The 57,671-nt window shown below is 46.2% G+C and carries 46 protein-coding genes; 24 read left to right on the forward strand and 22 right to left on the reverse strand.

Going from position 1 to position 57,671, the window contains the following annotated elements; genetic code table 11:
* Positions 1 to 2: 2 nt before the first annotated feature.
* From DYD21_RS01770 to DYD21_RS01805, 8 genes are all read right to left on the reverse strand, one after another.
* Positions 3 to 476: a chemotaxis protein CheX gene (locus DYD21_RS01770; RefSeq protein ID WP_116031336.1), complete on the reverse strand. Its 474-nt coding sequence runs from the start codon at positions 474 to 476 to the stop codon at positions 3 to 5.
* 2 nt (positions 477 to 478) lie between these two features.
* A complete protein-coding gene (locus DYD21_RS01775; protein WP_116031341.1) occupies positions 479 to 856 on the reverse strand; it encodes a response regulator in 378 nt (125 codons plus the stop codon).
* A 50-nt stretch (positions 857 to 906) separates the two neighbouring features.
* Entirely contained in the window at positions 907 to 1,314 is a 408-nt protein-coding gene (locus DYD21_RS01780) for a response regulator (protein ID WP_116031345.1), read from the reverse strand.
* 36 nt (positions 1,315 to 1,350) lie between these two features.
* A complete protein-coding gene (locus DYD21_RS01785; protein WP_116031349.1) occupies positions 1,351 to 1,878 on the reverse strand; it encodes a chemotaxis protein CheD in 528 nt (175 codons plus the stop codon).
* 5 nt (positions 1,879 to 1,883) lie between these two features.
* Positions 1,884 to 2,726: a protein-glutamate O-methyltransferase CheR gene (locus tag DYD21_RS01790; RefSeq protein ID WP_116031353.1), complete on the reverse strand. Its 843-nt coding sequence runs from the start codon at positions 2,724 to 2,726 to the stop codon at positions 1,884 to 1,886.
* 127 nt (positions 2,727 to 2,853) lie between these two features.
* Positions 2,854 to 5,391, reverse strand: coding sequence for a chemotaxis protein CheA (locus tag DYD21_RS01795; RefSeq protein ID WP_116031357.1), 2,538 nt, complete (start codon positions 5,389 to 5,391; stop codon positions 2,854 to 2,856).
* A gap of 16 nt (positions 5,392 to 5,407) precedes the next feature.
* Positions 5,408 to 5,905 carry a chemotaxis protein CheX gene (locus tag DYD21_RS01800; RefSeq protein ID WP_116031360.1) on the reverse strand — a complete coding sequence of 166 codons (498 nt, stop codon included), beginning with the start codon at positions 5,903 to 5,905 and terminating at the stop codon, positions 5,408 to 5,410.
* Positions 5,906 to 5,918: 13 nt separating this feature from the next.
* Positions 5,919 to 6,368, reverse strand: a complete 450-nt coding sequence (locus tag DYD21_RS01805; RefSeq protein ID WP_147303466.1) for a response regulator — start codon at positions 6,366 to 6,368, stop codon at positions 5,919 to 5,921.
* A gap of 514 nt (positions 6,369 to 6,882) precedes the next feature.
* Between DYD21_RS01805 and DYD21_RS01810 the strand changes: the two genes are divergently transcribed.
* The gene (locus DYD21_RS01810) at positions 6,883 to 7,347 is read left to right on the forward strand and encodes a hypothetical protein (RefSeq protein ID WP_116031362.1); all 465 of its coding nucleotides are present in this window, start codon (positions 6,883 to 6,885) and stop codon (positions 7,345 to 7,347) included.
* A 49-nt stretch (positions 7,348 to 7,396) separates the two neighbouring features.
* Here the strand turns inward: DYD21_RS01810 and DYD21_RS01815 are convergent, their stop codons facing one another.
* Positions 7,397 to 8,248, reverse strand: coding sequence for a HAMP domain-containing sensor histidine kinase (locus tag DYD21_RS01815; RefSeq protein ID WP_116031364.1), 852 nt, complete (start codon positions 8,246 to 8,248; stop codon positions 7,397 to 7,399).
* Positions 8,249 to 8,764: 516 nt separating this feature from the next.
* Here DYD21_RS01815 and DYD21_RS01820 point away from each other — a divergent pair.
* Positions 8,765 to 10,807 carry a PAS domain S-box protein gene (locus DYD21_RS01820; protein ID WP_116031366.1) on the forward strand — a complete coding sequence of 681 codons (2,043 nt, stop codon included), beginning with the start codon at positions 8,765 to 8,767 and terminating at the stop codon, positions 10,805 to 10,807.
* A 177-nt stretch (positions 10,808 to 10,984) separates the two neighbouring features.
* Positions 10,985 to 11,434 (forward strand): response regulator, encoded by a 450-nt coding sequence (locus tag DYD21_RS01825; RefSeq protein ID WP_116031369.1) that lies wholly within the window; start codon positions 10,985 to 10,987, stop codon positions 11,432 to 11,434.
* An 18-nt stretch (positions 11,435 to 11,452) separates the two neighbouring features.
* Here the strand turns inward: DYD21_RS01825 and DYD21_RS01830 are convergent, their stop codons facing one another.
* On the reverse strand, positions 11,453 to 11,857 hold the full coding sequence (locus DYD21_RS01830) for a hypothetical protein (protein WP_116031371.1): 405 nt from the start codon (positions 11,855 to 11,857) through the stop codon (positions 11,453 to 11,455).
* Positions 11,858 to 12,247: 390 nt separating this feature from the next.
* Between DYD21_RS01830 and DYD21_RS01835 the strand changes: the two genes are divergently transcribed.
* The 3 genes from DYD21_RS01835 (at position 12,248) to DYD21_RS01845 (ending at position 18,143) form a co-directional block, all read left to right on the forward strand.
* Complete coding sequence (locus DYD21_RS01835; protein WP_116031374.1) at positions 12,248 to 15,055, forward strand: response regulator; 2,808 nt, start codon at positions 12,248 to 12,250, stop codon at positions 15,053 to 15,055.
* 273 nt (positions 15,056 to 15,328) lie between these two features.
* Complete coding sequence (locus DYD21_RS01840) at positions 15,329 to 16,306, forward strand: response regulator (RefSeq protein ID WP_116031377.1); 978 nt, start codon at positions 15,329 to 15,331, stop codon at positions 16,304 to 16,306.
* 265 nt (positions 16,307 to 16,571) lie between these two features.
* The gene (locus DYD21_RS01845; protein WP_116031381.1) at positions 16,572 to 18,143 is read left to right on the forward strand and encodes an amidase; all 1,572 of its coding nucleotides are present in this window, start codon (positions 16,572 to 16,574) and stop codon (positions 18,141 to 18,143) included.
* 124 nt (positions 18,144 to 18,267) lie between these two features.
* On the opposite strand, the gene DYD21_RS01850 is transcribed toward DYD21_RS01845, so the two are convergent.
* Positions 18,268 to 18,621, reverse strand: a complete 354-nt coding sequence (locus DYD21_RS01850) for a DUF3127 domain-containing protein (protein WP_116031384.1) — start codon at positions 18,619 to 18,621, stop codon at positions 18,268 to 18,270.
* A 185-nt stretch (positions 18,622 to 18,806) separates the two neighbouring features.
* Here DYD21_RS01850 and DYD21_RS01855 point away from each other — a divergent pair, with 185 nt between their 5' ends.
* Positions 18,807 to 19,376 carry a hypothetical protein gene (locus DYD21_RS01855; RefSeq protein WP_116031388.1) on the forward strand — a complete coding sequence of 190 codons (570 nt, stop codon included), beginning with the start codon at positions 18,807 to 18,809 and terminating at the stop codon, positions 19,374 to 19,376.
* An 80-nt stretch (positions 19,377 to 19,456) separates the two neighbouring features.
* Positions 19,457 to 21,811, forward strand: coding sequence for a transglycosylase domain-containing protein (locus DYD21_RS01860; protein WP_158551379.1), 2,355 nt, complete (start codon positions 19,457 to 19,459; stop codon positions 21,809 to 21,811).
* Between the two features lie 138 nt (positions 21,812 to 21,949).
* Here the strand turns inward: DYD21_RS01860 and mgtE are convergent, their stop codons facing one another.
* The gene (mgtE, locus tag DYD21_RS01865) at positions 21,950 to 23,299 is read right to left on the reverse strand and encodes a magnesium transporter (protein ID WP_116031397.1); all 1,350 of its coding nucleotides are present in this window, start codon (positions 23,297 to 23,299) and stop codon (positions 21,950 to 21,952) included.
* A gap of 534 nt (positions 23,300 to 23,833) precedes the next feature.
* On the opposite strand from mgtE, the gene DYD21_RS01875 reads away from it, so the two are divergent.
* Positions 23,834 to 26,140 (forward strand): CHRD domain-containing protein, encoded by a 2,307-nt coding sequence (locus tag DYD21_RS01875; protein ID WP_158551380.1) that lies wholly within the window; start codon positions 23,834 to 23,836, stop codon positions 26,138 to 26,140.
* Between the two features lie 204 nt (positions 26,141 to 26,344).
* Complete coding sequence (locus DYD21_RS01880) at positions 26,345 to 28,258, forward strand: glycerophosphodiester phosphodiesterase family protein (RefSeq protein WP_147303467.1); 1,914 nt, start codon at positions 26,345 to 26,347, stop codon at positions 28,256 to 28,258.
* A 12-nt stretch (positions 28,259 to 28,270) separates the two neighbouring features.
* Here DYD21_RS01880 and DYD21_RS01885 read toward each other — a convergent pair whose 3' ends face one another.
* The 4 genes from DYD21_RS01885 to DYD21_RS01905 all read right to left on the reverse strand — a co-directional run bounded on the left by DYD21_RS01885 (position 28,271) and on the right by DYD21_RS01905 (position 33,150).
* A complete protein-coding gene (locus tag DYD21_RS01885; protein WP_116031415.1) occupies positions 28,271 to 28,663 on the reverse strand; it encodes a hypothetical protein in 393 nt (130 codons plus the stop codon).
* A gap of 682 nt (positions 28,664 to 29,345) precedes the next feature.
* Positions 29,346 to 30,590, reverse strand: a complete 1,245-nt coding sequence (locus DYD21_RS01895) for an ABC transporter permease (protein WP_116031421.1) — start codon at positions 30,588 to 30,590, stop codon at positions 29,346 to 29,348.
* Between the two features lie 6 nt (positions 30,591 to 30,596).
* Positions 30,597 to 31,823 (reverse strand): ABC transporter permease, encoded by a 1,227-nt coding sequence (locus DYD21_RS01900; protein WP_116031425.1) that lies wholly within the window; start codon positions 31,821 to 31,823, stop codon positions 30,597 to 30,599.
* A 208-nt stretch (positions 31,824 to 32,031) separates the two neighbouring features.
* On the reverse strand, positions 32,032 to 33,150 hold the full coding sequence (locus tag DYD21_RS01905; RefSeq protein WP_116031428.1) for an efflux RND transporter periplasmic adaptor subunit: 1,119 nt from the start codon (positions 33,148 to 33,150) through the stop codon (positions 32,032 to 32,034).
* Positions 33,151 to 33,388: 238 nt separating this feature from the next.
* On the opposite strand from DYD21_RS01905, the gene DYD21_RS01910 reads away from it, so the two are divergent.
* Genes DYD21_RS01910 through DYD21_RS01920 form a run of 3 tightly spaced genes read left to right on the forward strand, consistent with a single transcriptional unit; the run spans position 33,389 to position 36,803 of the window.
* Positions 33,389 to 34,777: a DASS family sodium-coupled anion symporter gene (locus DYD21_RS01910; RefSeq protein ID WP_116031431.1), complete on the forward strand. Its 1,389-nt coding sequence runs from the start codon at positions 33,389 to 33,391 to the stop codon at positions 34,775 to 34,777.
* 11 nt (positions 34,778 to 34,788) lie between these two features.
* A complete protein-coding gene (locus DYD21_RS01915; RefSeq protein ID WP_116031435.1) occupies positions 34,789 to 35,289 on the forward strand; it encodes a response regulator in 501 nt (166 codons plus the stop codon).
* A 32-nt stretch (positions 35,290 to 35,321) separates the two neighbouring features.
* Positions 35,322 to 36,803, forward strand: a complete 1,482-nt coding sequence (locus tag DYD21_RS01920; protein ID WP_116031438.1) for an ATP-binding protein — start codon at positions 35,322 to 35,324, stop codon at positions 36,801 to 36,803.
* Positions 36,804 to 37,232: 429 nt separating this feature from the next.
* Here the strand turns inward: DYD21_RS01920 and DYD21_RS01925 are convergent, their stop codons facing one another.
* On the reverse strand, positions 37,233 to 38,606 hold the full coding sequence (locus DYD21_RS01925) for a YfcC family protein (RefSeq protein ID WP_116031442.1): 1,374 nt from the start codon (positions 38,604 to 38,606) through the stop codon (positions 37,233 to 37,235).
* Positions 38,607 to 38,912: 306 nt separating this feature from the next.
* Positions 38,913 to 39,200 carry a Smr/MutS family protein gene (locus DYD21_RS01930; protein ID WP_116031447.1) on the reverse strand — a complete coding sequence of 96 codons (288 nt, stop codon included), beginning with the start codon at positions 39,198 to 39,200 and terminating at the stop codon, positions 38,913 to 38,915.
* 222 nt (positions 39,201 to 39,422) lie between these two features.
* On the opposite strand from DYD21_RS01930, the gene DYD21_RS01935 reads away from it, so the two are divergent.
* Positions 39,423 to 40,433 (forward strand): PTS transporter subunit IIC, encoded by a 1,011-nt coding sequence (locus DYD21_RS01935; RefSeq protein WP_116031451.1) that lies wholly within the window; start codon positions 39,423 to 39,425, stop codon positions 40,431 to 40,433.
* 240 nt (positions 40,434 to 40,673) lie between these two features.
* Positions 40,674 to 41,771, forward strand: a complete 1,098-nt coding sequence (locus tag DYD21_RS01940; protein WP_116031455.1) for a porin — start codon at positions 40,674 to 40,676, stop codon at positions 41,769 to 41,771.
* A 15-nt stretch (positions 41,772 to 41,786) separates the two neighbouring features.
* Here the strand turns inward: DYD21_RS01940 and DYD21_RS01945 are convergent, their stop codons facing one another.
* Together DYD21_RS01945 and DYD21_RS01950 are read right to left on the reverse strand one after the other, a co-directional pair.
* Positions 41,787 to 43,415, reverse strand: a complete 1,629-nt coding sequence (locus tag DYD21_RS01945) for an AAA family ATPase (RefSeq protein ID WP_116031460.1) — start codon at positions 43,413 to 43,415, stop codon at positions 41,787 to 41,789.
* 99 nt (positions 43,416 to 43,514) lie between these two features.
* Complete coding sequence (locus DYD21_RS01950; protein ID WP_116031463.1) at positions 43,515 to 44,168, reverse strand: hemolysin III family protein; 654 nt, start codon at positions 44,166 to 44,168, stop codon at positions 43,515 to 43,517.
* A gap of 93 nt (positions 44,169 to 44,261) precedes the next feature.
* On the opposite strand from DYD21_RS01950, the gene DYD21_RS01955 reads away from it, so the two are divergent.
* On the forward strand, positions 44,262 to 45,119 hold the full coding sequence (locus DYD21_RS01955) for a sterol desaturase family protein (protein ID WP_233505461.1): 858 nt from the start codon (positions 44,262 to 44,264) through the stop codon (positions 45,117 to 45,119).
* Here DYD21_RS01955 and DYD21_RS20860 read toward each other — a convergent pair.
* The gene (locus DYD21_RS20860; protein WP_147303468.1) at positions 45,048 to 45,410 is read right to left on the reverse strand and encodes a hypothetical protein; all 363 of its coding nucleotides are present in this window, start codon (positions 45,408 to 45,410) and stop codon (positions 45,048 to 45,050) included. The two genes, DYD21_RS01955 and DYD21_RS20860, sit on opposite strands and share 72 nt — an antisense overlap.
* Positions 45,411 to 45,517: 107 nt before the next feature.
* Positions 45,518 to 46,744 carry an FtsX-like permease family protein gene (locus DYD21_RS01960; protein WP_116031466.1) on the reverse strand — a complete coding sequence of 409 codons (1,227 nt, stop codon included), beginning with the start codon at positions 46,742 to 46,744 and terminating at the stop codon, positions 45,518 to 45,520.
* Positions 46,745 to 46,864: 120 nt separating this feature from the next.
* Here DYD21_RS01960 and glgB point away from each other — a divergent pair, with 120 nt between their 5' ends.
* From glgB to rho, 8 genes are all read left to right on the forward strand, one after another.
* Positions 46,865 to 49,072 carry a 1,4-alpha-glucan branching protein GlgB gene (gene glgB / locus DYD21_RS01965; RefSeq protein WP_199535444.1) on the forward strand — a complete coding sequence of 736 codons (2,208 nt, stop codon included), beginning with the start codon at positions 46,865 to 46,867 and terminating at the stop codon, positions 49,070 to 49,072.
* Between the two features lie 12 nt (positions 49,073 to 49,084).
* The gene (malQ, locus tag DYD21_RS01970; protein ID WP_116031469.1) at positions 49,085 to 50,581 is read left to right on the forward strand and encodes a 4-alpha-glucanotransferase; all 1,497 of its coding nucleotides are present in this window, start codon (positions 49,085 to 49,087) and stop codon (positions 50,579 to 50,581) included.
* 86 nt (positions 50,582 to 50,667) lie between these two features.
* The gene (locus DYD21_RS01975; RefSeq protein ID WP_116031471.1) at positions 50,668 to 51,492 is read left to right on the forward strand and encodes a phosphosulfolactate synthase; all 825 of its coding nucleotides are present in this window, start codon (positions 50,668 to 50,670) and stop codon (positions 51,490 to 51,492) included.
* 21 nt (positions 51,493 to 51,513) lie between these two features.
* Positions 51,514 to 52,320 (forward strand): glycogen/starch synthase, encoded by an 807-nt coding sequence (locus tag DYD21_RS01980; protein WP_116031474.1) that lies wholly within the window; start codon positions 51,514 to 51,516, stop codon positions 52,318 to 52,320.
* A 61-nt stretch (positions 52,321 to 52,381) separates the two neighbouring features.
* Positions 52,382 to 53,587, forward strand: coding sequence for a hypothetical protein (locus tag DYD21_RS01985; RefSeq protein ID WP_116031476.1), 1,206 nt, complete (start codon positions 52,382 to 52,384; stop codon positions 53,585 to 53,587).
* 1 nt (position 53,588) lies between these two features.
* Positions 53,589 to 54,911, forward strand: a complete 1,323-nt coding sequence (locus DYD21_RS01990) for a hypothetical protein (RefSeq protein ID WP_116031478.1) — start codon at positions 53,589 to 53,591, stop codon at positions 54,909 to 54,911.
* A gap of 46 nt (positions 54,912 to 54,957) precedes the next feature.
* Entirely contained in the window at positions 54,958 to 56,274 is a 1,317-nt protein-coding gene (locus DYD21_RS01995) for a lipopolysaccharide assembly protein LapB (RefSeq protein WP_116031481.1), read from the forward strand.
* 155 nt (positions 56,275 to 56,429) lie between these two features.
* The gene (rho, locus tag DYD21_RS02000; protein ID WP_116031483.1) at positions 56,430 to 57,644 is read left to right on the forward strand and encodes a transcription termination factor Rho; all 1,215 of its coding nucleotides are present in this window, start codon (positions 56,430 to 56,432) and stop codon (positions 57,642 to 57,644) included.
* Positions 57,645 to 57,671: the final 27 nt, after the last annotated feature.

Raw genomic sequence — 57,671 nt, forward strand, 5'->3', positions numbered from 1 at the left:
CTTTAGTCTGTTGAATAGTAGATGGTTAACTCTGCAACTCCTTCATCAAGATAGATTTGCAGGCACTCGTTTTGCATGCTCATTAATTCTTGTCCGGGGTTCGTATGATCTTCTATAATTCTGGGCGACCGGATGTAGCAGATGTTATCTCCTTTAGCGAATACCGGAACTGTATTTCCGCAGATGATATTTGCGATCTCACACAGCGCACCCTCTTTGAGTTCATCGGTACCCTCTTCCATGCCAAGCATATTTTCAGAGATGGCATCCAGCAGCTCGGGAGAAACCCTGATCGACATCGCCCCTTTTGCGGCGCCATCAAACTCTACCAAAGCGGTAATACTGTTGTCGTTCAGCTCCCGTTCTTCATCCGAAAGATCTTCCAGTTCCCATTCCTCCAGGGGATACATATAGCATGTAATTTCAAACGTTCTGTAGGCAATCCCTCTGAGTTTATCTTCGTGTAGCGCTACCATACTTACTCCGATTTCAGTTTTTCCATGATCTGATCTTCCAGCAGCGATGAGGTAAACTCTTTATGCACAAACCCCATTCCTCTTCTCAGGATAGCATCAATTCGTTTTTCATCGTTTTCGGTGGAGACAACCACTGCCGGAATATTTCGCCATTCGGGATGTTCAGCTGCGTAATCGAGCATCTCCATTCCATCCATCACAGGCATATAGATATCCACCAGCATAAGGTCAATATCATACTCCCCGAGCATATCGAGCCCGATTTTTCCATTTTCCGCCTCATAGACTTCACCCAGCTCTATGCTGCTCTCCATAAGTGTTCGTTTCAGCACGACCCGCATGGTGGGGTCATCTTCAACAATGAGTACATTGCGTTTCATATTCTTATCTAACTTTTGTTACTCGATTCAGGTACAATACGCCCTGCTCTTCAATTCATGCAAATGGATGCATTGAAGGTTAATTGATCGTTTGAAATTTTATATATTTCTTCCCGAAGCTTTTCCGGTGTAAAAGGTTTATGAATGAATGCTGTGCCCAGCTTTTCAATCTGCTCAATCATACTGCTGTTACTTTCTGTGGATACAATCAGTATGGGGATGTTTTTGGATACAGAACGATTTCGAAGCGTATCCAGAACTTCCATGCCATCCATTACAGGCATATAGAGGTCGAGGAGAATCAGATCAATTCTTTCTGTATCTACGTAACGCAGGGCCTCTTCTCCGTCGGCTGCTTCAAAGATCTCTCCCACGGCAATATCACTGAGTTTCAGCGTTCGCTTCATCATCAGTCTCATTACCGAGCAGTCATCAACTATTAATACATTCATTTTCATAACGCCACCTTCAACTGTTTTCAGTTATCGTTTGCATCAAACCTGACACCCGATTCCGGTTCCGGTACTCCCAACTTTTGGGGTACTGCCCGAACCAATCGGTTGTTTATTTATCGTTACCAGCCCGTCGGACAACCGAAGAGTCATGGTTCTTGATTTATTTCCGCCCACATCCTGGTGTTCGATCATAAACCCGTTCTTCCACAAAAGCTTTCGCAGCGTTGTGAAATTTCTCTTACCGATTTTGAAATAATCGTCTTCATCATTCTTTTTCATACTGGCACCGCCAGCTACTGAAATCACAAGATTTTTTTTGCTTGCGCCGAGTGCATAACACCGGTCGAGCAGCAGTGAAAGTCCTGTATCCACATACATCGCGGGCTTCATTTTCGCCTTTTCCGGATCAGATTTTGCCAGCGGAAGCATCACGTGCAGCAGCCCGCCAACTCCGGCGTACGGATCATATACCGCGATTCCCAGGCAGCTGCCCAGGGCATAGGTTATGATCTCATCTCCAGGATGAGCTGAAACATGTACATCACTTACTCCAACAACTGTTCTCATTCAGATTATCTCCCGGGTTTTTGGTACACAGCAGGCTTTATATTCACAAATCCGTGATTTTTCCCTGATACACTTTCTGAGTGCCCCAGGAAAAGATATCCGCCCGGCTCGAGCAGATCATGGAATTTTGAAACAAGCTCCATTTGTGTTTGTCTGTTAAAATAGATCATTACATTTCTGCACATAATCACCTGGAACGGACCTTTCAGCGGCCACTTTTCCTGCAGGTTCAATCGGCCATATGTAATCAAATTCTGAACCTGTTCTTTCACCTGGAATCCACTTTCACCCCCGGGTGGATTCTGAAAATATTTCCTCAGATAGTAATCCGGCAGATCTTTCACTTTTTCCGGTGTATATATGCCGTCTTTAGCGAACCGAAGCACATCACGCGAGAGATCCGTAGCAAGTATTTTCACTTTAAAATCCCTCATAAATTCCCTGTGTTCAAACAATGTCATGGCCATTGTAACCGGCTCTTCACCGGACGAGCAGCCGGCCGACCACCATTTGAATTCCCTCCCTTTCATGGAAGGAATCACCTCTTCATTCAAAAAATCAAAATGCTGCTTTTCCCGGAAAAAGCTGGTTTTATTGGTCGTAAGCACATCCACCAGGGAGAGAAATTCTCCTCCGGTCTCATCATTCTCAACATAATCGAGATATTCCAGAAAACTGCTCACACCTACCTTCCGGATGCGTTTCATCAGCCGCGCCCGAACCAGAGCTTCTTTCCCTTCATGCAGAAAAATTCCACTGTAGTTGTGAAGCAGTGATTTAACTCTTCCAAAATCTTCTTTGGAGAGAGGGATTTGTGTAAGGTGTTCTGTTGCGGTATTGGTTTTCATCTACTCGTTTTCAAATTGATTGATCACCTGCGAATTCTCCGTTTTCAGAGAACCCTCAGTCACAGGTACAAGTGAATTTGTCAGGCAATCGTGTTGCCGCAGCTGCAGCCTGCTTTTCAGTATGCACCTACTGTGCCACGGCTGACGTATCCAGGATCAGGCCTACGCGGCCGTCCCCTAATATTGCACCGCCGGAAATATGCGGCATCTTCACCATCATGTTTATTGATTTACCCACAAGCTGCTGCTGACCAATTACTTCATCCAGCAGGAGAGCATATCGTTTGTTATTATTTTTGATAATCAGCATCGTTCCTTCCAGCAGATCCTCTACAGCGTTCTCAATACTGAACAGCCTGTGCAGCCGGATCACCGGAACCGATTCTCCGCGGAATGATACGTGCTCTTTACTGCCCAGCATGGTGTAAATATCATCCTCTACAGCGCGGAATGTCATATCAATATTTATGGTGGGAATGATAAACCGCTGATCGCCAACTTTCACCAGCATGCCGTCTGTAATGGCAAGCGTAAATGGAATTTCGAGGGATACTTTTGTTCCTTTACCGGGCTGGGAACTCACTTCCACTTTCCCCTGGAGCTGTTCGATCGACCGGCGAACCACATCCATTCCAACGCCGCGACCCGACAGATCGGTAACCTGTTCTGCCGATGAAAATCCGGGCAGGAAAATCAGGCTGAAAATCTCGCTGTCGGTCAGTTTTTTATCCGGATCTACAAGGCCTTTTTCAATCGCTTTGCTGAGAACTTTATCCTTATTGATCCCCTTGCCGTCATCCTCGATTTCAATCACCACTTTACCGCCTTCCTGGTAAGCACGCAGCCAGATGTTTGCCGTTTCCGACTTCCCTGAACCGGCACGTTCTTCCGGGGATTCAATCCCGTGATCGAGTGAGTTCCGGAGCATATGCACCAGCGGCTCGTTTATGATATCCACCATATTCCGGTCAATTTCGGTATCCTCTCCAACTGTGGAAAATTTTACAGATTTACCGGCCTTTCTTGCCAAATCGCGAACCAGGCGATTCATTTTGTGGAACGTAGCACGCAGCGGAACCATTCTCAGAATCAAACTGGTATCCTGCAGTTCACGCAATATCTTTGTGGTGTGATTCACCTTCTTCATCAGGTCTGAATCCTCAGAAATGGATTGGTCCTGTGCAACGACTGAATGTGCAATCACCAGCTCTCCCACCATATCAATCAGGCGATCGAGACGGCTCACATTTACACGCACGGTTGATTCGGCTTCAGATTTGCCTGATGATTTATCTGCAGTTCCGTTCTGCCCTGTATCTGCGTCTTCTGCTGCCGGCTCTCCTCCGGGTGTTTCATTAACTACAGGAGCTACCGGTACCGGAGCTCCCTCTTTTTTCATTGCATCTGCCGGAGATACTTCGTTGTCAAAAATATTGTTCAGAATTCTCATGATACGTTCGTATCCGGCCGGTTTTGGAAGCGGATCACCGCAACCAGAGACCTCAACTACAGCGAGCATTTTTTTCAGAATATCGATCGACTCAAGCGTGATATCCGCACACGCCATATCGAAGGATAGATCTCCTTCACGAACCATACTGAGGAGCGTCTCCACGGAGTGCGTAAACTCAGAAATCGGATCCAGTCCCATAAAAGCTGATGTTCCTTTTACGGTATGAAAAGAACGAAATACGGTGTTGATGAGCTCATCATTATCGGGAGACTCCTCCAAATCCAGAAGCGCCACTTCAGCAGACTCTACAAGATCGGAACACTCGGTTACAAACTCTCCAAGCATCGCCTCTTCCGAATCCACCGGAATCACAAAAACCTCTTCTTCCTCAGTTTCTTCTGTCGATTTCAGATCTTTTTCTTCAGCATCACCGGCCGTTGATGTTTCTTCAGCTGCCGGATCCTGAGACTCATCGCCCCACACCTCGTCCTGCTCTGCTTCTATTGCCTCTTCAGCTTTTTGCGAAATAAACGCCAGCCAGCCATCCACCGGTTTATCTGCTTGTTCCGCTTCAACAGCTTCTTCATAAGCTGCAATAAGCGCCGGTTTTGCCGCATCAGCAGCTGTTTCACTCAGATGTTTCAAAATTCTCACAAGAAGGCCGAGTTCCCCGGCAGTTACCTTCTCTTCATTCAGCATCATGATGTTTGATGCCAGGTCATTCAGCGTAACACCTTTAATTTTATCGTCGTCAACACCGTCTGACTCTTTTTTCTTTGATACAGGTTTTTTGGAGTTTTTCGACTTTGATTTCTCAGCCTGTTTTTTCGCTTCCTCAACCTCAATAATGGAATCGGCAGACTCTTTGCCACCAGACAATGCCTTTTCAAGCTGCTGGCACGACTGTTCAAAATCTTCCACAGCAATATTACCATCGGAAAGCATATACTCTCTGATCGTGTTAATTCCCTGCATCGTTGAAGTTTTTACGGCCATAAAGAAATCATCCTCTTCATAGAGGTGCTTCATCCCCTGCCAGGCGAGGTTGATTAATTTTTGCAGCTGTACTCCTTTATCATCAATCCCACCAATAAATTCTTCGAACTTTGCGCCGGCCACCATAACGTTATCCCGGTCGCTTGGAAATACATCCGCCAATGCGCGTATGATTTCCTCAAGTTCCCCGATTTTTCCTTCAGCGTTGTCACTCATAATCGTGGTATCCGTTTTACTTTGATTCAGTCAGCGCCATGTTCACCCAGAATTCTCCGGTAGAACCGCTAAATTTCATCTCTTCTGTTGGCGGCTTATTTGGCATGAAAAGCGTCAGATCGCTTCCGCGAGTTGCCGTTGGCAGTGAAGATTGCCCGCGAAAGCCAACCGTCTCAACATTTGCGGCGACATCGCCGGCCAGAATATTTGATATCTCACCAACGAGATCTCCCATATCATCACTCTCAAATGGGAGTTCCATTCCAACAAAAATTTCTGATAATGATATAGCCGTATCTTTTGGAATAACAATCATCAGCGAAAGTGTGTGATCGGGATTAAAAACTGCAATATTTCCGATTACACCATTTACGGGGCCGCTCTTTCCGCTGTCTGGTATGTATACGGGGTTATCACCACAAATGGATGTAAATGTATTGATTACTGATTCTTTCACGAGATCCACGATTTCAACGGGAATCTCTTTTACGTCTTCTAAACTTTTGGGGATCATTTTTTTAAATTATTTAAGATTTCAGGATGCTTTTGAAAAAGCTTTTTTCCTCTTCCTCCTCCTCTTCTCCGACAATATTCCCATCGTCATCAAAGTATCGGCTGATCGTCTGGTACATTTTATCGGCTGTAAAAGGTTTTGTGATGTACTCGTTCGCACCTCCCTCATTCAACGCCTTGTCTACTTTCCCCATTGATTTTTCTGCTGTTACCATAATGATTGGAATGTGGTCATTGTCACCCATTTCCCGAATCGCTTTTGAGAACTCCACACCGGTCATATTTGGCATGTTCCAGTCCACAAACATAATCTCAATCTCGTTACTGAACTTATCCAGCGCATCCTGGCCGTCCATCGCCTCCACATACTCGAACTCAGCAAGCATAAGCTGATCGAGCGCACGTTTTACCGCACTTCTCATTATTTTTGAATCATCAACAACAAGTGCCTTCACTTTGCCCATTGTTACTCCTTTTTCATTCAATATTGTTAACTCATAAAACAGCAAAGCACAGCGGCTTGACCTGCAAATGTATTTTTAATCTGACTTTTGCAGATACTCACCCTAAAGCTGTTACTACAAGAACCGCTCCAACTGAATCCTTTTTAGCTGAACCTGCCTGAATTATTTTATTCTGTGTCTGGTCTATTATCGGGAAAGATTAGGAATCCTTAAGCTTTCGTAACTTTTTTAATGTACCTCTAAAGCACCTGTAAAGGCATTTTACCAGTATTATTTGATTAGATTTCAGGCAAAGCAGACAAGACTCATTCAATTTATTGACATCTCCATTACCTGCTTGATATATCTATTGTATGATTGTAAAATCAGCTTCAATTTCCAGGTGTAAGAAAGTTTTTCCTCTGTTTTGTCATTCAATTCCACTCAATTCAACTTTTCAGTTAATTTGAGGTTTACACTGTCGATAACCACCGAATAATCATTATCCATATTCACCCACTACTCCACTCTACAGATGTTGAATAGTTTTGTACAACCGGCGTCCGTCTCTACCGGCCTTGCAGTTGAAGGTGTACAGCCTGTTCAGGGGTATGCACCATACAATCAGCTTACACGGCTGATGCCCGCGTTCAAGCTTGCTGAAGATGGTGCAAAACCTGAAGATGAAGAGAAAAAAGAACAGGGCTTTGAGCTGCAGCAGGAGCTGGATGAATATCATGATCAGCAGCCCGAAATTTTCAGACTTGCAATCAATGTAAGTTTCAGAGAGATGATTCAATATTTTCTCACACCGGAGCATGACAAAATTCTTGATATCCGCAGCCGGCTCCGAAACGAGAGAGGACTATCTAATCTAACGATCTTTTCACCGGTGGGACCTGTCCCCCAGGAGTTTGATTTCATCAGGGAAGAACTTTATGAATTTCAGATGCAGCTTTTCAAATCTCCAAAAGGCCTGCATTGTCACATTATCCTGTGATGATGACCTGAACAGAGCCTTGAATTTTATGGGGACAATAGATGATTTATCAAAATGAGTTGTCGCTATGGGTAAAAGGTGCTGTAAGAACAAACTGAGGGGTTTTTCCATCCCGCTTATCCATCAGGATATGCCCATTTACCTGATCCGCAATCTGAGCACAGATTTTTAAACCCAATAGCAGTGAAGAGCCCTCGTCCATATCTTCCGACAGAAGCACTATATCCCCTTTTTTGAATAGGGATTGAACATGAGTGTTTGCACACTTTCCACCTTTGTTACGAATAATAAGTGCAAATTCCGAGTCATCTTGCTCCACTTCGATCTCTATAATACTTTCCGGTGATGAAAAAGAATCAGCGGACACCACCAGGTTATAAATCAACAGTTTCATCTGAAAGAGTTCAGCTTCAACGTAAACAGGTTTCGCAGAAGGCAGGGTTCTGACCTCAGTAGCGCAAAGGCCTGCAGCACCCGATACAATCTCTTTAACCTCGTTCACCAGCCAGTTTAGCTCAACAATCGGGCTTTCACTCTCATCAGAAAACTGGTGATCTTCTTTATAAATATCGTGCAGCTGCTCGAGCATAAACCCAATCTCATTCAACCCGCTGCTGATATGTGAACTGTAGCGATCTAGTTTTTCAGAATCCGGAACAGAGGACAGTGAATTTGACAGTAGTTCGAGATACCCCGAAACAGCACTCAAGGGCGACATTATGTTGTGCATGAAGTGACGAACCGTTCGGTTCTGGAGCTCATGCACAGCTTTCAGGTGTTTATATTTGCGCTTGAGTGATTCATGCTCTCCCTGCTTTGTTATATAGCCTGAATGCTGATTTTGGTACAGAGTTGAATCTGAATTGGCGCGCCTTTTTTTGTGCCCGTGCGTACTATCCATCTTATCTCAATAGATGATGATTCGTTTATTAAAATTTTCCGTGTACTGAACTACCTTTTAAATTAGGTTCAGATATCGGATTGTCTTTATCCATAACAATGATATAAAATTATTCTAATATTAAAAAATTTTAATGTATAATTAAGCTGATATTCCAGCCAGAATACATTTCGAAATACAGTGCATACATATTTCAAAAACCATCATAATCTGCATTTGCCCGAAAACCGATTGGTAACACGCAGAATCAATTTTTTGCCAACGCGATTGTATATGCAACTATACTTTCGCATAAACCTTTAATTACAGAGCAGTTCCGCATCCGGAGCTTTATACCAACTGGAAAATCGAGGCTTAATGAATCTGATATCCATTCATATTGATCTTTATACCACCACTTAACCCTTAAAAACAATAAGAATGTTTTCATACCAAGTCATGGTATTTGTAAAACCATATATTAGTTTAGAAACAAACGTTAAAACGGAGTACACCTTATTCTGAAGATTTTTGATTATGAGTGAAAATCCAGGAAAACAAACGGATCAGAGATACCAGCTGCTATCCGAACTGGCGCACAAAATATTTATAAGTGAATCTTACCATGATTCACTGCGCCTCGTATTGGAATGGATTGCCGGGCAGATTGATCCGGAGTTCAGTGAGTGCCGTTCCAAACCGGCTGATGACTCTTCCTGGAACCTTACTGTATCTATTCCCCCACAGGACCAGAACTATGATCCGCCTGAAAACGGGTTTTCTTCCGGGGCTTCAACCGATTTCTTCAAACCCAGTCTGGATGTTGTTGATGAAGTGTGGGTAGCTGACCTCCCATCAACAGATAACACCGTACTGCCTAATAAACTTCGTAACAGCAATACATTTACGGCGCTATCATTGCAGCTGGCATTTAGCAATGGACGGTATGATCTGTTCCGGTTTTTCTATTCCGGCAAAAACAGCTCTTTGAACAAACATGTTTCTCTTTTAAAAAAACTGCTGACGGATCTAAAATCTCTTCTCAAAAAAAAGCATGAACAGCACCTTTTGCACAGTTCGTTTCAAATGTATCGCCGCTTGTTTGATGAAGACATTAATCCCGGATTTATTGCTGATCCGGATGGCAAGATTGTGAACTGTAATCAGGCGTTTGTAGATCTTTTCCGATTTAAATCAAAAAAAGCTGCACTGCAGAGTAATTTCAGCGATCGGTTCACAAATTACATGCACCAGGTATTTTTCTGGGAGGCATTGCACCGGGGCGAAGAGATCAACAACCACGAAATGCCGGCATCAACGGTAGACGGACAAAACGTGTACCTGATGTTAAAAATCACCTGCCGGTATCATGAAGAGGATCCCAATGAGCTGAAAGAAGTGATTGGCTATATCCAGGATATCACCAGCCGTAAAGAAGTCGAGGATGCTCTTCGAAAAAGCGAAGAGCGGTATCGCAGCCTGATAGAAACTACAAACGACTGGATCTGGGAAATCGATGAAAATTTCTGTTTTACGTATACCAGCCTTAAAATCCAGACTATCCTGGGCTATGATATCAATAGCGTCCTGGGGGAGTCTATTTTCCAGCTGATGCCCGATTCCCGAAGAAAAAATTCAGAATCGCGGTTTCGCGCCCTGGCCCGAGAACAAAATGAGTTTGTGAGAGAAGAGCACGCATTTAAAGATGCCTCAGGAAATCTTTTTATTTTTGAAACGAGCGGCATCCCTCTATTTAACAACAGCGGGATTTTCCAGGGTTATCGCGGTATTGCCAAAGATATCACGGAGCGGAAAAAAACGGAAAAACAGATCGCCCGCCTGAATGATGAACTTGAAAATAAAGTGATTGAGCGGACAAAAATGCTGCAGATTGCAAACAAAGAACTGGAGGCTTTTAGTTACTCCGTTTCACACGATCTGCGCGCGCCGCTCCGCAGTATCGATGGGTTCAGCCAGGCGCTCATCGAAGATTATGGCCATTCCCTTGATGACACGGCAAAAAACTACCTGACCCGCGTTCGCAGTGCTGCTCAGCGAATGTCTACCTTAATCGACGACATGATTAAACTGGCTAAAGTGTCACGTACTACCATAGAAAAGAAAAATATCAATTTATCTGAGATTGTAGAATCTATTGGCCGGGGACTTCATGAAAATGAGAAGGAGCGCGATGCAGAGTTTGTAATTCAGCCGGGCATTAAAGCAATCGGCGATAAAAACCTGCTTCAGGTTGCTCTCCAGAATTTGATGGAAAATGCCTGGAAATTCACTTCAAAAAATGAAGAGACCCGGATTGAGTTTGGCAAAACACAAAGAGAGGGCGAGACTCATTATTTCATAAAAGATAACGGCGCCGGATTCGACATGAACTATGCCGGAAAACTTTTCACACCCTTTCAGCGGTTACATAAAGAGCGCGAATTTCCCGGTACAGGCATCGGCCTATCAACTGTTCAGAGAATTGTTCACCGGCATCTTGGAAAAATTTTTGCGGAAGGAGAACCGGGGAGTGGGGCTGTATTCTATTTTACCCTGAACTTAAAACCGGGCCCTGATTAACAACATGCGCAATTTAAAGCCAGTGTACGTTTTTCCTGCCGGACTTTGATTCGCGGCATCATGGATACAACTTGCCTGTCCGTTACGTTAGAATAGAAAACTTAATTGTTGTATTTGCCCAACTTAAGTAGCTTATAGAAGAAATTAACTCATGATCAAGACGATTTATCACAACTGATGAAACACGCTGACAGATCCATTCTTATTATTGAAGACAATCCCGACGATGGACTGCTAACTATTCGTGCTTTAAAAAAGCTCAACTTCAAGAATATTACACTTGCCGAAACGGGTAGTGACGCGATGGAATATTTGTATGGCGTTCCCGGCAACAAAAGTCAGAAGAGTTTACCAGCTAAACCGGATTTAATCCTGCTCGACCTGAATTTACCGGTAATGGATGGATTTTCACTGTTAAAGAAAATTCGCTCTGACCAAAGCACCCGGTACATCCCGATCATTGTGCTAAGCTCATCCGGAGAAGATTCAGACATTGAAAAAAGCTACGAACTTGGCGCAAACAGCTATATTCGCAAACCGGTGGATTTTTTGGAATTTGAAAAAGCTGCCCTGTTGATCAGTGAATATTGGCTCACACTGAATGTACCATCCGGCAACGAAAACTGATATCAAACCTGATAATTTTTATCCAAAAAAGGCGAGTGCTATCGCAATAATGGAAATCGAAAGCGCAGCAACCGACAGTGAAAGAGTAAGTTTATACTTTTGGTCTTCTTTTTCAAGATCCGCCAAAACAGACGCTACCAATGGGAAATTCACACTCATTCCTTCAAATTTCAGTGATGTGAAAAAGGTAATCCGTTCACCATTTTCATCGCGATAACTGTATTTTTTGTTGAAGTGATAATAAAGCCGCCCGAAAATCATATCTTCATCAACACCTACTTCTTCAGCGACCTCATGAATATCAATCGGTACACGAATTCTGGCGATTCTGTCCGGCTCCTCCGTTGCATACGACCGAAATGTATCCAAATATTCGTTGTAGATTACTTTAAGAATTTCAAGATCAGAGGGGATTTTTTTCATTTCTTCAACTATTTGCTTTCACTTGTTATATTCCTCCATAAGGCAGAACAAAATATTCGCTTGAACAGCACACACGCGTATCTGCAATCAGTTATCGGTTATAAATTGTAAATGTTTAATTTATTATGGGTGAAAATCGGACACCAGTTCCATTCCCCTCAGTATTTAGAACACGTTGTACATCGTATGATACCATGCACACTTACGCAAAAAGCTCAGAACCCGGAATATTATCTTGGGTTTTTATGAAGAAATATTCTTCAGTTATTCCCTGTACTTCGTGCCGTTCGTCTTTAGATTACTTTACAAACCACGTTTATCGCTAAAAATATTTATGGCTGACTCTGTTAAAAATATCTACAGTATGCATCAACCAACACCTTTCTGCATATGAGTGAAGTAAGCAGGATACGAGTGCTGCTTGTTGATGATTCTCCTGACGACAGAGAGCTTATTCTGATGAATCTGCGACGTGGCGGGTACCAACCCATACCCACTGAAGTAGACACAAAAGAGGCATTTGTTGATGCCTTGGATGCTCATACCTGGGATCTCATCATTTGTGACTACTCCATGCCGGGATTTGACGGACTTACCGCGCTCAAGATCCTGAAAAATCGAAACCGGGACATTCCATTTATCCTTGTTTCGGGTGCGATTGGAGAAGAACTGGCCGTTAAAGCGATGAAAGCCGGAGCTCACGACTACCTGATGAAGGACAATTTACAACGGCTGATCCCTGCAGTTGAACGCGAAATCAATGAAGCCCGCAACCGTAAAAAACAGAAAGAGGCGGAACAGGAACGCGACCGCCTGCTGACAGTGATCCAACACAGCCTGAATGAAATTTTTATTTTTGATTCCAAAACACTCCGATTTCGTTACCTCAACGAAACTGCGGCCAACAACCTCGGGTATTCCGAAGATGAATTCTCGAAACTTACCCCCATCGACATTAGTCCTCAGATTGACAACCGTGCCGATTTCGAAAGAATCATTCAGCCGCTGCGGGACGGCAGAATGGAAAAAGAATTTTTTGTAACCAAACATACCCGTAAAGATGGATCCACATATCCAATTGAAATCCACATCCAGCTTATTAAACAGGGGAATGATCCTTTTTTTACCGCAATCGGCTTTGATATGTCCGACCGGGAAAAAGATGCCCGGAGGATAAAAGAACATAAAGATATCGCCAGGGAAATGGCGCTTCACAGTAAATATAAATCTGAGTTTCTGGCAAATATGAGCCATGAACTTCGCACTCCGCTCAACTCTATCACATTGCTGAGCAAACTGCTGATGAAGGCAAAAGATAAAAATCTAACCGCTGATCAATCGAATTTTGTTGATGTAATTCACCAATCCGGTAACAACCTGCTGGAACTGATAAACGAGGTGCTGGATCTCTCAAAGATTGAGTCCGGCGAAATGGAACTTTCACTGAGCCGTATCAACCGCCAGAACCTGGTGAGCGACATCCGTAATCTCTTTGCACCCCTGGCTGATGAAAAAAAGCTTGTTTTTGATATTTCAGTAGACAACACACTGCCCGACCAAATTACAACTGACCGGATGCGCCTGGAACAGGTTTTAAAAAATCTTCTCTCTAACGCTTTCAAGTTCACGGATGAAGGATCCGTAGCCCTGCGGGTTTTTTCTCCGGAACCAGGTAATCGAGCAGTGCTCAAACAGGAGATGATTGGATTCAGCGTTTCTGATACCGGTATCGGCATACCAAAAGAAAAACAGTCGCTGGTTTTCGAAAGTTTTCAGCAAGCGGACGGTTCCACGCAGCGCCGTTACGGCGGAACCGGACTCGGTCTCACAATCTGCCGCCAAATTTCAGAGCTTCTCGGCGGCTCCATTACGCTCGAAAGTCAGGAAGGTGCCGGCAGTACATTTACACTTTTATTACCGGTTGACAGTACTGAATTTGTTGAAAAATCAAGAAGCAGCCTGAAGACAACTTCAGACGGAGAACTTCAGAGGGAGTTAAAGTTATCTCCGGCTCCCGTTAAAGATTCGGAACCGATCACACCAAAACAGAAATACTCCGCCAAAATTCTTCTGGCAACGGACAGCAGCCGTCTTCAATCTAAAATTAAGTCCATTGCCGGGACGAAAAACATTGAACTCAGTATCGTAACCAGCGGCGAGAACATTGCACCTGAGGCAGATCGCTTTCAGCCAGATTTCCTCATCCTTGATCCTTACATCACACACATGAGTGGATGGAGCTTTTCAAAGATGATATCAAGACGATCTAATATCCCGGTGTGGCTGGCGGAAAATCCCGGAAAAGTTTTGCCACCCATGATTCACAATACGGTTCAGGGTGTTATTTATGATGCATCCGCGGGGCAGGATCTTCAATCCATGCTGGATACGGATCGCAAGACAGCTGATCCAGCCTGTCAGACACTCTTGCTGGTAGATGACAACGAAATGCATAACACAGCGCTTCGCGAATTCGCCCTGGAGTTTGTAGATCGATGTATTACCGCAACATCTGCCAGGGAAGCTTACGATGTGCTTGAAAATCAATCAATAGATTGTGTTGTACTCGATTTATCACTGCCTGATGCCAGCGGGGCTGATGTTCTTAAAAAACTATCTGATGATGACCATCTCTCCAGAATACCCGTAATCATCTACTCCGGAAAAAGTCTGTCCGCATCTGAAAAATCTTTCCTTATGGAACACGCATCTGATATCATCCTGAAAAATGTAGGTAGTCATTCCAGGCTTATGAAGAAGATTGGTGAACTCACCGGGAACAGCCTGCCGGATCATAACCTGTCTGACCCATTTGATTTTTCCAGACTCGCCGGCCGATCCGTTCTGATTGTTGATGATGATCAGCGCAGTTATTTCTCCCTCTCATCACATTTGAAAGAATACAACATCATCACAGAGCATGCAGAATCAGGCAAAGCTGCGCTTCAAAAACTGAACAACACCTCTTATCATGCTGTACTGTTGGATGTAATGATGCCGGATATGGATGGTCATGAGCTTTTAAAAGAGATTCGAAGAAACTCCCGATGGAAAGATCTCCCCATCTTTTCAGTAACAGCCCGGGCCATGCGGGGTGACAGGGAAACCTGCCTGGAATTAGGTGCAACCGATTACATAAGCAAGCCTGTAGATCCTGACATCATTCTTACTTTGCTTTCTATCTGGATTGCTGAATAGTAGCAACCCAAGCCCGATAATTGTGCACTACAGCCGTATGTAAGGCAATAAATTACAATCTTAGTGCATTCCCGGTAAAAGAACTACCCATCCCCGGCACGGTCAGCCGGACCTGAGAATATTAGAAAGCTTTTCTTTTCGGATTTTAATTTAACTGCCCATTTTTTGTACCGATAACATTTCACACAGACGGCGATTAATCTGCCGAATCAAGAGCTGTAATTTCATGCAGCTTGAGAGTTGACGAAAACAAAGTGACACAAAGGTTTTTATATGTTGTCAGGAAAAGAACGAACGATCAAAAAAATTGGCCATCCCATCCGGGTTCTCATCGTGGAAGATTCTGAAGACGATACAGAACTGATGATTCGGTCCCTTCGAAAAGGTGGTTTTTATCCAAGGTTCAAACGAGTACAGACGGCCTCTGGTCTTCGCTCAATGCTCGATCAGGAGATGTGGGATATTGTGTTGTGTGATCACAACATGCCAGGATTTGACAGCATTTCAGCTTTGAAGATCATCAATGAAAAAAGATCAGATATTCCATTTATGATTATATCTGACTCAATAACTAACGGTATCGCAGAAGAACTGCTAAGCAATGGAGCGAGCGCCACACTCTCCAAAAGTAACTTAAATGCCCTTGTGCCGGCAGTAGTTCGTGAACTTAAAAAGAGCCGTGCAAAAAAAGACAACTCCACCCATCAACGTGAAAAAAAACAGAAGACCGGCAAAAACGGCCTGATTGAAAACGGAAAAATAAGTCTTTTTGCTGCCAAATCGGTTTCAGATGACATGGATAAGCAGAGTAAAAGTTTGGTAAATGGCGAAACCGGTTCTCATTCCGGGAATGGAAAAGAGAAAAGCGAATCAGTTAAAAATATTCTGATTGTAGAGGATGAGCTGATACAATCCATTCTTCTTGAAAAGCTGATTAAAAGTATGGGCTACACAGTGATCGGAAAAGCCACAACCGGTGCCGATGCCATCGAAAAAGCGATGCAGCTTAAACCCGACCTTATCACTATGGACATCTCGCTGCAGGATGATATTGATGGAATTATGGCTACAAAAACCATCCAGGATAAGAGCATGATCCCGGTAATCTATATTTCCGGAAACAGTGACAAATACAATTTCGAACGGGCCGAAAAAACCAACTTCATCGACTTTATTCCAAAACCGGTGAGTAAAGAAAGCCTGCAAAAATCGTTTATTAAGGCTGAAAATATCTGCCAGAAAAAAAACTGACCCATCGAATTTACCGCTCTTCAGCCCGGCGTTTTATAAATGATTTGAGGTGTAAGGAATTCAGTAACATTAGTGAGTTACAAAATGTCATCGGATGAGGCATCCTTAAAACCTGAGTTCTATTAGACACTGCACGGTTTTTGAAAAACTCATCCCATCACTACGCAACAACGTATTGATGGCATGACACAAGACTTTCCCGAGGTTGAACTCTATCGAATTTATTGCTTACTTCTTTAAAACAATAAATTCTGATGGCTCTTCAATGAAAAAATCCCTCTTTGTTTTTATTTCCATTTTCCTTCTTTTATTCCAGTTTTCCTGTGCCGATGAACCGCAGGAATCCGCTTATGACACCCTCGGTCTTGAAGAAATTACCGTTGACGAACTCCAGGCCCGGTATGCCGACGGATCGCTCACAGTCCGAGAGGTAGTACAGGCTTATCTTGACAGAATTGATCAAATTGACCGATCTGGCCCGTCTTTGAATTCCATTCTCACACGAAACGGCAATGCACTTTCTGTTGCTGACCAGCTTGATAATGAACTCCGTGACGGAAACAGCAGAGGCCCGCTTCATGGAATACCCATCTTACTTAAAGACAATATCGATACTGCAGATATGCCCACAACAGCCGGATCTCTTTTCCTGGAAGGGTCCATGCCGCGACAAAATGCAACCATCGTATCTATGCTCCGGGAAAAGGGTGCCGTCATTTTAGGTAAAACAAACCTGAGTGAGTGGGCCAACTTTCACAGCAGTTTTTCATCCAGCGGATGGAGTGCATTGGGCGGGCAGGTTCGAAATCCCTATGAAATATCAAGAAACCCGTGCGGATCGAGTTCGGGGTCAGGTGTGGCTGCATCCGCAAACCTGGCCACGCTTACTATCGGAACCGAAACAAACGGCTCTATTGTGTGCCCTGCCAATGCAAATGGCGTTGTTGGTTTTAAACCTACCGTAGGGCTCTGGAGCCGGGCTGGTATCATCCCAATTTCTTACACAACCGACAGCGCCGGACCGATGACCCGTACCGTACGCGACGCCGCTATTCTGATCGGCGAACTTGCCGGAATGGATGAAAGAGATGAGATGACTCAATCAGCCGAAGGCAACATTCATGATGATTACACTCAGTTCCTGAACCGGGACGGTCTGGAAGGAAAACGAATTGGTTTTTTCACTGCACCGATGGAAAATCATTTCAGGGTAGATACACTCATGAACGAAACGATCCGAACTCTCGAAGAGCTTGGAGCAACGATTGTTGAAATCGACCAGATATCCACGCAAAATATCAGCGGTGATGCGTTCCAGGTACTTCTTTATGAATTTAAGGACGGGCTCGACAAATATCTTGAATCCCTGCAAAACGAAGCGGTAGTTTCTTCCACCGAAGGTATTGCCACCGAAATACGTAACTCCTCGACAGAGCGGGAACGTTTTGACAGAAATCTTATATTAATGGCCGCTGAAAAAGAGGGACTTGAATCCGAAGAGTATCAAGCGGCGCTGGAAAATATGCTGCTCTCCAGCCGAGAAGAGGGGATTGACCGTGTAATGGACGAGCATGATCTCGATGCAATTGTATCTCCAACAGGTTCACCCGCATGGAAAACCGACCTTACCCTGGGAGATAATTTCAAACTCTCATCAAGTTCACCTTCGGCACGGTCCGGGTACCCGATTATTACGCTGCCCATGGGCAGTATTGACGACCTGCCGGTTGGGGTCTCGTTTTTCGGCCGCGCCTGGAGTGAGCCAACTCTTCTTGAAATCGCATACTCATTTGAACAAAACACAGATCATCGTTTGATTCCGCAATTCAAACCGTAAAAATGCCGGTGCTAAAGAATGTGGATTGTTTTCTGAATGATGCGATATCCATCAGTCCACGGATGAGTTTTTCAAAAATCGAGTGACTTCTTATCTAAAAGTCACTCATTTCTGAAATCTTTTGTTAAAACGGTAAACCGTCATCATCCCCGCCCGGACCCAGATCAATAACATTTTCATCGGGGGATGGTCTCGCGTCTTCACTTTGTGCTCCTTTCTCAATCTTCCACGCTTTCACATCCGTATACCATCGCCCGTTATACTCGCGACTCTGGATATCAATAAACGCTGTGATTTCTTCCCCAGCCTCCAGGCTGGTCTGGTCTATTTGTTCTCCCCATTGTGTGACGCACACTTTTCTCGGGTATTTTCCGGGAGTTTCAAGTATAAAATCTCTTTTTTTCCAGGGTCCATTTTTACTTTCACCAGACTGAACATCCAGTATATCTACAACTTTGCCGGCTATTTTTAAATCCATACTGCTTTACCTTTCTGTTTCAATTATCAAAAACTTCTGTTCAGGTAGATACGGATGAACCGTTCGGTTTTCAAGAAGAAATTTTATCCATATTCATTGGATTTTTGCTTTCTATATACTCACATTAATGTAAATGAGATGGATCTGATTTTACCACAATATCCTTCAACCTAAATCCGGTCATTATGAAAAAACTCTTTAGTTTTTTATTCCTAATCCTCTTTTTTGCAGCATGCGCGGGTAATGATGGAACAGAATTAACAATCGAAATTGATGCTGAAACACCTCAGGATGAGTTTTTCGCCAACCTACTTGAACTTTGCGATAACACATTTGTTGGGGAATCCACCTATCCCGTGGATCCGCCACACGAAGAACTGGGAGATGTGGAGCTGCGGGCAACAATTGCCACCTGCACCGAAGTGGAAGTTCGTATCCCCTTTCATGCAGGCGAAGATGAGTCCCGCACGTTTGTATTTTCCCGATCCGACGAAGGCCTGCATTTAAGGCACGATCACCGCTATCCTGATGGCAGCCAGCACGATATAACCGATTATGGCGGATGGGCCAATGACCAAGGAACATCAACCCGCCAATATTTTGAAGCCGACGATCAAACCGTGGAGATGATCCCCGAGGCCGAAACCAATGTCTGGATGATTGAACTTCAAATGGAAGAAGGGATGCTGATCTACAATCTCGAAAGACACGGTGAACCCCGGTTCAGGGCAGAGCTGGAAAAAGTTCAGGATTAATTATGCCTCTTTATGACGGAACATTTTCGGTTTGATTGAGTCTGACTACTGCCCAATCAACAAATAAAAAAACGCCTTTTTTGAATCGAAAAAATCGCCGGCCGAACCGCTGGCTCAAAATCACTGTTTCACTGGCTGCCATTCTGATTGCCGGTTTTCTGCTTTTTATATCGTTAATCTGGTCTGGATTCTTTGGCCCCATACCAAATACGGAAGAACTGAGCTCCATTCAGCACCAGCAAGCTACACGCATTCTTTCAGCGGATGGCGAACAGATCGGAACCTATCATCTGCAGAACCGAACAACTGTCTCACTGGATGAGATCGATTCCACCATGGTGGATGCACTTCTCGCGATTGAGGATGTCCGTTTCCACCGGCACAACGGGATTGACTACAGGGCACTGGGACGCGTGTTGGTGCGCACAATTTTGCTCCGCCAGAATTCCGGCGGAGGAAGCACACTTACGCAGCAGCTTGTCAAAAATCTCTATCCCCGTCAGACAAATGGCGGACTTTCCATAATCGCAGAAAAATTTCGGGAGATGATGATCGCCCGAAACATAGAATCGATCTACTCTAAAGATGAAATCCTGGAGCTCTACCTGAACACGGTATCATTCGGTGAGGATACTTTTGGAATTGAGATGGCATCCTATCGTTTTTTCAGTAAACCTCCATCCGACCTGACCCTGCCGGAATCGGCCACGCTTGCTGGTCTGCTCCGGGCCACCACATTTTATAATCCGCACCGGCATCCCGAGCGCGCCACACTTCGCAGGAATATTGTGATTCGCCAGATGGAGAGATACGGTTTCATTCCATCCGAAGAGGCAGAAATTGCGATAGCTGATTCCCTCGATCTGAAATATGACCGCAGAGAGCTGAGTGATGGCCCGGCACCCTATTTCAGGGAGCACCTTCGGCCGATGCTCAGCAGCCTGATCCATACCGAACCTGCACTGGATGGCAAACAGTATAACCTTTACACCGATGGGCTGACAATTCACACCACACTCCAGTCCGAGATCCAGTTTGCTGCCGAAAAAGCTGTTTCCGCCCAGATGAAACATCTGCAACAAATACTTGACAAAGAAATCCAAGCGCGTCCGATTTTCGGTGAAGAGGATCCGGACGTTCTCCGCGCCTGGAGACAGAGCGACCGGTACGTTCACCTGAAAAACCGCGGATACAGCGATGACGAACTCCGGGTGTATTTGCATACACCGGCAACCCGGGTTCTGTTCACGTGGGACGGCTACGAAGAGACCGAGATCACGCCTTACAATGAACTGCGCTACTACCTGTCGTTTATGAACGCCGGTTTTGTTGCAATGCAGCCCGGTACGGGACATGTTTTGGCCTGGGTTGGGGGTATTGAACACAAACACTTTCAGTTTGACCAAGTCACTGCAAGCCGTCAGGCGGGTTCTGCTTTTAAGCCGATACTTTATGCCGCCGCCATCGAAAATGGCCGCACACCTTGCGACTATCAGCGCAATTTCCTGGCAACATATGCCACACACGATGACTGGACGCCGAAAAATGTCCGGGATGAATATGGCGGCCGATACTCTCTCCAGGCCGCGCTTTCCCATTCGATCAATACGGTGGCTGTGCAGCTTGCGGTAGAAACCGGGGTTCCTGCCATCCAAAAAACCGCTGCTGATCTCGGCATTCGGTCCGCCATGCCAGATGCCCCCTCGCTCGCGCTTGGTACAGCAGAAGTTTCGCTCCTGGAATTAACATCTGCCTACACATCGTTTCTCAATTCGGGGAAACCTGCATCTCCGGTGATGGTAACCCACATCACAAATAACCAGGGAGATTTGATTTACGATTTTCGTCAAAAGGACGAGGCTGATCTGGTTTCTGTATCAAACCACTCACATCTGACAACCGTTAAGGATGGCATCGGCGGAATCACACCCGAAACTGCGGCTGCAATAGCGATGATGCTGCAGCGTGCTGTGGATGAAGGCACCGGAACCGCGCTCAAAAATCAATTCGGCATTCAGCAGGTTATCGGCGGGAAAACAGGCACAACTCAAAATTTTGCCGATGGTTGGTTTGTGGGTTTTACACCTGAGTTTGTGTTCGGCACCCGAATCGGCGGATACAATAACAGGGTTCGGTTCAGGGAATTTCCCGCGTATGCCTCTCAAACCGCACTGCCTCTTGCAGGACGTTTTCTCCAGAATCTGCCGGACAGGGTTGAGCTTGCTGGTGATTTTCAGCCGGTACAGTTTTCAGCCGTTGACCTGCCCTACTCCATGGTTTGCGAAGATTACAAAAATGACCGGCTCCGGGATCGTGTGAGTGATTTTTTCAGAGGCCGCAGCAGCGATGAACCGAGAGTGATTGGCGATGAAGAGGATAAAGACCGAAATATATTCAGGCGGCTGGGGCGCCAGCTTGGGATTTCCGGGAATTAATTGATCAGTGGTGGATGCGAAAAGAAAACTATCGGTGCAGAAAGATTGAGTCATCGGATGAGCCATCCATGAATCATATATTGATCCAGTGTAACTCGATTTTTTGAAAAACTCATCCGATGACTATGCGACATTTTATTAAACCCCCACACCCAGGTACCACGTGGCGATTCCGAAGTAGATCAGCACCCCGCCGATATCAGCGATGGAGGTAACCAGCGGTGCCGATGCAGTTGCCGGATCAAGGTTAAAGCGCTGCAGCCCGAACGGCAGCGACATTCCCACAAGGCTGCCGAACAGCACCACAATCATCATCGTTAGCGAAACTACTACAGCCACTTCAATACCGCCCCTGTAAAAGCCGATAAAAGAGACCGCTACGGCCATCAGAATACCGATTCCGAGCGCGATGAGTACTTCCTTACCGAGCAGCCGAAACCAATCTTTCATTTTTACAGTGCCAGTAGCCAGGGCACGAACCATCAGCGTAGCCGCCTGCGAACCTGCATTTCCGCCGCTATCGATCAGCAGCGGCAGGAAGAATACGAGAGCCACAACCGCCTCGATCGTATCCTCGAAATAAGCGATGCCGGCTCCGGAAAAAATATTCATAAAAACCAGGATCAGCAGCCAGGGAAGGCGTTTTATAATCATCGCACTAATACTTGCATCTGCGAGCGTCATTTTACCGAGGCTCACCGATCCCATTTTATGGAAGTCATCTGTCGCTTCCTCTTCCAGAACATCCATCACATCATCAAACGTAATGATCCCCAGCAGCCTTCCCGCTTCATCCTGAACGGGAATTGCAATCAGGTCATATTTCGAAAGCAAATCAGCAGACTCCTCCTGGGAATCAGTGGCATCCACGCTTACCAGGTCGGTAGTCATCAGATCTTCCACCTTATCATTCAACGTAGCCAGCATCAACTCTCTAAGAGATACAAACCCAACCAGCTCACGATTCTCGCCCAGCACATAGATCGTGTAAATCGTTTCCTTATCAGGGGCTTCTCTCTTAATTTTTTTAATCGCCTCCCGAACAGAATTCTCCTTATAAATCCACACGTAATCGGATGTCATTACGGCGCCAGCTGTACCTTCCTTGTAATTGCTCAGGCGCAAAATATCTTCCCGTTCTGCCTTTGCCAGTGAGCGGATAACCGTCTCCTTCAAATCGTCATCCAGGCTTTGCAGAAGATCCACCCTGTCATCGTGCGACATCAGGGAAACCAGCTTTACCAGCCGCTGAAAACGCATGGTTGTGGCCAGGTGCTGCTGGGTTGATTCACTCAGATGATGAAAAACAGCTACTTTTTGCTCAAGGTCCAGCGTATTAAAAATCGGCAGGATGTCTTCATCCTCGAACTGATCCATCAGGTCGGCAAGCGTTGCCGGATGAAGCTCACTTACCTCATCGCGAATGACATCCAGGATTTCATCAGGAGCCTGTGGCTCCAGCAACTCTAACAGTTTTTCCTTTTCCATACTGAGAACTCCTTATCTATAAGCGGCAGATGGAGTTCAGTAAAAAGCTTTAAACTTAAGAGAGAAGCGTTTTACAAACTACAACTGCCAGATTTGATGTAAAACCGGCGGATTGTTTTATAGAGCAATAACTACCGGGTTCGTCCATTTTCTGTTGCAGTTTGTTATCGTTAAGTGCATTCCAATCGGCACCATGAATGCGCTCAATGATAAACTGAAATCGATCAAATTTCAATAGTCTTAAAAATCGTAATCGCTGACAGAAAATTCTCCTGATGAGTTGGGCCGGATTTCAGATGAAAATTCCGGTCGTTCATTCCTATGATAGAAAGGCATCCGGTGAATTGTCAGATAAATACTATCTCAGGAACGGACTGGCTTGGCCAAACATAAAAACGCTTTTCCATATCATATCGGGATGTTTTTTTTAAAATCCGTTTAATTTTGAGGAACGTTTAGATTGGGTTAAATATTGATCAAGTATACGCATGTATGTTTATGCCTATCGCAAATCACAACCCAATCCTCACCTCTATGAAAACAACTACTATTTCACATGTATCAGCGATACTATCTGTATTGTTGTTATTATTTCTAACCACGAGCAGCTCTCTGTCAGCACAGAATGGAGAAAGCGAACGATATCGTGCATTTTTAAGCGGTGCTAATGAAATTTCACCCGTCTTTACTACAGGAAGCGGTGAACTTGAACTTGAACTCATTGGTGATCAACTGACGATCACCGGAGATTTTGAAGGGCTTATCTCTCCGCTGGAACCGGTAGGCGGAACAGGTGCTCATATTCACCTCGGATTTACAGGTCAAAACGGACCGGTGGAAATTCACCTGGACCCGGAGTTGAGTGACAATGGACACGCTGGATCATTTAACGAAACAGTTACATTAAGTACTGAACAATTAGATTATCTACGCCAGCGACAGTTCTATATTAATATTCATTCTGAGCGGTATCCGGCAGGTGAATTAAGGGGACAGATTCTGCCAGCTGATAAAACATATTTACAAACATATGCTTCCGGCGGGCATGAAGTTCCTGCTACTGTAAGCACTGCCCAGGGCGGACTCTCACTTGAGTGGGATGGGTCTGATCTTGTAGTCTCCGGATCGTTCAGCGGCCTTTCAAGTGATTACATGGTTGTAGGTGAAACAGGAAGCGGAGCTCATCTGCACACAGGGTACGCAGGTCAGAATGGTGGTGTTGCGATATCGCTGACCCCAACCCTTGGCGATGATAACAGAAGCGGCACATTCCTTGCTGAGGACAATACATTTACCAATGTTGATGCAGAAGTTGTTCAGACACTGACTGATCGCGGCCACTATTTGAACATCCACACAGAAGATTACCCTGCTGGGGAAATCCGCGGGCAAATTGTACCGGAAGCAAATATTTACTTCTACGCTCCCATTTCCGGTACAAATGAGATTCCACAAAACGCCAGCCAGGGAACCGGAGCTCTGCTTGTGGAGTGGTATGCCGGTGACAGCAGTATATCGGTATCCGGCTCATTCAGCGGCCTTGGTTCCGATTATAATACTGAGGTCGGGTCACACCTCCATGCAGGGCTTGCCGGCCAAAACGGGGGTGTTGAACATGCACTGACACCGGATTTAGACGGAGATCTCCGAAGCGGAACGTACAGTCCCGCTGAGAATGAGTTTACGCTCACTGGAGAGCAAGTTGATCTTTTAGTGGCTCGCTCACTCTACGCAAACATCCATACCGAGGAATTTGGTGCCGGGGAAATACGTGGTCAGGTTGTACCGCTGTCGCAGCATTACTTCACGACTTCACTAACAGGCTTGTCCGAAGTTGAGCCTGTAATATCAGGTGCCACGGGTGGTCTTGTGTTTGAGTTCAGAAACGGGATCCTTACAGCGACCGGCAGCTTCAGCGGACTTGAAAGTAATAATATCGAATCTCCGGGATCACACATTCACGCAGCAGCTGCAGGTGAAAATGGCGGTGTAGTATACGCATTAACTCCGGTTCTGGATGATGAAACAGACGCCCGGGCTGGAACCTACAGTGCTGCTGATAACACCTTCGAACTTTCCGAAGATGAGATCATTCAGCTTGTAACAGCCGAACTGTACGTGAATGTGCACTCCGAAGAAAATCCAAACGGCGAGATCAGGGGGCAGATTCTGTTAGCACCAAATGTAGCACCGGAAACTGCACCGGAAATCACATCGCCTGAGGATGGTGCTGAAATCACTGTTGAGGGCGAAAGCAGCGCTGCATTTGAGCCCATGTGGACATCCTCTGATGATGCTGATGGTGACCAGGTACTGTATATCTGGCAAATAGCACTCGATTCGGATTTTGAACAGGTTGTCTTTTCCGCAAATGCAGGAATGGATACCTCCCTCCCGCTGACGATAGGAATCGTTGATGGTCTGCTTGCAGAGCTCGGCATTGAAGAAGGGTCCAGTGCCACCGTCTGGCACCGTGCCACAGCAACGGACGGAAACGGACTTAATATCGGTTCTGGTTCATCCGTTACACTTGAACGGGGAATTGTAACATCCAGCGAAAACATATCGGAAATCGCTGACAGAGTTCAGCTCGAACAGAACTATCCAAATCCATTCAACCCGACAACAAATATCAGCTACTCACTCCCTCAGCAAACGGATGTACAGTTAAAAGTATATGATATGGTTGGACGCGAAGTTGCCACGCTCATTGACCAGCAGCAACCGGCAGGAGCATATACCGTCAACTTCGATGCATCACAACTTTCAAGCGGAATGTATCTGTACCGGTTGAATACCGGCTCCAATACCATCACGCGAAAAATGATGCTGATCAAATAATCTAACTTTTCTGATCCCAAAACAGCCCGGTTTCGCTGCAGCGCTGTTTTTCAAAACTTATACTTACCTTAAATACTTTAAAGCCCGGTCGTATACTCAACGACCGGGCTTTTTTTGTGTGGTGATCCGCATCTTCAGCTCCGTACATATTTATTTTCGAAACGCGGTGAATTAGTTAGCTCATTTTTGTTTATTTATCAGCTTATGCCTTTACGCCACATTTTGCTTGATACAAAATATCGTTCTGCATGGAGGAGGACTCTTCAGCTCTGGAAACCCCTTGCCATCTGGACCATCGTGGTTTGGCTGATGGTTACCGTCCTGCTTGCTCCGGCAATTACAACCCTCATTTATACCGGCTTTATCCGGGGTGATCGGCTGGTCATCAGCAATGAAGAAATCCTCTACTTCCTCATTACACCATCCGGCCTAATCTTTCTGTTTTTGATTGGCGGGATCAGTGTGATTGCATCCATCATCCGCTACTCCGGGATTTTTCAAATTGTTACCTGCAAGATGAAGCAGTACCCGTTAACCGTACGGGAACTGACCGGTGAAACTATTCCTCTATTGCCCCGGCTCTTCAGATTATCTTTGATTGCAATTGGGGTTGCGCTTGCCGCAGGAATTGTTCTTATAATCGGTTTTTTGCTCATTTATACGGTTTTTCTCTCCGGACAGGATATTAACTATTATCTCTACGAAAAGCCGCCGGAATGGACCTACTCACTCATTGCCGGAGCTATTTGGCTTCTAATTTGCGGAGCTGCAATTCTTTATGTCATCAGCCGGCTATCACTGGCGCTTCCTGCATTTCTTGACCGCAGGATCACCATTCGCATGGCGGTTCAAAGTTCCTGGCATCAGATGGGAAATCAATCCGTAAAACTCTTAAAGATGATAGGAATCACGTTTACGATCTGGTTTCTTCTGCTGATACTGAGTGAAGCCCTGCTTCTTTCCACAACCATTTTAGCGATTGAATATATCTCCGGGTGGATATCACATCCCAGGGCGGTCAGTTCTATTGCCGGGGCTTACCTTATTCTGTCTCAAAGCATATCTGCAATCATCGGCTTTTTTGGGTTCTCTTTTATTTCTGTTCTCCTCACGAAGTTCTATCACGAGGAGAGCGGATTGAAAAAAATTGCCCCGGAAGCTCCCCGTTTTACGGAGTTGAGGGCGAAACTCACTTCGCGCATTAATACTATCTTCACGCCGGTAAGGGCAGCCGTTCTTATACTGCTGCTGTTGATTGGGGGATTGGGTATGAGTGCGCTCCTGGCGTCACAAATTCCTGAGACCGATTCGGTTAAGATTCTCTCGCATCGCGCCGGGCCACCTCCTGCACCCGAAAACACTATTGCCGCACTTGACCTTGCCATCAGCCAGGGTGCAGATATTGCTGAAATTGACGTAATGCGTACCGCTGACGGAACTGTGGTGGTTTTTCATGACCGCGATATGATGCGAATGGCTCAGGATCCGCGCAGAATATCCGACGTTACCTACGATAAAATTTCAGGAATTGAACAACTGCCTGCAGGTGATTTTAGCCCGGAATCGAGAACGATTACCACACTTGAAGAGATGCTTCTGCACGGTAAAAATCGTATTGAATTTATGGTAGAACTTAAATATTACGGATTTGATCCCGATCTCGCCAACGATGTAGTGCAGATCATTCGGGAAACCGGTATGGAAGATCAGGCTTCCATCGCTTCCCTGCAGATCGATCCTGTGAGGGAGCTGGCACTATCAAACAGTGATCTTTCTGTGGGATATATTTCGGCCATTTCTATCGGCAATCTTGCAAGGCTTCCGGTTGACTACATCGCCGTTCAGCATCAGCAAATAACAGGAAGTTTAATCAGAGCTGCACATCAAAATGAGATTGAAGTGTATGCCTGGACAGTAAATCAACCGGAACAAGTGGCTGGAATGATCAACATGGGAGTTGACGGTATCATTACAGATTTTCCTGAAATGGCTGTTCGGGTTTCCGAAGAATTCAGCTCCCTTTCACTTCCAGAGCGTTTTTTACTGTCGATTACAGGCTGGCAGTCCCAAACGGATCAAGTACACCCTGCAGAGATTGAAGTCTTAAGACCTGAATAATCCCCGTGGGAATTAAAAAAATGGCCCCAGAACCATGTAGAGAAATGTAATAACCAGCCAGATAAATAGAATGAAAAACAGGATATACGCAGCTGAAAAAATACTGTATACCTTTATCAATTTCGATTGTTGAGACTCCGCATCCTTTACGGCTTTATTGTGCTCTGAGATAAAACGAATCCCTTTTCCCTTCTCAATTCCAAAAAAACCGGTGAAAGCCCGGTGCACATAATAAAAGAAAAGCTTCCAAAGGAAGAGTAAAAATTCAAGCGTGGTTTTGGGATTAAACTTTTCTGAATGATTGCGCATCAGCAACACCAAAAGATAGCCGTATGCTGCAAACGCGACTAAAGCCACGATAAAAGTGACCACAAAGAGGGATAGGAAAATTAATTCAAGAGACAAATTACCATACTTTTATTTTGAATGAGATTCGGACCCAAGAAATAATAATCCAACAAGCTGTTATATACAAATTACGTTCCTCTACTCGTCCCGCGATGATGTTGGCAGGTTTATGAGCCAGTTGAAGTCATGAAGGAATCGGATCGTACCAGACATGGTATTTTTGTTTACGTAAACCCGCGCTGGATATCAAATAACAACGGAGAACAGATTCTGTTCGGACTGGTAGCCATAAAAAATACCATGTCTCAGAAGTTATTTTCAACAATGGCATATCTTTTCCCACCGCACAGATGGAAGATCACCGATCGGGGGCTGAAATATTATAACTTGGCCGTACCAGACATGGTATTTTTGAACACTGGTCAACTTAATCAGGTTTGGATCAGTAAATGAATAAATGAAGTGAGCTTGGTTTCAAGCACGAAAAATACCATGTCTCAGAAGTTATTTCCGACAATGGCATATCTTTTCCCGTTGCACAGATGGGAGATCGCGGGTCAGAGCCCGCGATGACGTTGACAGGATTATGAGTTCACCACTATCATGCCGTGCTCCGACACGGCATCTCCCATTCATGCTCGATCTGTAGATTCTACCCGTGGCTACCCTTTACGCATGGCACAGATAGGAGATCCCGCATCAGGTGCGGAATGACGTTGATTGGGCTTTTTGTGGTCTTTTACTCATAACGCAGCGACTCCACAGGGTCAAGGCGGGCGGCTTTAATGGCCGGAAAAATCCCTGCAAGAACGCCAATCAAAACCAAAACGCCCGTTGTAACAATCACCGAAACTGCTGAGATCTCCGGCTGACCCAGAAATTCGCCAGCACCCTCATTCAGGTTTAATGAAAGAACGAATTCCACGATTCCGATAGAAATTGCCAGTCCGGCGGCGCCACCCAGCAGGGAGATAAAGATCGACTCAAACAGAAACTGGCTGATGATATGTACTTTCCTCGCCCCGATCGCCTTTTTAAGACCGATCTCACGGGTGCGTTCTTTCACCACCACAAACATGATATTCGCCACACCCACCCCTGCGATCATCAGCGTGAAAAATCCAACGGTAAAGAGAAAATACTCCAGGCCGACCGCAACTGCACGCGTCATCTTTTCATCCTCGATAAAATCCCACATCGGGATCGCCTCGTTATCTTCCGGGTGAAAATTGTATTTGGCCGACAGATAGTTGATCACCCCTTCTTTGACCTGGGGCTGAAGGGATGGATCCCCCGGCCGGATCAGAATGGAGCCCACGGTTTGGTTGCCGTAAAGGTTCCTGAATGAACTGTACGGAATAATGGCCCGGTTAGCATCCGGTCCGTTATTCATGGACGTTTGCATTTTGGGTTCCATCACGCCAATCACCGTAAACGGCACACCGTTCAGTTTTACTTCACCGCCTATCGGGTCTTTATCGCCGAAAAGCGTGACGGCAATTTCATCCCCGAGAAATAACACCTTCCGGTTCTGTTCGATATCCATCTCGTTGATGAAACGTCCGCCCGAAGCGGGATACATCGTACGCATAATTTCAAAATCGGGCCCAACCCCCTCCATATAGGTTGTGGTGATATTTCCGTCATGTTCGAGGCGCATGCCCCAGCGCCCATACTGCGGGCTTGAGTACTCAATACCCGGAACCGCGCGTCTGATCTGTTCCACATCTGCCTCGGTAAAACGGATCGGCCGGCCCATCGGCAGGCCGTCGTACGCCATACCGGTCTGACCGCCATATACGATGATCACCTGGTTTCCGGCTCCCAGCATTCCATTCAACATGCCGGTACCCAGTCCGCGTCCGAATGCCAATAGAATAATCACAGAAAGTGTACCCCAGCCGATTGCGATAAGCGTAAGTGAGGAGCGCAGTTTCTGGCGATTCAGATCTGCAAAAAATTCAGATATCAGGTTTCGAAACATATCAAGTTACCTCAGACAATCTATGATGGTTAGGTTGGCAGCCCGCCAGGCAGGAAGTAAGCCTGCAGCAAACCCGGTAAAGCCGAGTACCGCAAAAGCGATCAATCCAACTTCGGGTGCAAAGTAGGGCGCGCCTACAAAATCTTTAATCGGAATATTCTGCGTAAGCTCCACCAATCCCCAGCCCAGCATATAGCCGGCTGCGGCACCCATCCCAACTATCACGAACGTCTCCAGGAAAAACTGGCTCATGATGCTGAATTTTGTAGCGCCCACAGAGCGGCGGACCCCGATCTCCTTCATCCGTTCCTGAACCACTACAAACATGATATTCGCCACACCGATACCGCCCACCGCCAGCGTAAAAAAGCCGATCAGACCAAGAAATCCGTTGATTGCATAAAACATAATATCGATGAACTCCCAGAAATCATTGGTATCCCAAAGACCGATTGCGTTGCGGTCGGTGGCATCGAACCGGTGTTTTTTGGCTAGCGTGCTGTACACCTGGTCCTGGACCGATTTTGCTACGGCCGGGCTCTCCGGACGATAGATGATATTGTTCAGGAACTGAGTGCCCATCATGGCTGAAAACGTTGTGGCGGGAATAAAGGCCCTGTCGTAATCGCGCTGTGAATAGGAGGAGTTCTGCGTTTTTTCCTCCATCACACCGATCACCGTGAACGGTGTACTTCGCACAAATACCTGCTTCCCAACCGGGTCTTCATCGCCAAATAAATTCTCAGCGAGTTGATTTCCGAGAAATATCACCCTTCGCTGCTGCTCTACATCAAGTTCATTAAGCCAGCGTCCGCCCTCCTGTGGAAAAACATTTCGCAGCTCGTTATACACCGGATAAACACCGCCAATCTGTGAATTTCTGCGATTGGTTCCGTTCACGACCGGAAGATTCTGCATATATTCCGGCGTAACGACTTCAATTTGCGGAATCTCTGCGCGCATCGCCTCCACATCATCCTCCTTGAAGCGGATCGGCCGGCCAATACCATAACCTTCGTATGCTTTGGTAGTCTGACCGGGAAACATGATGGCGATCTGATCGCCCATTCCGCGCATATTGAGCACGGTTTGATCGCGGAATCCGAATCCGAACGCAAGCAGCAGGATCAGCGTGGCGGTTCCCCACATGATACCGAAGATCGTGAGAAAACTGCGCAAACGCTGCTGGTTCAGGTTGCGGAACAGTTCGGATATGATGGTGATAAGGCGCATAAAATTAGATTAAACCGTGTTTTGACCCACCCCCGTCCCCTCCCTATCGCGCCCTGAGGGGACTCGATATGGAGGGGAGCTTCGGAATGAGGTTTTTAACTTAAATCCAATAACTTTTTGGTATAGAATTAGTTCTTTAAGGAGTGTCCCCCTTTTGAAGGGGGACAATTTTTAATTAATATTTTCAGTCTGAGTAACCACTAACAACTTACCGGATCGTCAATCTTCTCGGTTCCGGCTCCAGGACGCTGTCACCCACCGCGAGACCGGAAACCACCTCTATATTAATTGCGTCACTTAACCCAAGCTCTACTTCCCGCTTTTCGCGCTGGCCGGGTTCGGTGCCCGGTATTTCAACCGTTGCCAGGCCATCATTAAATTCCACAAGCCGCTCGGGGATGGTTGGCACATCCAATCTGCGGTTGATGATGATATCGGCATTGGCGGAATACCCTGCGCGCAGTCTCACATCACCGGCATCTATGATTGTAATTTCGATCGGGAATACGGTGGCGTTATCCTGCTGGCGCGCCTTCAGCGAAATCTTTGAAACTTCGCCGTGAACAATCGAACCGGGCAGCGCGCCGATTTTGATCTCCACCGGCATCCCTTCTTCAATTTTTCCGACATCGATCTCATCAACCGTACCTTTAAACAGAAGGTTATCCATCCCTGCGATGCTCATCATTGGAGTTCCGGCCTGGTAGGAGGTCAGCGGCACGATCGGATCACCCTTCTCCACCATTCGCTCAAGAATATAGCCGTCAATCGGGGCACGGATGATCGATTCAATTTTGGTATCGCCTATGGTAATGCGTCCGGATTCGAGAAGCTCAAGCCGCTCTTTTGCGATCTGCTCCCGAACGCTCACATCTTCAACCCGTTCCTGGATTTGCTCAAATTCCCTGTCAGAAATCAGGTTTCGCTGCTTCATCTGATCCATCCGGCCGAGTTCACGTTCCAGGTTCTGCTTTTCAATAAATATTCGTTCCAGGCTCCGTTTTGCCTCAGCCAGTTCAATAGGTGTGGGATCCGGACGCACTTCAATCAGCGGATCGCCCTGCCGTACAAACTGGCCCTCATCCGCATAGATCACATCAACCACGCCGGGTATGATCGATTTTACCTCAATTTCGGTTTCCGGCTCAATCGTGCCGATCGCCAGGGCTTTCTCAACAATGGTGCCTGTTTCGACCATCACGGTTGGCTGCGTGTTTTCTGCATCACTGTTGCCCTGGGAGTGTGAGAAGTAAAAATATCCTCCGCCGGCAATTACAAGGGGAAGAAGAATCCAAAAGAAAAGTCGTTTTTTTGAGCGTGGTGCCATGGTGTGGTTGTCTTTGTTAAAGAAATATATCTACCATTACGCTTGCCGTTTCAAAAGGTTACCGGATTGATAAAAAATGTTAACGGGAGTAGTCTGCGATGACGTTGATGGGGTTTGGAGCTTACAACAAACACTCTGAAATTTTCACTAACATTTTCGCGTATCAATTCTCATATTCATCATCTGTTTATGAATGTTGTGTAAGATTACATCAGACAATCCAGTCAAACGGGAGACCATGAGTAAAACAAAATTAACCGGCCTCATTCTTGGCATCGTCGGGTTTTGTATTCCGCTGATCATACAGTTTCCGGGGCTTTCTCTGCCGGGACATCTCGCCATGAGTATTTTCATTCTCGCCGCCGTTTTCTGGATGTTCGAAACCATCCCGATCTACTCCACATCCATCCTTGTCATTTTCCTGGAGGTGGTTTTACTCAGCGCCGAGGGGTTCATCAACTTCTCCGGGATGGAGTATTCCCCGGTCCCCTATCAAACCTTCATTGCCACACTGGCCGATCCCATCATCATCCTTTTCCTGGGGGGATTTGTTCTTGCTGATGCCGCCGTGAAATATAATTTCGACAAGAACATGACCCGCATCCTGCTAAAACCTTTCGGGCAGGATCCGAAATATATTATTCTCGGTTTGATGGCGGTCACCGCCGTGCTGTCTGCTTTTATGAGCAACACCGCCACCACCGCGATGATGATTACGGTCGTAATACCGATTCTTGCAAAAACGGAAATGACCGATCCGGCCCGGGTCTCTATTGCACTATCGATACCGTTTGCTGCCAATATCGGGGGAGTGGCAACACCGATCGGAACACCGCCAAACGCAGTTGTTATTGCGGCACTGAATCAGCAGGGAATGAATATCGAATTTGGCAGCTGGATGCTTTATGCGGCTCCGCTGGCTGTTGGCATGCTCTTCTTCGCCTGGTTTCTGCTTCTCAAACTTCATCCCCCTGCCACCAAAGTAATTCCGCTGGACCTGAAAGGAAAATGGACGCAATCGCCAAAAGCCTACACGCTTTACGTTGTCTTTGGCCTCACCGTTATATTGTGGATCACTGAAAGTCTGCACGGAATCCGAAGCAGTATTGTGGCACTGCTTCCGGTGGCCGTTCTCACGCTCACAAACACTTTTGAAAAAGAGGATATTCGAAAACTGCCGTGGGAAGTACTCTGGCTGATTGCCGGCGGAATTTCACTCGGAATTGCGATGAAAGAGACAGGCCTGGCCGACTGGCTGGTGGGCAGCATCGCCTGGGATCAGATGTCGTACCTGATGCTGCTTGCCGTTTTTGGCATCGTTGCACTGATGCTCTCCAACTTTTTATCAAACACGGTAACCGCATCGCTGATGATTCCGCTCGGCATCTCACTGGCTACGTCCGGTATTGTTGGCGGCCCGGCCGGTATGATGATCATCGGGCTGGTGATTGCGCTCAGCACAAGCTTCGCCATGGTACTGCCGATATCAACCCCGCCAAATGCTATCGCGGTGAGCACCGGCGTAGTAAAAACCAAAGATATGATCGTGGCCGGAACCATCATCGGCGTTGTGGCGATGGGCATCATCATACTCATGACACGCTTTTACTGGCACTATATCCTTTAAACTGAACCAATATGAAACCAAAAATTTATATACTGATTGTTGAAGATGAACCCGAAGTTCTGGACTCCATCGTGAGGGATATCACCGAGTTTGAAGAGCATTTTGAGGTGGAGATGGCCGATACAGCCGAAGAGGCTGAAGAAATTATCAATGAAATTACAGAAGGAGAAAACCTGATCGGATTGATTTTGTGTGATCACGTTCTGCCGGGCAAAAACGGCGTAGAACTGCTGATTGAGATGCAGCAGAACGAAAAAACGAAACCGACCAAAAAAGTGCTGATAACCGGTCAGGCTGGCCTGGAAGAGACCGTTAAAGCGGTAAACGAAGCCGATCTGAAACACTACATCGCCAAACCGTGGAAAAAAAGTGAGCTGGTAAAAATTACTCGAAATCTGCTTACGGATTTTGTGATCAATCAGGTTAAAGATCCTCTGCCCTACATGCAGATTTTGGATATGGAAAAGATCGCGGACCATTTACGAACGAGTGGTGGAATGACGGATCAGTAGGTTCAAAAAGTGAAAAGTGAAAAAATTATATCATGAAATTCAGATTGGGATCTCAGTGGCTTGATGACCGTTCTTCGGTAACCCGCCTGCTTCAGCGGGTGCTGGATGAAGAGGGACCGTCTGATGATTATCTATTCGACCTGGATAAAGATATCACCCTTTTCCACGAGGGTGATACGCTGAATAACATTTATATTCTGCTTGATGGAGTTGTTCAGCTTTATAAAAAAAAGCCGCATACAGAAAACAATTTCCCTGTATTGGAGCTAAAATCCGGATCACTGATCGGAATTGCAGCATTTACAACAGGACTTCCATCTCTCACAACCGCAAAAACAATGCAAAAATGCCGGTTTTTGCGGATTCCAAAATCAGACGTTGACGACCTGGTTGCAAAACACCCGCAAATGGGGGGTTACCTCGACGAACTGATCCTGGCAAATCTCCTGGAGCGATTTCGTCAGAATATCATCCTGCAAATGAAGCTCGATTCTGCAAATAAGCAGCTTAAAGATGAGCGAAATGAGGTCAAACAAGCATACCGGGAACTCCAGGAAGCGCAAAATAAGCTGGTACATCAGGAAAAACTGGCGACGCTGGGTCAGCTCGTGGCAGGATTTGCTCATGAAGTCAATAACCCAACAGCCGCGCTTCTGAGATCCACCGATACGCTTGAACATCACCTCAGAAAATTTATGACACGTTTTTACAACAATTCAAGCCCCGGAGATGGCAGTGAATTGAGCTTTTTTGAGAAAGGAAAAAAAGCGGGTTTCCCGGATACCAGCACCACCCGGGAGCGGGCCAGGACATTGAAGGAAGAATTTCCCAGTCTGCAAAATTCACAAATCCGCCTGATGGCCCAGATGCAGCCAGATCTGATCGATTCATTGAGGAGCGTGTATGCTGAAAATTCGGATCGAATTCAGTACTATCTTGATCAGTTTGAGTTTGGCAAAATGTTCCAGAATATTGAGTCGGCAGGTGAGCGTATATCGGGATTGGTTAAATCACTGAAAAGTTATAGCCGTGCCGATACGGAAGATCAGTATGAATGGATTGATATCCGCGAAGGCATCCACGATACGCTTCAGCTCACCAGTAACCGCATCAAATTTTATGAGATTTATACCGATCTGCCCGATGTTCCCAAAATTCGGGCGGATGCCGCCGGCCTAAACCAGGTCTGGACCAACATCATCCTGAATGCCTCCGATGTGATGGGAAAAACAGGTTCGCTCGATATCCGATGCGGCAGCAGTGATGATGTAGTTTGGGTTTCGATTCGTGATGATGGCCCCGGAATTGAAGAAGAAATTCTGGATAAAATTTTTGAACCCAACTTTACCACCAAGAAAACCGGGAAAAAATTCGGGCTCGGACTCGGCCTGTCCATATCAAAAGAGATTGTGAATCAGCACGGCGGAACCATTAAAGCTGAAAATGCCGATGAAGGCGGCGCGAGGTTTACGGTGAGGTTGCCAATTGACGGAAACTCCGGGAAAAACGGTTGATCTAATTGAGGACATGCCGGACCCCGAACCATTTGAAGTCATCCCGGCCCCAGAGCCGGGATCTCCTATTCTCGCTCGAACTACAGATCCAGCTAGTGGCTAACATTTTTCCACGGCATGGATGGGAGATCGCGGGTCAGGGCCCGCGATGACGTTAGTATGATTATGAGCCAGTTGAAGTCATGCCGTGCCCTGACACGGCATCTCCTATTCCTGCTTGATCTGTATATCCTGCCAGTGGCAAGCCTTCCCAATATCACTGGGAAAAGGATTTGAAAACTGCGGAACGCAGATTTTCAAACCGAGGGGTGCGTTGAGAGGGAAAGGAGTCAGAATGCGACTACAGTTGTGATCAAGGCTCCGATGAACACACCCCTGATTCCTTCGCTGGCGCTTGGAATCTGTCCCCTCTTGAGAGGGGATTTTATCTTACTGATACCCAATCCAAACCGCAATCGCCAGGGCAAGGGAGGCCAAAACCAGAAGTTTCAGGATCAATGGAGCCACAAACTTAAACCATTTGGCGTAAGGAATTCCGGCCAGGCCGAGGATTCCCATCAGCACGGGGTTGGTCGGTACGATCATGTTCATCAAGCCGTCGCCAAACTGAAAGGCGAGTACTGCAATCTGGCGGGAAACTCCAACAAGATCCCCGATTGGGGCCATCAGCGGCATCGTCACGAACGCCTGACCGCTGCCGGAGGGAATGAAAAAGTTCAGAACACTCTGGATAAACAGCATCCCTATGGCTGCAAATTCCGCACCCACACTGGCAAGCGGAGCAGCGAGTGCATTCACAACAGTGTGCAGGATCAACCCATCCTCCATCAGAAGTGCAATCGCCCGGGCAAAGCCAATTAATAGCGCGGTTCCGGCGAGTTCTGCCGCACCTTTACTGAATGATGAGGCCGTTTTGTTCACGCCCATCCCCGAAATCAGTCCAACCACAATGGCCAGACCGATAAACATCGCGCCCAGCTCCACCAGGTACCAGCCGGCCGCGGAGATCCCAACAACCAGTCCGATCAGCGCCAGGCCTGTGGCAACCAGTACACCCTTGCGCCGGCCGGACATCTCGGGGTAGGACGATGAGCTATCTTCAACAACGCCCTCCCCTTCATCCAGGTAGCTGTTTGCGGGATCAATCTGCACCCTGCGTGCGTACTGCCATACATGATGAAAACCGACCATTAAAAACGGAAGCCCCAGCGCCAGGCGATATCCATACCCGGAAAGTGGCTGAAGGCCCGCCACCTCCTGCGCAATCACCAGCGTAAACGGGTTCATAAACGCAACGCCGTAGCCAATTCCATAGCCCACCACCAGCGTCCCTATCGCGGTGATAGCGTCCAGTTTCATCGCCGCACAGAGGCTCACCAGGATGATTGCGAAAGGGATATACTCCTCGGCAATTCCAAGCGTGGCGGAGGCGGCTGCAAAGGCGAACATCATCATAAAAATGAGCCAGGCCGGCTGCGTGCCAAAGTTCTGGATTATTCTTCCAAGCAGCGCATCGATCGAACCGGTATCACGGATCACTTTTATCGAGCCGCCGATAATCAGCACAAAGAAGATGATGCCCTGCGCATCAGCCAGTGCGCGCGGCACCACGGTCAGCAGCGCCAGCGGACTCAGATATTCTTTCTCGTCAAATTCCGTAAATGTACCGGGCTCCACCACGGTCTGCCCGTGCTCATTTACTGTGCTGTCAAATTCGCCGGAGGGCACCAGCCAGGTAAGAACAAGGGCAAACGCCATCAACCCGAACATCAGGACCAGCGTGTGGGGGAGTTTAAATTTCATGGTAGTCAGTTTTATGTTCTAAAAGTGTTTTTGGAAATAATCTCCCCTTGAGGGGAGATAATGTGAGCGTCCAGCGAAACATTTGAGGGGTGTCCTTAGAGCTCGGAAACAGCCAATGAATTTATTAACAACTTTTGCACAGATCAGAGAACACCCCTCACACCAAACCGGATGGTACCGTTTTGGTGATCTCCCCTCCCCGGGAAAATACACCCGGGACCAGAAAATCACTGGCAGGGGAGATCTTTTAAAAAACCTCCAAGGTTTTTGAAACCTTGGAGGTTTCATTTGAGGTTTTAAAAACGATCATTTGTTCGCATCCCGTTTAATCTCCACAAGCGTGGCGCCCCAGCTGCTTTTATCGGTTGCCAGTCCGTATGACACAACGTGAGGATTTCGGTCGAGCAGAGCGTGAACCCCGCGGCGCAGTGCTCCGGTCCCTTTGCCGTGGATAATCCGAAGCGAGGTGATATTCTTCTCCAGGCACGCCTCAATATATTCCGGCAGCAGCTCTCCCAGCTCGTTCGGTCGAAACGTATGCAGGTCGAGCACGCCATCAATCGGGAGTTCTATCGGATCGGGTTCGTAGGACATGTTTGCTTTTATAACTTTTAAAAATTGGATTCATATCACTGTGATGATAGCACTACGGCATCGAAAAGCAAAAATAATCTCTTTGATGTAATTATTCTAAAAAACAGGTTTGATGTGGTTTTTATAAGATTTTATGCCTAAACCAACGCAAGGAATCCCGTTATGATATTGCTACATTAAGAACGTTCAGTCAAATACCCATAAAACTTCCGCATCATAATCGTGCTCTCCTATTTAAAAAAGAAAGGAGTTGACCTCTCTTTTAAAACCTACTTCGTTACGGCACTCTCCTATATGGCGCTGGGATTATTCGCCTCCCTCATCATAGGTTTGATTATTCGAACTGCCGGCCAGCAATTCGAAATCGAATTTATGGTTTCGGCGGGCCAGGTGGCGATGGATATGATGGGGCCAGCCATTGGAGTCGCTATTGCATACGGATTGAAGGCTCCGCCGCTTGTTCTGTTCGCATCCGCTGCTGCCGGGGCACTCGGGGCGGCAAGTGGCGGCCCGGCCGGGGCTTACGTAGCCGCGCTGCTGGCAACAGAAATTGGGAAACTCGTTGCAGGCTCCACCCGGGTGGATATCATTCTAACACCGCTGGTTACAATTCTTGTCGGCTTTTTTGCAGCAGAATATCTCGGAGTTTTTATCGACCGGGGACTGGTAGCTTTTGGGGAGCTTGTTAACTGGTCAGTGGATCAGCATCCGTTCTGGATGGGGATCCTGGTTGCCGCTTTGATGGGGGTAGCGCTCACCGCTCCGATCTCCAGCGCGGCTATTGCCATCATGATAGGCCTGGAAGGTCTTGCAGCGGGAGCTGCCACGGTTGGATGTTCAGCACAGATGGTCGGTTTTGCAGTTAGCAGCTATCGCGAGAACGGAGTCGGCGGCTTGATTGCGCAGGGAATCGGAACATCCATGCTTCAGATCGCGAATGTTATCAAAAACCCGCTGATATTACTTCCCCCTACCCTGGCAGGTGCTCTGCTCGCTCCATTTGCCACTATGGTATTTCAACTCCAAAATAATCCGGAAGGTGCCGGAATGGGAACGGCCGGTTTTGTGGGACAGATCTTCACCTTCACCACCATGGGCTTTAGATGGGAAATACTTGGGTATGTCACTCTTCTCCATTTCATTGGGCCTGCAATATTATGCCTGGCCCTTTCAGAATATCTGAGAAAGAAAAACCTGATCCAATTTGGAGATATGACGTTGAGATCAGAATAGATGTAAACTGCTTTTATGAACACACCCGTTTTCGTAGTCTACATGCTCTTGGGAGTAATTTTGACAGTTTTTTTTTAGAGTTTATACCCATCTCAAGGAGATGTCTCCATGCGCTCCCGTTGTTCGCTTAGTCGATATGACAGGAGCACGAAGTAAAACAGGACCTCTTCACTTTTCACCTTTAGTTTATATTACAGGCGTACATTTAATAAATCATCTAAATATAATACCTACAACAGGATGAAACAGATCATCAAGAGCATCCTTTTTTCGATCCTTTTACTTGTAACATCAACCGCAGCCGCACAAACCAGCCTCGATGTGGGCGGCTACATGCAAGCGTGGTATATCGCCGATCAGCAGACGGAACTGACAACCGGTGAGACGATAAACACAAACGGATTCCGGCTCCGCCGTGCTCGAATTACCGCACGGGGAGATATCAGCGATCGGTTCAGCACAACGATCTGGACCGATTTTGCAAGTCCAAACAACGTACTGCTCGATTTCCACGCCGATGCCCGTTTTCATCCTGCATTTAATATCCGGGCGGGACAGTTTATCATGCCTGGTCAGTCGCACGACACGGCACGGCTGGTTTCATCAAGGCTGATTTTTTGGGAGCGTCCGTGGGTCTCTACAGCACTTGCATCTGGAATGGGGTTTGATGCGTTCCGGGATATTGGCGTGATGGTCTACGGACGGCACAAAAATCTCTGGTACGGAGTTCACGCCGGAAACGGGGCGGGCCGGTTCACACAGGCCGGAACACACATCACGCAGCGAAAAGCGGGCGGCGGATTGTATGGCACCAGAATGGATCTGGAAATTATGCCGGGGCTTTCTCTGGGCGGACACCTCTCCACAAACCAACAGCGGGAGGTTGTGGAGCGCGGCACCGGGCCGTTTGATATCGACCGGACATCGGCCTCTGTACGGGTTGCCACATCCGACCTGGGAATCGACCGCCTGGATACTCAGTTTGAATACATGGCGATGCGGGTAAATGATGACAGTCGCGGAGTGCGAACCGTCCCCGATGGTGTATATAATCTGGATGGGTTTTATGGCGAGATCGTCTACGGAATCACCAGGAAGTGGCACATTCTCGGCCGGTTTGACAGAATGAATCAGAGTCCGGGGCAGGGCGCCGGTTTTTCTGCTGATGAATCTTTCCAGCGGGATCAGTTCACGCTCGGCCTCACCCGATACCTCTTTCAAAACGATCGCGAAATTGCCCGGGCGCATCTGAATTACGCCGCAAGCAACTCATCACCCGGCGGACTGGATTCGCATATTATTGTGCTGGTGATGCAGCTGAGGTTTATCCCAATTTAGAAACTCAGACACCTGCTATCTATTCGAGCTCCCTTTCTCAATGTGATGATCTATCATCTTTTTATACAATTCCTGAATCGTCTCATCCAAAGACATGTCAGTGCTTACGTGAATGATCTGCTTTTCGTCAAGTTCATCAGGCGAACTGTATCCCGAGTTCAGCATTTCAAAATCCTCGCGCCGCGCGTCTGAAATCACGTCCTGCTTTTCCTCTCTTGCCTCCAGCCGCCCGATGATCGTTTTTTCAGATGCGCGGGCTTCAATAAAAAGGTAGGAAATAGATTGTTTTCCTAACTCATCCTTCAGTTCCTGCCTCCGCTCTGCATTGCTGAATGTAGCATCCAGGATTGCATGCCGACCTTTGGGAATTTCGCGAATCGCAGAGTTGGTCAGCCTGCCGTAGGTTTTAGACGTCATATCTGGTGTATACAGTGAAGGGCGATCAGATGCAGGTGTTCGTTTATCCAGTGGCAAGCCGGCAAGTGATTTCCGAACGGTATCCGACGAAAAGCTTTTGATTCCCAACCGATTTGCCAAATGGTTTGCCAGCGTGCTTTTTCCCGTACCCACCCGTCCCATAAAAATGATCACGGCCGGCTCCGAACCCAGCAATGCGTAGCGCAGCGACAGGTTGAAATATTGACGGGCTTTCTCTTTCGCCTTTTCGCGTTCACTTTCCGGAACCTCTTCTTCGGTGCTTTGAAAACTCTTCACTTTTCCTTTCACATAAGCGCGATAACATTTATAAAAATCGATGATCTCCAGCAGGCTATCATCCCCCAGCCTCTCCGCCATCTGATCCACAAAATAACGCTCCATCTCCCACAAATGATTGAAATCAAGGTCCATGGCCAGGAACGCGAGGTCCGCCGCCAGATCTCCGTACCGGAATCTCTCATTAAACTCAATACAGTCGTAAATCTGCACCTTTTCCGGCGTGATATGGATATGCTCCAGGTGCAGATCGCCATGGCCGTCCACAATCCTCCCGTACTCTATTCTCTGCTGAAAAAGCTCCGCCCGCTCCCGGAAAAATTGGCAGGTAAAATACCGGATCGCCTCAAAACTGTTCTGCCCGATCGTTTGATTTATGAACTGCTTTGTCTGATCAAAATTTTCGTCGGTATTTACTTTTATTGTTTCAATTTTTCCCCATTTCGACAGATCAGAATTCCGGTTTTGATCTGTATAAAATGAAGCCAGGGTATCGGCCACCCGGTCAAGATGGCTGCGGGACAAGCTGTCTTCCTCTATGAATTGATGCAGGAAATATTCTTCCGGAAGGCGCCGCATTTTTACAGCGTACTCTGCAATATCCCCGGATTCCAGGACCTCCTCTTCAAAGGTATACCGGCCGTCCTGTTTGATAAAGCCGACAACCCCAATGTAGATATCATCACTCAGACGGCGATTCAGCTCAACCTCCTTCTCGCATAAAGTTTTGCGTTTCTCCAGCGTACTGTAATCCAGAAACCCCAGATCCAGCGGTTTCTTGATTTTATAGACAAACGAACCCGCGAGAAACACATGAGAGATGTGGGTCTGAATATGCTGTACATCTTCAAGCTGATAAGGGTAAGATTCGGGTTTTTTCAAGAAACGGATCAGTTCTGAATAATCTGGTTTCGGCGTCTTTTGATCCATATCAAGCCAGCTTTTTTGATGTGGTAATGTTCTTTCAAAAGTAAGCAAATCCGCAATAAAAAATTGGATTCATGATATCCGCTCAAAAACTAATCACCCTCAAAAAGAGTAAAACATCACCGCCATAAAATGGGTGGATGTTCCGGCCAGCACAAACAGGTGCCATACGAAATGGGTGTAGGTGCGGCGGGGAAGCAGGTAGAAGATGACGCCCAGGGTATACGCGGCGCCACCGACCGCTAACCACAGAAGCCCGGCAAGCTCCATGGTTTCAATCATCGGCTTAATTCCGATGAAAATCATCCATCCCATCAAGAGGTAAAATGCCACGTATACTTTCATCCTGGTTTTACCCAGAAACAGCCTGAGCGTGATGCCGACAATCGCCACAAACCATATCAGCGCAAACATAAACCAGCCAAAGGTTCCCTGCAAAATGCCAACGGTAAACGGTGTGTAAGTACCGGCAATCAGGATAAAAATGGCTACATGATCAAAGAGCTGAAAAACGTCCTTGGCTTTCCCAATTCTCAGGCCGTGAAATAGTGTGGAAGAGAGATAAAGCAGAATTGCCGAGGTAATAAAAACGCTGACTCCGGCAACAACAAGCGCATCCCCGTGATGAACGGCATAGTAGATCAGAAATGGAGCCGCTACTATGGCGGCAACCGCACCTACACCATGGCTGATGGCGTTGGCGATCTCCTCTTTTCGGGTCTGCTCAGAATGATTTTTAATCTTAAATATCCACATATTTTTAAAACGTTCACATTTAAGATAATATTGAAAAGAGAGATAATTTTAAATTTAGTATGTTTCGGTAGCTTGTAAAAAATTCTGGTAACCGTGATCGAATCCCTCATCCATTTTTTCGAAGATATCCCCACCGCTTATCGATCAGTTATTCTGATCGGCGGTATTTTTCTGTTCTGGGTGATGGAAGGCGTGATTCCGCTGTTCCGGTTTCAATACAACAAATACCACCACGCCGGCATCAATCTGCTCTTTACCCTCTTTACTGCAATCATCGGCTTTGGTTTTGCGGGGGTGCTCTACTACACCTCCCACTGGGTTACGGTAAACGAATTTGGCCTGCTCCACCTCGCGGATTTCCCGCTCTGGGCTAAAATTATTATCGGGGTGATGCTGCTCGATTTTATCGGCGCATACTTCGTTCACTGGGTGGAGCACAAGGTAAAATGGATGTGGAAATTCCATCTGATCCATCACACCGATACCACCGTGGATGTAACTACCGGTCTCCGCCACCATCCAGGGGAAACGGTGTTTCGCATCGGGTTCACCATTATGGGCGTTTTTCTGGTCGGTGTACCGATCGGGATTGTGATGCTCTATCAAAGTATCTCGGTGCTTTTTGCACACCTGACCCACGCCAACATCAACATGCCGCGAAAGGTGGATCGCGCCATCTCGTACCTGTTTGTGACACCCAACATGCACAAAGTTCACCACCACTACATGCAGCCGCTCACCGATACCAACTACGGCAACATCTTTGCGATATGGGATCGTATATTTGGCACCTATGCCGAGGTTAATGATCCGAAGGAGATCAGGTATGGAATTGATACTCATATGGATCCCGAGGAGAACGACCGTGTGGGAAACCTTCTAAAGATTCCGTTTCAAGAGTATCGTCCGCCGCGTGGGAAAGACGAGAAGCACAAGCGGGAAGTGGATTAGCAGGACATAATTCCGCTTCGATATAGTCATCCCGGCCCCCGAGCCGGGATCTCCCATTCCTGTTCGATCTGCAGATCCAGACATTGGCAAACCTTTCCTCGCTGCATAGATGGGAGATCGCGGATCGGAGTCCGCGATGACGATGGATAGTTCATCAGCGGAGCTGATGTGTTCTTGCGTCTCGGTGCAGAGCACCTGGACGAGCATGGTTCCTGGGCGAAATTCTTTAACTGCATTATGGCGTATCTGTTCGCTGAATTCTCGTCGTTTTCGGAGTTTTCGATAATTCATAACTTGTGCATTTTTTGGTTAAGCTATGTTAGAGACAGACACCTCCTGCACCCTGTACCCTGCACCTTGAACCTTGAAACGCGGGTCAGCGACGCCGCCCTGCTTGTTCACTCATTTCTTACTGCGTCGGCGGGATCCACATCGGCGGCGCGGAGGGACGGATACCAGCTTGCGGCTACGCACAGGATCATCGTAACGCCGAGTATCAGTACAATATCCCACGGGTTAATAGATATCGGATACGCACTAATGATAAATGCAGAGGAGAGTTTCACAAGCTCAAGTTCCTGCTGCGCGATGGCGAGTAAAATTCCGGCAACTCCGCCAATTCCGCAGCCTATCAGGCCAATCTGCAGACCCTGCATCCGAAAAATCTGCCGAATTTTCTTTTTCGACATTCCCATCGACATCAGAATTCCGATATCTTTTCTTTTCTGCAGCACAATCATCGTCAGTGATCCCACAATATTGAGAGCAGCTACCAGAATTATGATCATCAAAATTACATACGATCCCCATTTTTCCACCATCATCACATCGTAAAGTGGTTTTTGCAAATCATACCAGCTCGAAATCCTGTAATCCGGCCCGAGCTCTGCTTCGAGTTCACGTTTCACACGAGAAGCATCATCAGTATCGGTCAGCTTTAAATCGAAACCGGTTACCTGGTTCTGCATGTTGAATAGCCGCTGAGCCGCAAGCAGGTCGATATAGACAACATCTCCTTCAATAATCTGCTGTATGGAATACGTACCGCTAACGTTAAACCGGCTGGCCCTCGGCGCAGAAAACTGGGTGAGTGCGCGGCGCATACCGGTGGTGCTAAGCAACGCAGCTTCATCCCCCGGGTCGATTCCAAAGCGGTTACTAAGCGCCTCGCTTATCACCACACCCGGACGATTATTTTGAACCGAAAGATCAAACACCCCGGTTTTCACACTATTTTCAAGCTCGTTAAGACGAATATATCCATCCTGCTCCACTCCCCTGACGGTGACGACCTCGTTCCGGCCGTCCCTGAAAGCGAGCATCACTTTTCCATCAATGTAGGGTGTTAATTCTACTACATCGGGATTTGAAGCGACTGTTTCCAGAAAATCAGGGTTTTGTGCCATCACCCGGGAGTCGGCCATTTCGATCCGGATATCGGGATCAAAAGAGAGTAAAAATCCTCGAATTACATCAAAAAAACCGTTAAATACTGAGAGAATCACAATCAGCAGGGCAGTCCCAATAGTAATCCCGGCAATACTGATTCCGGTAAGAATCGATATCAGCGAAACATGTTTTCGGGAAAAGAGGTAACGCCCGGAAATAAAACGAACAACATTCATCTTCTTTAATACTTGTATTTATCCATAGCTTTAGGTTCCTTTTTGTGGAGGAGCTTCTATATCAGCAGTACCCGATTGATGGTCTTAAAAAAATACGTCACATAACATAATCCCACAGATTTGAAACAGTCGACTCTTAAAATCGAAGAAATTCAAGCCATATCCAACGGCTCACACGGCAACATATTTTCAGTGCTTGGGTTGCATTCTGCAGATATTAACGGAAAGGAAAAATTGGTGTTCAGGGCATTCAGGCCGGATGCTGAGTCGCTTGAGCTGATTATCCCTTCCAGAAATAATCCGGTTTCCATACCACGGATTGAAGGAACGGATCTCTTCGAATATGTTTTTCCGCGCAGAAAAAACCGATTCTCCTACCAGTTAAAAATTACCGGGCACACCGGTGATACCTACACCCTTGAGGACGCGTATCGTTTTGATTCCCTGATTTCAGAGTTCGATCTTCAGCTTTGGGGGGAGGGAAATCACCATCATGCATATCGATGGATGGGCGCTCACCCAAAAACAGTGGATGAGGTTGACGGCGTTCATTTTGTTGTTGTTGCCCCAAACGCAGATCGCGTGAGTGTGATAGGCGAATTTAACGGCTGGGACGGGCGAACGCACTGTATGAGGAAACATCCCGCACAGGGCATCTGGGAAATTTTTATACCGCATGTTATATCGGGCGACTTCTATAAGTATGAAATTAAATCAGCAACTTCGGATGTGCCGTTCAAGAAATCTGATCCTTACGGTTTCTTTTCCGAGTTGCGGCCCGGTACCGCATCCATCGTTTTTGATAGCAGCTACAAGTGGAAGGATGATCAATGGCTGAATAAACGAAAGAAGGTTCAGGCGGATGATCAGCCGGTTTCGATCTACGAAATTCATGCCGGATCCTGGAAACGGCACACCGACCGCGACCCCGGTTTTTTCTCCTACAGAGATCTTGCAGATACTCTTGTTCCATATGTAAAGGAACTTGGATTTACACACATAGAGCTGATGCCGATTGCGGAACATCCGTACGATCCCTCCTGGGGATACCAGATAACCGGTTATTTTTCGCCCACCAGCCGTTTCGGAAACCCCGATGATCTGCGCTTTTTTATCGACCGGTGCCACAGTGAAGGAATTGGTGTTGTGGTAGACTGGGTTCCCGCACATTTCACTAAAGATGATCACGGCCTGCGCAGATTTGACGGCACGGCGTTCTACGAACACGAAGATCCCCGAATTGGTGAACATAAAGACTGGGGAACCAATATTTTTAACTTCGGCCGCACCGAGGTGATGAATTTTCTGATCTCCAACGCAATCTACTGGCTTGAGGAGTTCCATATCGACGGATTGCGCGTTGATGCCGTGGCTTCCATGCTCTACCTGGACTACTCTCGCGATGAAGGCGAATGGCTGCCCAACCAATATGGCGGCCGGGAAAACCTTGAAGCGATTCACTTTTTGAGGCGATTTAATGATCTCGTTCACGAATATTTTCCAGGTGTACTTACGATGGCTGAGGAATCCACATCATGGCAGGGAGTCTCAAGACCAACCTCATCCGGCGGCCTCGGTTTCGACCTGAAGTGGAACATGGGATGGATGAACGACACGCTCGATTACATGGAGAAAGACCCGATCTACAGGCGCTATCACCAGGATCAGCTCTCATTTTCTATGATCTATGCATTCACCGAGCAGTTTCTGCTTCCGCTTTCGCATGACGAAGTCGTTCATATGAAGCAGTCTCTCATCAGCAAAATGCCGGGAGATGACTGGCAGAAGTTTGCAAACCTCAGGTTGCTTTATACCTACATGTATGGCCATCCCGGGAAAAAGCTTCTTTTTATGGGCAGTGAATTCGCTCAATGGAGTGAATGGACAGAAGCCAACTCCATCGACTGGCACCTGCTTCAATGGGAAAATCACAAGGGTGTTCAAAGGCTTGTAAAAGATCTCAATACCATCTACAAAAAAGAGACGGCCATGCACGAAATCGATTTCAACTGGGAAGGTTTCCAGTGGATTGATATCAGTGATGCAGACAACAGCCTGTTATCTTTCATCCGCCGGGGGCGTGGTCACGACGATTTTCTCGTATTTATACTGAACTTCACACCAACTGTACACTATTCTTATAAATTTGGTGTGCCAAAACCCGGAAAATATTCAGTACTTTTAAACAGTGACTCTGAATTCTACGGCGGCAGCAATACCGGGCCCGGGTTGGTTCAGGCGGTTGAGGGAGCCTGGCACAGTCAGCCAGCGAATGTTACCATTCAGGTACCTCCGCTTGCCGCACTTGTTTTAAAACCAGAATTATAAAAAATAATTTACATGAGATTTCCCCGTTCGAGTGGTACACTTGTACATCCAACCTCTTTTCCTTCGAAATATGGTATGGGTGATATGGGTAGGGAGGCCTACACATTTATCGATTTTTTAGAATCAACCAGGCAAACAATCTGGCAGGTTTTGCCGCTTGGCCCTACAGGGTATGGCAATTCACCCTACGCCAGTTATTCTGCTTTTGCTGGTAATGCATACTTAATCAGCCTTGATCTGCTGCACGAAAAAGGGCTGTTATCCCGACAAGAGTGCCAAGACGCCGAGCTTCCCGTATCGGTAACCGCAGAATATGAGAAGTCATATCAAAATAAGGAAAAGCTCTACCAAATTGCGTTCAGGCGATACAAAAACGCCGCAACTGCCAGTGATAAAAAAAAGCTCAGCACTTTCAAAAAAAGCAATAAGTACTGGCTTGAAGACTACACCCTATTTATGGCATGCTCCATTTCAAATAACAGGGATTCGTGGAATACATGGGATCCTGATGTTGCACAGCGGAAAACTTCCGCTCTCAAAAAGTTAAGAAAAGAGTTTGCCGATGAAATTGAATATCATACCTGGCTGCAGTTCGAGTTTTTTAACCAGTGGTATGCGCTGAAAGAGTACGCCAACTCAAAAAATATCCGGGTTGTAGGTGATATTCCCATTTTTGTGGATCACAACAGTGCGGATGTCTGGAGCCATCCCGAATATTTTGAAGTGGACAAACAAGGGAACCGAAAACTTGTGGCCGGTGTGCCGCCTGATTATTTCAGTGAAACAGGACAGCTTTGGGGAAATCCTCTCTACAAGTGGAGTAAGCTGAAAAAAGATAACTTCTCCTGGTGGATAGAGCGTTTCAGGCAGATGTTTGATCTGTATGATTTGATCCGGGTGGATCATTTTCGCGGGTTTGATGAGTATTGGGAAGTAGCAGCAAGCGAAAAAACAGCCATCAAAGGACACTGGGTAAAAGCACCCGGAACTGAACTTTTTGAAACGATCAAAAAAGAGCTGGGAGAACTCCCCATCATTGCAGAAGACCTCGGAGTGATGACGCCCACTGTTGAGGAGCTGCGCGACAAATTTAACTTTCCGGGCATGAAAATTCTTCAGTTCGCTTTTGACTCCGATTCAACAAACAACTTTTTACCTCACAACTATTCACAAAATTGTGTTACCTATACGGGAACGCACGACAACGATACATCCATCGGATGGTATCAATCTGCTCCGGAAGTGGAACAGCACAGAGCCCGGGAATACACAAGAAGCGACGGGAACAATATCCACTGGGAGCTGGTTCGATTGGGCATGTTATCGGTAGCTGATCAGGCTATTTTCCCCCTGCAGGATTTTATGAATCTCGACTCATCACACCGAATGAACACGCCCGGAACTGTAGGCAGCAACTGGATGTGGCGCTACACTCCTGACATGCTTGAAAATGTAGATTCTGATTATATTCGGAAATTAATTGAGATGAGTAACCGGGCGCCCGGATAGAATCACGACCATCTTCAGATCGGTGCTTTTATTCAAAAGCATCGTTTTGTATCTTAGCAAATTAGCAATTAACTATAAAAACCTGAATGTCGTTTCACCTTAGTAATCTTCCGCAGCGAACCGGAAAGCCACGCACAAAAGGAATTACCCTTGCTCTCGACTCGGGGTTTAGTGTCCGGCAGGCAGAAGATTTTTGCAGTGCGGCCTCCCAACATATTGATATTGTTAAATTTGGATGGGGCACATCTTATGTTACTGCAAATCTCGAAGAGAAAATAAATATTTACAAATCGTATAATATTCCTGTTTATTTTGGCGGAACATTGTTCGAAGCGTACGTTTTGAGGAATGAACTCGACCGGTATATTGAGTTTCTGAAGTTCCATGAAATTACACTTGTTGAGGTTTCAAACGGCACCATCCGCTTGTCCGATCACAAAAAGCTGAATATTATACACCGTCTCAGCAATGAATTTACTGTACTCTCTGAAGTTGGCAGTAAAAACCCGAATGAAATTATACCGCCTTATAAATGGGTTAAAATGATTAATAATGAACTCGAGGCCGGATCCTGGAAAGTTATTTGCGAGGCACGCGAAAGCGGCACTGTTGGTGTTTTTCGACCAAACGGGGAGGTCCGATCCGGGCTTATTGAAGAGATTACAGATCAAATCCCACAAGAATCACTTATTTTTGAATCCCCTCAAAAGGATCAGCAGATCTGGTTCATAAAAAAATTTGGCCCCAACGTTAACCTCGGCAACATCAAACCCGAAGAGGTTATTTCTGTTGAAACTCTGCGGCTGGGACTCCGGGGGGATACGCTTCTCGATTTTTTCACCATTGATTCAACCACCCATGAATCCCAAAACGGGAGTGAAACATCCAACCGTTCACAGGAGAACTATTAACAACCGAACCACTTTATTATCATGAAAATACTATATGCAGCCACTGAAATTGCCCCGTTCGCAAGAATGACCTATACAGCAGACCTTCTGCGTTTTTTACCGGCTTCACTGCAGGATAAAGGGTTTGAAATTCGAATTCTGCTGCCAAAATTCGGCTCTATTAACGATAGAAGAAATCGGTTACATGAAGTGATCCGGCTCTCTGGAATTGAAGTAGAAGTAGGCGGAGAGATTGACACAATGAAAATTAAAGTAGCATCCATCCCGAATGCTAAATTGCAGGTATATTTCCTGGATAACGATAAATATTTCAAGCGAAAAGCGATGTTTGACGATCCAAAATCGGGAGATTTTTACGATGATAACGATGAGAGACTGGCCTTCTACAATAAAGGAGTACTTGAAACTGTTATAAGCCTCGGATGGGAACCGGATATTATTCACTGCCACGACTGGCCGGCCGGACTCATTCCGCTGCTCGTAAAAACGAAGTACAAAGACGAGAAAATTTTCAAAAACACACAAGTGGTGTACAATCTGCATCACGCCGAAAACAAAGGCCACTTCGAAAACAACAACATTTTGAAATTGTTAGGTCTTCCCGACTCTGTTGATATCGATAATCTTACCGAAAACGGAAAGGTTGATCTATTGAAACTTGGCCTGAAACATAGTGACCACGTGGTTACAGGGAATCACCTAAAAGATCAATTCGACGATCTGTTCAAAGAATTAAACATCAACCCAATAAAAATTCAGGGCTCGCCCGAAGATGTATCAGACAAATTCGCAGACTATTACCGGTCAATCGCCGGAGACGAGAATTAATTCCTCCCAATCGCCCAAACAAAGAACCTTATTTAACAAAGTTAATAAAGGCAGCAGATCCATGATCTCTGCCTTTATGGTTCTTGCCTTATTTATTTTTATATCAGCTTGCGACAACGAGGGAATCGTAGGGGAAGGACTGAACCCCAGCGGTGAACGCGTTCAGACGTCTACTTATCCACTCACTGATATTGAGATATTGCAGGGTAATGGCTTTTCCGGACAGCTGGGTCAGTCTGCACTTGGAAAAGTGGATGACCCATTTTACGGTTCAATCCACGCTTCTGCATTGATAAAGCCAAGTATCAACCCTGAAGATCTTGACGAGTTTCCATCAGACCACAATCTCAGGCTTATCCTGGAGTTCAACACTGTTAAATACGGTGATGAAAACAGTGTGTCAGAATACAACCTGTATGAAATTAATCAGCGATGGCGGGGGCCTGCAATCACATATAATAACCCGGTTTCGTATGATGAAACAAATCTGCTGGGTTCATTTCAAGTGACCGATGAGAGTTCTATTGAAGTCGATCTGGATAGTGAATGGGTAAATCGGTACCGGAACTACTTTAACAGTGACGATGCACAAAGAGATTCACTCTACCGATTTGAATTTCCCGGCCTTGCCGTTGTTCCGGCCGATCAAAACAATAGAATTGATTTTCTGCGCAATCAAACGTCCGCAAATGATACCACCGATATCGAAGTCACACGATTTCTTATTGAAAACCAGCAGGATTCTGTAATTGCAACGGTTCCCCTGCTCGATTTTGGTACATCTTTCGAACGCAGTGATGAACCAGAAACAGATAATCTGATTCTTCATAATACGCTCGAACAGATTTTGAAAGTAAATTTAAATATTGATGAATCGGAATTTGCAGGAAAGGAGATCGTTAACGTTCAGCTTGTGTTTGATATCGACACAACCCCGGGCGAAACTGCTCCGCCTGGATTCATCCGGCCTCAAACTCAGCAGTTACGTGCACACTATTTTAGCTCTGAGCCGTTAAACATTGCATCTGAAATATTTACTACCTCAGCCTATGCCGGTACAGTCCGTGATAGCGAGGCGGAGCAATTCAGAATTAATGTTTCAAGTTATTTTATCGATAATATGTTTGGTGATTTTGATTTCACACCGCTCTACATCTCCAATCAGCTGGTAAACGGTTTTATATATCCGTTGTCACTGTATGGCCCGGACGCGCCGGAAGATTTGCGACCCCGATTAATTATCACCACAATAAATCCTGAAAACTGATATGTATCGTAGAGTTTTTCTTCTTTTATCTTTGATTTTTCTCATTCCAGCGCTGGTGATGTCGCAGGTGATTGAACCGAATAAATCGAGATCAGGTTCAATATACTCCGGAATTGGATTTGGCAATCCAGCAAATCTCAACTCCTCGCACACCAACGGCATGGGGTTATCGGGAGTAGCAACACCCAGTTCTTTTGCACCAAGTTTGTCAAACCCTGCACATTGGGCACTTTCAGAACTTACCCAGGCACAGCTCACAATGGGGATGACAAACTACGACGCAACTGACGCGTTTTCCTCAGCTACAAATTCACAATTTGCATTTGATAACTTTCAGTTTGTATTTCCGATTTTACGAAACCAGCTGGGAGCTTCCATTTCGTTTTCACCGGTAACGCGATCTGATTTTGCCCGTATTGAGCAAGAAAGCTTTCAAATCATTGGCTCTGCTGATCCCGTTGATTATGCTTCGAGCTCAATCGGCTCTGGTGGCGTCAACCGATTTGAATTTGGCCTGGGTTATCGCGTCAACTCGAATCTCACACTGGGGTATGCCGTTTCAGCCCATGTAATGTCAATTACAGAAGAAATCACAACGTCCTTCTCTGATAATCAATTCCAGCGGGGCGGACAACCAAGTGTTATTACAGATGAAATTACCGGTGCAGGTTTAGGAAACCGCTTTGGTGTGTTCACAAGATTTAGTGGGTTATTCGGCTCCAGGGACCGTGTAGAACTCGCAGCAACAGCCAACTTGCCTGTATCGATAAACGGCGACCGGTCTCTGCGAACGTTTCGCATAGTAAATACTCAGCCGCGCCGGGTTAGCCTGAACGATGGTCTTCCATCCAGAGAGGGAACGGTAAAGTTACCATTGGAAATTAACACCGGGCTTACGTATTATTTAAACCCGTACCATAACTTTTCTGCTGAGTTTCAGTACCAAAATTGGGAGGATGCAGAATTTAGTTATAATTTAACAGAACAGGGATACTACAAGGATAGAACCAAAGTTGGCGTTGGCTATCAGTATCATCCGTTCCTGAACCAGCAAGCAAGCGGGTTCTTCTCTAATTTCAGGTATAGTTTAGGCGCAACATATGATAATGGCTTTCTTTCTATATCAGACCAGGATATTGAAACAGTGATGTTTCATGCAGGTTTAACCATACCCTCACAACGTAGCCGATCATCCATTGATTTGAGTTTTAATTATGGTGTTCGGGGAACAGAATCTGAGAGTTTGGTTAAAGAAAATATATGGGGATTCAAACTCTCATTAAATCTTGCAGAATTTATGTTCCTGAGACAACGTTTTCAATGATCATAATAAAAAACTGCACACGTATACGAACCAAGATTACAGACCAATGAAAAGATACATCGCAATTTTACTTTTTGTGGCAGGTTTCTCATCTGTGGCGCATGCACAAAGCGAGCCCCCTTACGGAATGAGTGAAATCGCAGCATACTCCATTTTTTACGACAATTATACGCAGGGCGATTACGATATGGCACTGCAGTTCGGCCGATGGATGCTCGAGAAAAAACCACGCACAATTGAAGGTTTCGGCAGATTCAGCCTCCCCACTCAGTATAACAGAATGAGACGGATCTATACCGAGAAAGCGGACCTTCAGTCAGATCCCGCCCTTAAAGAAGCCTATCTCGACTCTGCCATCTATGTTTTTGAAGATGCACTGGCTACATTTTCAGAAGACGAAATCGATGTATTTGAATGGACATTCAACAAGGGACAGTTCTACCAGCGCCACTCCGGAAATATCGATGGCGGGATGGATAGAGCTCTGGAAATTTATGAAGAACTTTTTGAGTCGCATCCCGGACGTCTTACAGAAGCAGCCGACGGCTACTACGCCAGACTTTTGTTAAACAATTATGTAAGTAACGGAGAACGCCAAAAAGCTCTTGATATGATCGATATTATCGAGCCAATTGGAGGAGCAGAAGTGCAAAGTGCTATCAGTGATGCTCGAAACGAAATCTTTTCAGATCCCGAAGAGAGGATTGAATTTATCGAAAGCCAATTGGCTGACACACCAGATAATGAAGATCTTTTAAATGAACTCGCTTCACTCTTTGAAGCCCAGGGAAACAGGGATCGGGCTATTGAAGTTGCTCAACGCCTCTATGACGTGAACCCTAATTTTACACACACGCGTAAACTAGCGGATTATGCAAAAGCTGATGCTCAGAATGAGCTTGCAAACCGCTATTTAAAAGAAGCGCTTGAAAAAACTGACGATCGAACTATTCGCAGAAATATTACGCTTGAGATTTCTGAAGTCTATCAGAATATGGATCAATTTCAGAATGCCAGAGATTATGCAAGACAAGCAATTGCAATTGACGGAAACTGGGGTGAGCCCTATCTGAGGATTTCATCTATCTATGCAGCTACGATTTCACGCTGCACAAGAAACAGAACCATTGACAGGGATGACAGAAGAGTTTACTGGCTTGTAATGGATTATCTTGACAGAGCACGAGATGTAGATCCATCCGTAGCAAACACGGTTCGCAGCCGGTATGCCACCTACGAACCGGTTGTACCCTCTACACAAGATAAATTCTTCAGGGATTGGGAAACTGGTCAGGAACTGCGCATTGACGGCTCGGCCCACCAATGCTATGCCTGGATAAATGAAACGACACGGGTTCGATAATTTTTATTCTCTTCAATTCCTTTCTATATTTAGTGAAGCGATAAAAATCGCTTCACTTTTCTTCATCAGCTTCTCACTTCTATAACTGCCGGTTTTTCAAATCATTGAATTCTGGGATTCCTGAAGCGACAATTAATCATTATTTAAATTAGTGTATGGCACGTTCAAAAAAAGGTAAAGGACGGAACTACAAAAAAAGCAATAAAAAAGGGACCAACGGAAACGTATTCATCCCAAAGTTTCACCACAATCAGAAAACAAGGATCGGAGGTCGCTTCAGCGGCATTCTTGAAATAAATCAGAAGGGGTATGGATTTATCCGAAAACTCGATTATGAGTTCAGCTATAATCCAAAAGACCCATTTCTGAAACCGGACGAAGTGAAATACCACGATTTGCGATCCGGCCTGATTATGGAAGGTGAGTTTGAAGAAGATCAGAGCGGAAACCGGCACGTTCATTCTATCGAAAAAATAAACGGTAACCCTCCTGAGTTCTGGCAAAAAACCAATCGGTTTGAGTTGCAAACTCCTATCATGCCGAATGAACAAATAAAACTTGGCCATAATCCGTCGGATCATGAGCTGCGTGTGATGGACTTGATCTCCCCAGTTGGCAAAGGTCAGCGTGCCTTGATTGTCGCCCCTCCCCGAACCGGGAAAACCGTGCTTCTAAAGAAAATCGCCCGAAGTATTACCGAAAATTATCCCAACATCAGTACCGCAATTCTGCTGGTTGATGAACGCCCCGAAGAGGTCACGGATTTTATTCGATCCACCAATGCCGAGGTTTTTGCATCTTCAAATGATAAACCAACCGACAGCCATGTGCGAATCTCAGAGATGGCGCTTGGCTATGTGAAAAGAAAAGCAGAATGTGGCCAGGATGCAGTTCTTCTCATCGATTCGCTTACACGCCTTGGCCGATCCTATAACGCAGTGCAGTCCAACAGCGGACGAACACTATCGGGTGGTCTCGATATTCGTGCTCTCGAAATCCCGAAAAAAATCTTCGGTTCAGCAAGAAAAATTGAGGGCGGCGGTTCGTTAACCATTATCGCAACCTGTCTTGTTGAGACTAATTCAAGAATGGATGACCTTATTTTTGAAGAGTTCAAAGGAACCGGTAACCTGGAGCTCGTACTGGACAGAGAGCTGGCAAACGACAGGATTTACCCGGCCATTAACATCGCCGCATCCGGCACGCGAAATGAGGACAAATTCATTACCGACTCCATCGAAGAACGAAATATGGTGAGACGCTTTCTTCTCAAAAAGTCACCAAAAGAGTCGATGCTAATGCTCATGAAAGTAATTGAGCGAACCGAAAGCAACGAAGAACTCTTTGCACAGCTTGCAGCCACAACGTAGTTTTCTCCGTTTTTAAATGGTGAAAGC

Origin of the sequence: Rhodohalobacter sp. SW132, assembly GCF_003390325.1 — a bacterium.
Lineage (GTDB): Bacteria > Bacteroidota > Rhodothermia > Balneolales > Balneolaceae > SW132.

Excerpts from the sequence above, each read along its gene's own strand:
- DYD21_RS01770 (WP_116031336.1), bottom strand. The coding sequence starts at position 476 with ATGGTAGCGCTACACGAAGATAAACTCAGAGGGATTGCCTACAGAACG.
- DYD21_RS01775 (WP_116031341.1), bottom strand. The coding sequence starts at position 856 with ATGAAACGCAATGTACTCATTGTTGAAGATGACCCCACCATGCGGGTC.
- DYD21_RS01780 (WP_116031345.1), bottom strand. The coding sequence starts at position 1,314 with ATGAAAATGAATGTATTAATAGTTGATGACTGCTCGGTAATGAGACTG.
- DYD21_RS01785 (WP_116031349.1), bottom strand. The coding sequence starts at position 1,878 with ATGAGAACAGTTGTTGGAGTAAGTGATGTACATGTTTCAGCTCATCCT.
- DYD21_RS01790 (WP_116031353.1), bottom strand. The coding sequence starts at position 2,726 with ATGAAAACCAATACCGCAACAGAACACCTTACACAAATCCCTCTCTCC.
- DYD21_RS01795 (WP_116031357.1), bottom strand. The coding sequence starts at position 5,391 with ATGAGTGACAACGCTGAAGGAAAAATCGGGGAACTTGAGGAAATCATA.
- DYD21_RS01800 (WP_116031360.1), bottom strand. The coding sequence starts at position 5,905 with ATGATCCCCAAAAGTTTAGAAGACGTAAAAGAGATTCCCGTTGAAATC.
- DYD21_RS01805 (WP_147303466.1), bottom strand. The coding sequence starts at position 6,368 with ATGGGCAAAGTGAAGGCACTTGTTGTTGATGATTCAAAAATAATGAGA.
- DYD21_RS01810 (WP_116031362.1), top strand. The coding sequence starts at position 6,883 with ATGTTGAATAGTTTTGTACAACCGGCGTCCGTCTCTACCGGCCTTGCA.
- DYD21_RS01815 (WP_116031364.1), bottom strand. The coding sequence starts at position 8,248 with ATGGATAGTACGCACGGGCACAAAAAAAGGCGCGCCAATTCAGATTCA.
- DYD21_RS01820 (WP_116031366.1), top strand. The coding sequence starts at position 8,765 with ATGAGTGAAAATCCAGGAAAACAAACGGATCAGAGATACCAGCTGCTA.
- DYD21_RS01825 (WP_116031369.1), top strand. The coding sequence starts at position 10,985 with ATGAAACACGCTGACAGATCCATTCTTATTATTGAAGACAATCCCGAC.
- DYD21_RS01830 (WP_116031371.1), bottom strand. The coding sequence starts at position 11,857 with ATGAAAAAAATCCCCTCTGATCTTGAAATTCTTAAAGTAATCTACAAC.
- DYD21_RS01835 (WP_116031374.1), top strand. The coding sequence starts at position 12,248 with ATGAGTGAAGTAAGCAGGATACGAGTGCTGCTTGTTGATGATTCTCCT.
- DYD21_RS01840 (WP_116031377.1), top strand. The coding sequence starts at position 15,329 with ATGTTGTCAGGAAAAGAACGAACGATCAAAAAAATTGGCCATCCCATC.
- DYD21_RS01845 (WP_116031381.1), top strand. The coding sequence starts at position 16,572 with ATGAAAAAATCCCTCTTTGTTTTTATTTCCATTTTCCTTCTTTTATTC.
- DYD21_RS01850 (WP_116031384.1), bottom strand. The coding sequence starts at position 18,621 with ATGGATTTAAAAATAGCCGGCAAAGTTGTAGATATACTGGATGTTCAG.
- DYD21_RS01855 (WP_116031388.1), top strand. The coding sequence starts at position 18,807 with ATGAAAAAACTCTTTAGTTTTTTATTCCTAATCCTCTTTTTTGCAGCA.
- mgtE (WP_116031397.1), bottom strand. The coding sequence starts at position 23,299 with ATGGAAAAGGAAAAACTGTTAGAGTTGCTGGAGCCACAGGCTCCTGAT.
- DYD21_RS01875 (WP_158551380.1), top strand. The coding sequence starts at position 23,834 with ATGAAAACAACTACTATTTCACATGTATCAGCGATACTATCTGTATTG.
- DYD21_RS01880 (WP_147303467.1), top strand. The coding sequence starts at position 26,345 with ATGCCTTTACGCCACATTTTGCTTGATACAAAATATCGTTCTGCATGG.
- DYD21_RS01895 (WP_116031421.1), bottom strand. The coding sequence starts at position 30,590 with ATGTTTCGAAACCTGATATCTGAATTTTTTGCAGATCTGAATCGCCAG.
- DYD21_RS01900 (WP_116031425.1), bottom strand. The coding sequence starts at position 31,823 with ATGCGCCTTATCACCATCATATCCGAACTGTTCCGCAACCTGAACCAG.
- DYD21_RS01905 (WP_116031428.1), bottom strand. The coding sequence starts at position 33,150 with ATGGCACCACGCTCAAAAAAACGACTTTTCTTTTGGATTCTTCTTCCC.
- DYD21_RS01910 (WP_116031431.1), top strand. The coding sequence starts at position 33,389 with ATGAGTAAAACAAAATTAACCGGCCTCATTCTTGGCATCGTCGGGTTT.
- DYD21_RS01915 (WP_116031435.1), top strand. The coding sequence starts at position 34,789 with ATGAAACCAAAAATTTATATACTGATTGTTGAAGATGAACCCGAAGTT.
- DYD21_RS01920 (WP_116031438.1), top strand. The coding sequence starts at position 35,322 with ATGAAATTCAGATTGGGATCTCAGTGGCTTGATGACCGTTCTTCGGTA.
- DYD21_RS01925 (WP_116031442.1), bottom strand. The coding sequence starts at position 38,606 with ATGAAATTTAAACTCCCCCACACGCTGGTCCTGATGTTCGGGTTGATG.
- DYD21_RS01930 (WP_116031447.1), bottom strand. The coding sequence starts at position 39,200 with ATGTCCTACGAACCCGATCCGATAGAACTCCCGATTGATGGCGTGCTC.
- DYD21_RS01940 (WP_116031455.1), top strand. The coding sequence starts at position 40,674 with ATGAAACAGATCATCAAGAGCATCCTTTTTTCGATCCTTTTACTTGTA.
- DYD21_RS01945 (WP_116031460.1), bottom strand. The coding sequence starts at position 43,415 with ATGGATCAAAAGACGCCGAAACCAGATTATTCAGAACTGATCCGTTTC.
- DYD21_RS01950 (WP_116031463.1), bottom strand. The coding sequence starts at position 44,168 with ATGTGGATATTTAAGATTAAAAATCATTCTGAGCAGACCCGAAAAGAG.
- DYD21_RS20860 (WP_147303468.1), bottom strand. The coding sequence starts at position 45,410 with ATGAATTATCGAAAACTCCGAAAACGACGAGAATTCAGCGAACAGATA.
- DYD21_RS01960 (WP_116031466.1), bottom strand. The coding sequence starts at position 46,744 with ATGAATGTTGTTCGTTTTATTTCCGGGCGTTACCTCTTTTCCCGAAAA.
- malQ (WP_116031469.1), top strand. The coding sequence starts at position 49,085 with ATGAGATTTCCCCGTTCGAGTGGTACACTTGTACATCCAACCTCTTTT.
- DYD21_RS01975 (WP_116031471.1), top strand. The coding sequence starts at position 50,668 with ATGTCGTTTCACCTTAGTAATCTTCCGCAGCGAACCGGAAAGCCACGC.
- DYD21_RS01980 (WP_116031474.1), top strand. The coding sequence starts at position 51,514 with ATGAAAATACTATATGCAGCCACTGAAATTGCCCCGTTCGCAAGAATG.
- DYD21_RS01985 (WP_116031476.1), top strand. The coding sequence starts at position 52,382 with ATGATCTCTGCCTTTATGGTTCTTGCCTTATTTATTTTTATATCAGCT.
- DYD21_RS01990 (WP_116031478.1), top strand. The coding sequence starts at position 53,589 with ATGTATCGTAGAGTTTTTCTTCTTTTATCTTTGATTTTTCTCATTCCA.
- DYD21_RS01995 (WP_116031481.1), top strand. The coding sequence starts at position 54,958 with ATGAAAAGATACATCGCAATTTTACTTTTTGTGGCAGGTTTCTCATCT.
- rho (WP_116031483.1), top strand. The coding sequence starts at position 56,430 with ATGGCACGTTCAAAAAAAGGTAAAGGACGGAACTACAAAAAAAGCAAT.